Genomic DNA, 56,326 nt, shown 5'->3' with positions numbered 1-56,326 from the left:
GGTGCCGACCTGGTCGATTCCCGAATACCCGGCCGTGACGCTCGCCGCCGGGGACACCGCCTTCGACATGCCGGCGACGGCAGGCAGGGCGCACATCAAGGTCGCCGTGCAGTCGCTCTTCGACGGGGACCTCAGCACCCGGGATGAGGATGTTCCGTTCGCGGTCGCGATCCAGGTCGTGGTCGGGGCCGACGGGTCGCTCGCGATCCAGCTCCGCTGACCGATTCCGGCAGGGACTAGGGCTGCCGGGTGTCGCGCGAGGCGAGCCGCTCGAGCTGGGCGTTGTAGCGGATGAGCTCGGCCTCGCCGGTCCGGTCGGCGTTGCGGTCCTTGCGCCGGGTTTCCTTCTCGTCACTGCGGGACCACTGGATCGCGACGGCGATCGCCAGCGCGATCGTCGGGATCTCGCCGACGCTCCAGGCGATGCCGCCGCCCAGCTGTTGGTCGGCGATCGCACTGACCCCCCAGGTACGGCCCATCGCGCCGTACCAGTCGGCGAGGAGCAGGCCCGTCCCGGTCATCAGGGCGACCCCGAAGAAGGCGTGGAACGCCATCGTGCCGAGCAGCAGCAGCAGCCGGAAGGCGTAGGGCAGCCGGTACGGCACCGGGTCGATGCCGATCAGGGACTGCACGAACAGGTACCCGGTGATCAGGAAGTGCACGACCATCCACTCGTGCCCGATATGGTCGGTCGTCGCCCAGCTGAACAGGTTCGAGTAGTAGAACACCCAGAGGGAGCCGGCCCAGAGCACTGCGGCGACGATCGGGTTCGTCAGGACGCCCGCGTACCGGGAGTGCACCGCGAGGAGGATCCACTCGCGGGCTCCGCGGCTCTCATCGGTGCGCTTGTGGATGGCCCGGGCGGCAAGGGTGATCGGGGCGCCGGGCACGAGGAACACCGGCACCAGCATGGTGAGCGCCATGTGCATCAGCATGTGCGACGAGAACAGATACTTCGCGTACAGGTTGGCGCCGCCGTTGGTGATGTAGAAGAGGATGAGCATCCCCACCACCCAGGACACGGTCCGGTAGACAGGCCAGGAGTCACCGCGCTTGTGCAACCGGTAGACCCCGGCCAGGTAGAAGAAGATCCCGAAGGCGCAGAACAGCACCCAGGCCAGGTCGAAGTCCCACTCGGTGAAGTACCGGGCGAAGGTCAGCTCTGGCGGCAGCAGCTCGCCGGTGAGGATCTGCGCGGGGGTCGAGGTGGCGACCTGGGTCGCCACGACCTGGGCGACCGGGGTCGCGGTACGGGCGAGCGCCGCAGCAACCCCTGAGGCGAGTCCCATGAAAGCGAGCTCGCCGACCACGAGCCACCAGAACCAGGTGCCCGCGCTGCGGCCGGCGGCGCCCGGTCCCGCGAGCGTGGCCCGGCGCATCCGCTCGACGAGGAACCGGCGCTGCAACACACCGAAACCGCCGAGCGTGATGAGGGCGACGACCTTCACGAGCACGAGGATGCCGTACGGCGTCAGAAGCCGGTCGATGCTGCCGATCCGCAGTTCGGCGCTGACGTAACCGGAGGCCGCGACGACGATGAAACTCACGAGGGCGAGCGTCGAATAGCGGCCGATGACGGCGTTGATACGCGTGCCCTCGAGCTGTTTGCGGAGCACGACGACCGTCAGGAGCCCGCCGAGCCAGATCGCCGCGAACACGAGGTGCAGTCCGAGTGCCGTGATCGCGACGTCGTGGCCCTGGCTGCCCGCTGCGTGGCCCTGGAGCGCCATCGGAACGAGGGCGCCGATCGCGAGGGCCGTGACGAAAACGAGCCCGGTCTGGCTGCGCACCGCGAAGCACAGCACCGTGACGCCCGCGGCGATGAGCGTGGTCGCGAGCCAGGCCTGGCCGAGTTCGATCTGGCTGAAGAACTGGCCGGCGGTCGCGCTGAAGCGGTCGTCGAAGGCCAACGGGACATCCGTCACCTGCAGGAAGGTCAGGAACCCGGTGAGAGCGGAGGCGGCGGTGAAGAGTGCCGCGGCTCCCGCGGCGAAGTCGAGCGAGGTGCCGTATGCGTTCTCGCGGGGGCTGAGCGCGAAGCAGGCGAGCACGAGGGCGCCGATCGTGCCCGCAGCACCGAGGTTGACGAGCAGCTTCGCCACCGGGAGTCCCCAGCGCACGAGCGGCCCCGGGTCTGCGAGCAGTTGCGCAGCAGCGCCGCCGCCGTAGGCGAGGGCCAGCAGGGTCGAGAGCACGGCCACCAGGAGGAGGGCTGCAGGACCGGAGATCCGCACGAGACGAGGCACGGCTCCAGCTTAACCGGCCAGCCGGGTGGGTATGCCGAGAGCGGATGCCACGGACCGGACGCAGAGGAGGGCGCCGGCCGAAGCCGACGCCCTCCTCTGTATGAAGCAGGTGAAGCAGATGAAGCGGGTGAAGCAGGTGGAACGGGTGCCGATGTTACTTGGCGGCGGCCTTCAGCTTGCTGCCGGCGGTCAGCTTGACGCGGTGGCCTGCTGCGATGGCGATTTCTTCGCCGGTCTGCGGGTTGCGGCCGGTGCGCGCCGCGGTGGCGGTGCGCTCGACGCCGAGCCAGCCCGGGATGGTGACCTTGCCGTCGCTCGCGACGGTTTCGGCGAGTGCGGCAAAGAATGCGTTGAGCACGCTGTCGACGGCAACCTGGCTCTGGCCAGAGTCTGCGGCAACCTTGGCAACGAGCTCGGTCTTGTTCAGCGACTTGTCAGCCATTGAGTGTCCTCCTCGGACCTTCGTCTGTAAAAAACAGGTATGCGGGTAATGCGGGCGACGCCAGAAGGCGCATCCGTTGGTCGGTTGGACCGCGTTGAATCTAACAGAGTTCCGGGAACTTCCGCGTATTTCCGGCGTTTTTCGGCATCTTGGGGCGCTTTTTGCCCTTCCGGGAGTGCCATTTCCGCTGTGCGCGGAATCCGGGGTCCCTCGACGAGACATCCGCCCGGGTACGAGAAAGGGGATGTCGACCGAAGTCGACATCCCCTCATTCGCGGAACCGGAGTTCAGCGAAGCGATTCAGCGGGTGTTACCAGCTGGACTTGGTGATGCCGGGCAGCTCGCCGCGGTGCGCCATGTCGCGGAAACGCACGCGCGAGATGCCGAACTTGGAGAGGTGGCCACGGGGGCGACCGTCGACGGCGTCGCGGTTGCGCACGCGCACCGGCGAAGCGTTGCGGGGAAGCTTCTGGAGGCCGAGGCGGGCTGCCTCGCGCGACTCGTCCGTACCGGACTCGTCGACGAGGGCCTTCTTCAGCTCCAGGCGCTTGACGGCGTAACGGGCAACAACGATCTTGCGCTGTTCGTTACGGGCGATCTTGCTCTTCTTGGCCATGTGTTAGCGCTCCTCTCGGAAGTCAACGTGCTTGCGCACTACGGGGTCGTACTTCTTGAGCACGAGACGGTCGGGGTCGTTACGACGGTTCTTGCGGGTCACATACGTGTAACCGGTGCCGGCCGTCGAGCGGAGCTTGATGATCGGGCGGACGTCATGCTGCTTGGCCATTAGATTTTCTCCCCACGGGCGAGCAGGTCCTTGACGACCGACTCAATGCCACGAGCATCGATAACCTTGATTCCCTTGACCGAGAGGGTCAGGGTGACGTTACGGCGCAACGAAGGCACGTAGTACTTTTTGGTCTGTACGTTCGGGTCGAAACGACGCTTGGTGCGTCGGTGCGAGTGCGAAACGTTGTGTCCAAAGCCGGGAACGGCTCCGGTCACCTGGCAGGTTGCTGCCATGGTTCTCCTCCAATACCGAAGGGCGAATGCCCTTCCCAAGATCTCTTGTCGGCCGGGCACAGCAGTTCCACTTCACTGGTTCAGAAAGCGAAGCCGATGTATTCCGGCAGTGCACGCAAAGATATGCGCAGCAACCGCCAACTCTACGGGTCGACGGGTGTCCGCGCAACTCCGCTCAGGCGATGGCGGCGGCGGCGGATGCCGCGGTGCACGCCGCGCACAGGCCGAACACGTCGACGACGTGGGCGGCCTGGGTGAAGCCGTGCTCGGCGGCGACGTTCTTCGCCCAGGTTTCGACGGCATCCGCTTCGATTTCGACGGTGAGGCCGCAGTGCCGGCAGATCAGGTGGTGGTGGTGGTCTGTCGTGCTGCAGGCCCGGTAGAGGCTTTCGCCGTCGGGCGACTGCAAGCAGTCGGCCTCGCCTTCGCCCGCGAGGTCGGCGAGGGCGCGGTAGACCGTCGCGAGTCCGATCGGGGATCCGGTGGCGTGCAGGCGGGTGTGCAGGCCCTGCACGCTCACGAATCCGACCGTGTCGCTGAGGGCGGTGCGCACAGCCTCGCGCTGCCAGGTGTTGCGCTTCATGACTCCCACCCTAGGCTCGCCCGGGCGGCGGCACGACCGGAAGCCGGCCGGGTGGGCAGGGCGGCGGTCCGGGAACTGCCGGCCCGGGAGCGGATCTGACGCACGGCGAGAGCCAGGAGGAAGAACCCTGCTGCGGTGAGCGCGATCGCGGGCCCGGCGGCGACGTCGATGGCGCGCGAGAGCAGTACCCCGCTGATCCCGGCCGTCGCCCCGAGGACGGGTGCCGCGACGAGGATCTGCCCCGTGGTGCGGGCGAGCAGGCGTGCGGCGGCCGCGGGGGCTGCGATCAGGGCGATCGCGAGGATCGCGCCGACCGCGGGCATCGCGGTCACGACGGTCGCGGTGATGAGGCCCAGGGTCAGGAGTTCCATCGGCCATTCCCGGTATCCGGCCGCGCGGTATCCACTCGCATCGAAGGTCGAGAACAGCAGTTCCTTGCCGAAGAAGACGATCACCAGAACGGCGACCACGAGGACGCCGCCGGCGAGGCCGATGTCGGAACCGGTCGTGGTCAGGATGGATCCGACGAGGAACGAATCGACGTGAACGGGCAGCGACGGGTTGAGCGCCTGCAGGAGCACCCCGAGCGCGAAGCCCGCCGTGAGGACGATGCCAGAGGCCACCTGGCTGCCCTGGCGGCGCACCCGGCCGATCACGGTCATGATTCCGACGATGGCGATGCTCGCGACGAAAGCCCCGAGCGGAATGCTCAGCCCGAGCATGGCCGCGGCGACCGCGCCGGGGAAGGTGGCGTGGGTGAGGGCCTGGGCGAAGAAGGTGCGCCGGCGCAGCACGACAAGGGAGCCGACGAGGCCGCAGAGTGCGCCGATCACGGTCGCGGCGATGAGGGCGGTGCTGAAGTAATCCATCAGAGCACCGCCGCGGGCCGAGGCTGCGGCGCGCGCAGCCGGTCGAGCAGGAGTCGGCCGACGAGGGCGAGGGCGTACCCGGCGACGAGTACGAGCACGACGGTCGCGCCGCTCGGCAGGTTGATGCCGGCCCCCACGGATGCCACATAGCCGAGGGAGAGGCCGAGCCACGCCGCGACGGCGGCGAACACCGCCGCGACCGGGAACAGCAGCCACAGGCGCACGGTCACGAGCCGTGCGACCGCGCCGGGAACGATCAGCACCGCGAGCACGAGCAGGGTTCCGACGGCGCTCGACGCGGCGACGACGACGAGCGCGATCGCCACGTTGAGCACGAGGTCGAGCACGAAGGGCCGGTAGCCGACGGCGGAGAACCCGGTGCGGTCGAAGGCGCGGAAGAGTTGCTCCTTGAGTGTGACTCCCACGAGGAGGAGGGCGATCGCGCAGATCACGATCGTCTGGACGACCTCGACCACGCTGATCGTGAGCAGCCGCCCGAACAGGAGCTGTTCGAGCTGGCCGACGTAGTTGGTCTGCCGGGACACGACGATCACGCCGATGCTGAACATGGCCGTGAACACGATCGCGATCGCGGCGTCGACCGGCACAGCCTTGCGCATCAGCACCGCCAACACGATCGCAGTGAGCACTGCCGCGACGATCGCCCCCGCGAAGAGGCCCTCACGGCCGCCCCAGACGAACCCGATCGCGATGCCGGGAAACACCGCGTGGGTGAGCCCGTCGCTGATGAATTCGAGCCCGCGCAGGTTGACCAGCACGCCGACGATGCCCGCGACGAGGCTCAGCACGAGGAGCACCACGAGGGCGCGGGACATGAACGGCAGGGAGAAGGCGTCGAGAAGCGCGCCCCAGGCATCCACTCAGTGCCCCGTGTGGCTGGGCACGACGACGGTGTGCTCGTCGAGTTCGACCCCGACGGACCGGAAGGTGCGCTGGACGTTCTCAAGGCTGAGCACCTCGTCGAGTGGGCCGAAGGCGACCTGGCCGCCGTTCAGCAGCAGGACCGATTCGCAGACGTCGCGGGCGAGTTCGAGGTCGTGCGTCGAGATGAGCACGGCAACACCGTCGGCCTTGAGTCGCTTCACGGTGTCCACGAGCGCGTTGCGGTTCTCCTGGTCGAGGCCGTTGAACGGTTCGTCGAGCAGGAGCAGGCGGGGCCCGGATGCGAGGGCGCGGGCGAGGAGGCCGCGCTGCTGCTGGCCCCCGGAGAGTTCGCCGAACCGGGTCCTGGCGCGTTCGGAGAGGCCGACGGCCTCGAGGGCCGCTGCGACGTGCGCGCGGTCGCGTTTGCCGGGCAGGCGCAGCCAGCCGAGGGAACGGTATCGCCCCATCATGACCACCTGTTCGAGGGTGACCGGGAATTCCGGGTCGAGCTCGTCGGCCTGGGGCACGTACCCGACCGCGCCTGCGGGGGCCGGGGATTCACCGAGCACTTCGACCGTGCCTGCTGTGCGATGGATCAGGCCGAGCACTCCCTTGAGTAGGGTCGACTTTCCCGAACCGTTCGGCCCGATCAGGGCGACGGCCTCACCCGCGCGCAGGTCGAAGGCGACGTCTTCGAGCGCGGGCGTCTGGGCGTATGCGAAGGATGCCCCGGCCACGTGGAGGGCGAGCGGCGCGGCGGTCCGCGGTTGAGAATCGTTCTCGTTCACGTGTTCACTCTCGCAGGTCTGCCGGTACGGCGGTGGGGACTCTGCCCCAGGACTCGAGGATCAGGCGCACATTGTGCAGCTGAGAGGCGACGTAGGTGGCACCGTCGCTGCCGGCCGGGCCGAGGGAATCGCCATACAGGGCGTCGTCGCCGGAGTACACGGTGACGCCGGCCTGCCGGGCGATCGTGTCGGCGGCCTTGGGGCTGATCGAGGCCTCGGAGAACACGGCCTTGACGCCGGTGGCCTTGATCTTCGTGACGAGTTGGTCGATTTCGGTTGCGCTCGGTTCGGCGTTGTCGTCGAAGCTCGGGATCACGCTGCCGACGTAGGTGATGCCGTATGCGGCCGTGAAATAACCGAAGGCGTCGTGGTTGCTGACGAGAAGCCGCTCCGCGGCGGGGACCGGGTCGATGTTCGTGCGGATCCAGCCGTCGAGCGCTGCGAGCGTGCTTCCGTAGCCGGCGGCGTTGGCCGTGAAGGCAGCTGCCCGGTCGGCGTCGGCGGCACTCGCGGCCGCGAGACCGGCGGCGATGGTGCGGGTCATGGCTTCCGCGTTCGCGACGTCGGTCCAGATGTGCGGGTTGCCGCCCGCGTGGTCGTGTGCGGCATCCGCCGTGTGGGGGGCCTCGTCGTTTCCGGCGCCGCTCTCTGCGATCGTGATGCCCGCATCGGAGTCGATCGTGACGCCATGGAAGCCGGAGGCGTCGATCGCGTCGGTGAGCCATTCCTCGAGGCCGACGCCGTTGATGACGAGCACATCGGCGCGGCCGAGGGCGGTCAGGTCGGCCGCGGACGGGTCGTAGCTGTGCGCGCTCTGGTTCGGCTGGATGAGCTGGGTCAGCGTGACGCCCGGGGCATCCCCGATCACGTTGCGGGCGAGGTCGGCGACCTGGGTGGTTGTCGCGACGACCCGGAGGTCGCCCGATGCTCCTCCTGAGCCTCCGGCCGAACCGGGCGTCGTGGCCGAGCATCCGCTGAGGGTGAGCGCGGCCGCGGCCAGGAGTGCGGGTACGAGGATTTTCGAGGGGGTCACGTAAGCGACGCTATCCCTATTGATAATGATTGTCAAAACCATTAGGTGGGCTCGCCACCGCTTGGTGGCTGGCGGGCTAGACGACGCCGGAGGTGCCGAGCAGGGACCCGATCAGGAAGGTGACCACGAGCGCGGCGGCGCCGCCGAGCACGACGCGGATGATCGCCCGCAGCTTGGGGCTGCCGCCGAGGTGGGCGCCGGTCGCGCCGAGGGCGGCGAGGGCGACGAGCACGGCGCCGAAGGTGATCGGGATGCGCACGCTCGCGGGCAGGAGCAGGATCGCCAGGAACGGGAGCAGCGCGCCGAGGGTGAACGCCGCGGCGGAGACCCAGGCGGCATGCCAGGCGCTGACGACGTCGTCTTCCGTGATGCTGTGCTCGGCCAGCAGGTGGGCGCGCACAGGGTCGATCGCGGTGAATTCCGTGGCGACCTGGCGGGCGGTCGCGGGCGCGAGGCCCTGCTTTTCGTAGAGTTTCGCGAGTTCCTCGAGCTCGCCCTCCGGGTCGATGCTCAGTTCGTGCTTCTCGCGCGCGATCAGGGTGCGCTGGCTGTCGCTCTGGCTGCTGACGGAGACGTATTCACCGAGGGCCATCGAGATCGCCCCGCCGACGAGACCGGCTGTGCCGGCCGCGGCAATGACTGCGGTCGAGCCGCTCGCGCCGGCGACGCCGACGACGAGGGCTGCGACGGAGACGATACCGTCGTTGGCGCCGAGCACCCCGGCGCGAAGCCAGTTCAGGCGGCCGGCGTGGCTCTCGGTGCGCTTCCGGTCGTCGGCTGCGGCTTCGACCGCAGGAGCGACGGGGGCGATTCTGGCGGGGGCGATGGAGGTCATTGGAACATCAGACCACAGGGAATCCACGTCCGCCAGCGTGGAAAGCCTTACCTCACCAGCGCGTTAAAGAGCTGGTGAGGTAAGCCTTCCCAAAGTCTGAACCCGCTATTCGAGGAGGAGGGCCGGTTCCTCGATGATGCTCGCGACATCCGCCAGGAAGCGGCTCGCCACGTCTCCGTCGACGACCCGGTGGTCGAAGCTCGCGCCGATGGTCGTGACCTGGCGCACGCGCACCTCGCCGTCGACGACCCAGGGCTTGGGCTTGATCGTGCCGAGGGCGACGATCCCGGCTTCGCCGGAGTTGAGGATCGGGGTGCCGGTGTCCATGCCGAAGACGCCGATGTTCGTGATCGTGATCGTGCCCCCGGCCTGGTCTGCCGGCGTCGTCTTGCCGTCGCGCGCCGTGAGGGTGAGCGTCTCGAGGGCGCGAGCGAGCTCGAGGAGGCTCATGTCCTGGGCTTCCTTGACGTTCGGCACGATCAGCCCGCGCGGGGTGGCCGCGGCGATGCCGAGGTTCACGTAGTGCTTGATGATGATTTCCTGATCGGTGAAGACCGAGTTCACGGTGGGGTTGCGGCGCACGGCCCAGATCATCGCCTTGGCCATGATCAGCATCGGCGAGACCCGCACCCCGGCGAAGTCGGTCGAGGACTTGAGGCGCTTGACGAACTCCATCGTGCGCGTGGCGTCGACGTCGACGAACAGGCTGACGTGCGGCGCGGTGAACGCGCTGCCGACCATGGCCTGCGCGATCGCCTTGCGCACGCCCTTGACCGGGATGTGCTCCTCACGGTCGCTCGGCCACTCGGGCGTCTGGATGTTGCGGAACACGCTCGCCTGGGTCGCCCCGCGCAGCACGTCCTCGCGGGTGACGTCGCCGACGGGGCCGGTCGCCTCGACGAGGGCGAGATCGACGCCGAGGTCCTTCGCGAGCTTGCGAATCGGGGGCTTGGCGATGACGGGACCGGCGGATGCCGCTCGCGGCGCCCGCGCCTGGGCTGCGGCGGCCGGCCGGGGCGTTTCGATCGCGGGAGGAGCGATCGAGGCGTGCGGCGCGGCACCGTCGGATCCCCGACGGCGACGGGTCGGCACGCTCGGAGCGGCTCCCCGACCGACGAGCACCTTCGGCTCCTCAGCGGTGATGGTCGACCCGGTGTCGAGGGCTGCGCCGGCCAGCTCGGTGACGTGTGCGGCGGGGACCTGTCCTGCTCCGGCATCCGCCGTCACGGCAGCGGGAGCAGCGGCCGGAGCCGGACTGACGGCTGCGGGCTCCTCGGCGGGGACGATGGTGATGATCACCGTTCCGACGTCCACGGTCGTTCCGACCTCCACGAGGATGGCGCCGACGACGCCGACGAACGGAGACGGCAGTTCGACGAGCGACTTGGCCGTCTCGATCTCGACGAGCACCTGGTTGATCGACACGGTGTCGCCGGGGGCGACCCGCCACTCGACGATTTCAGCCTCGGTGAGGCCCTCACCGACATCGGGAAGGGTGAAGTTCAGGACGCTCATCTGGATTCCTTGCTGTGGGTCATGCTAGGTGCGGGGTGGTGCATGTCAGTAGGCGAGGGAACGATCGACCGCTTCGAGGACCCGGTCGGGGGACGGCAGGAAGTGGGTCTCGACGGCCGCGGGCGGGAAGGGGGTGTCGAAGCCGGAAACCCGCAGCACGGGAGCCTCGAGGTGGTAGAACGAGCGCTCCGTGACGGTCGCCGCGATTTCCGAGCCGACGCTCACGAAGCCGTATGCTTCCTGGGCGACGACCAGGTGGCCGGTCTTCTCCACGGAGGTGAGGATGGGGCCGTAGTCGATCGGGGAGATCGAGCGCAGGTCGATGACCTCGATGCTGATGCCCTCGACCGCGGCGAGTTCGGCGGCCTGCAGCAGGACAGTGACCATGGCGCCATGGCCGACGAGGGTGACGTCGGAGCCGGCACGGACGACCCGGCTCGCGTGCAGGGGAATCCCGCTCGCGCCGAAACGGACCTCGCCCTTGGGCCAGTAGCGGTTCTTCGGCTCGAAGAAGATGATCGGGTCGTCGGAGGCGATCGCCTCCTGCATCATCCAGTAGGCGTCGTGCGGGTTCGAGGGGCTCACGACGCGCAGGCCCGGGGTGTGCGCGAAGTACGCCTCCGGGCTCTCCTGGTGGTGCTCGATCGAGCCGATGTGTCCGCCGTAGGGAATCCGGATCACGACGGGCATCGTGACCTGGCCCTCGTGCCGGTTGCGCATCCGGGAGAGCTGGCTGGTGATCTGGTCGAAGCCGGGGAAGACGAAGCCGTCGAACTGGATCTCGCAGACGGGACGGTAGCCGCGGAGGGCGAGGCCGATCGCGGTGCCGACGATGCCGGACTCTGCGAGCGGGGTGTCGAGCACGCGCTTGTCGCCGAATTCGGCGTGCAGGCCCTCGGTGACGCGGAACACGCCGCCGAGCGGTCCGATGTCCTCGCCCATCATCAGGACCTTCGGATTGTCGAGCATCGCCTGCCGGAGGCCGGCGTTCAGGGCCTTGGCCATCGGGAGGTTCGCCGAGGTGGCTGGAACGGCGGATGCTGCCGCGGGCACTGCAGAAGCGGCCGGCTCCCGGACCGGGGTCTCGGTCACGATCGTGTCGCTCACGCGTCGCCTCCTTCGAAGGATGCTTCGTATCGGTCGAGCCAGGCCTTCTGTTCCTGGATCAGCGGGTGGGGTTCGGCGTAGACGTTGTCGAAGATGACGGAACGCTCGGGCGAGCGGATCTCGAGGGCGCGGCGGCGGACATCCGCTGCGTGGTCCTCGGCCTCCTCGTCGACGGCGTCGAGGAAGTCCTGCTCGACGCCGAGGCCCTGCAGGTAGGCGCGGAACCGGACGATCGGGTCTTTCGCGACCCAGGCGGCGAGTTCCTCCGGGTCACGGTACTTGGTGGGGTCGTCTGCGGTGGTGTGCGCACCGACCCGGTAGGTCATCGCCTCGATCAGGGCGGGGCCCTTGCCCGCGCGCGCGTCGTCGAGGTGCTTGGCGGTGACGGCGTAGCTCGCGAGCACGTCATTGCCGTCGACCTGGGTGCCGGGCATGCCGAAGCCGCCGGCGCGGAGGTAGAGCGGGGTGCGCGACTGCCGGGTGACCGGCACCGAGATCGCCCAGTGGTTGTTCTGCAGGAAGAAGACCTGCGGGGTCTGGTAACTCGCCGCGAAGACGAGGGCCTCGTTCGCGTCACCCTGGGAGGAGGCTCCGTCGCCGTAGTAGACGATGACCGCCTCGTCGGTTTCGGGGTTGCCGGTCGCGGTCGTGCCGTCGAGCTGCATGCCCATCGCGTATCCGGTCGCGTGCAGGGTCTGCGAGGCGAGCACGAGAGTGTAGAGATGGAAGTTGCCGTGATCCTCGGGGGTCCAGCCACCGAGGGTGACGCCGCGCAGCATCCGCAGGATGTCGACGAGGTCGAGCCCGCGGATCATGCCGACGACGTGCTCACGGTAGGAGGGGAAGACGTGGTCCTGGGGGCGGGTGGCATACGCGCTGCCGACCTGGGCGGCCTCCTGGCCGTGGCTCGGCACCCACAGGGCGAGCTGGCCCTGCCGTTGCAGGTTCGCCGCCTCCTTGTCGAAACGACGGACGACGACCATGTCACGGTAGAACCTGCGGAGGTCGTCTTCGGTCAGGCGGTCGAGGTAGGGCATGAACTCCGCCGCCGCCTCGCTCGGCTCGACGAGCCCGCTCGTCGAGAGCACCTGAACCAGGGGTGAGTCGTTCTCGCGCGCTGCCATCGTACTAACCTAGCCGCCGGGCCGAATGCCCTATTGGTAGATTTTGTACAAGTTCCGCGCAGGTTCGCAGTAGTTCTTCCACAGATTCTTCCTCGCCAATTGAGATCCGGATCCCCTCGGGGAAGGGCCGCACCACGAGTCCGGCCGCACCGAGCGCCTCGGCGGCGACACCGGTTTCCGCGCCCGTCGGCAACCAGATGAAGTTGCCCTGGGGTGCGGGAGTGTTCCAGCCCTGCTCGGTGAGCGCGCGCCAGATCGTGTCACGACGGATGCCGATGGTGCGCACCCGTTCCATGAGTTCGTCATCGACATCGAGCGATGCGATCGCGGCAGCACTGGCGACCCCCGTGACCGACAGCGGAATCGCCGTCGCACGGGCAGCGTCGAGGATCGCAACCGGCCCGAGGCCGTAGCCGACCCGGAGCCCGGCGAGGCCGTATGCCTTGGAGAAGGTGCGGAGCACGACGAGGTTCGGGTAGCGGCCCAGCAGGGAGATGCCCCTGACGGCGTCGGGGTCGGTCACGAACTCGGCGTACGCCTCGTCGAGGATGACGAGCAGCGTCGAGGGGACGACCGCCATGAAGGCCTCGAACTCCGCAGCGTGCACGATCGTGCCTGTCGGGTTGTTCGGGCTGCAGACGATGAGCACGCGGGTGCGGTCGGTGATCGCGGCGGCCATGGCGGTGAGGTCGTGGCCGTGATCCGGCCGGTTGGGCACCTGCACGCTCGTCGCGCCTGCGACGGTGACGAGGCTCGGGTACGCCTCGAAGGAGCGCCAGGAATAGACGACTTCGTCCCCTGGGCCCGCCGCGGCGAGGATGAGCTGGGAGAGCAGGGCGACGGAACCGCTGCCCACGTGCACCTCGTCCGGCGAAAGCCCGTAGCGTGCGGCGAGGCGTTCCCGCAGTTCGGACGCGGAGGCATCCGGATAGCGGTTGTACGTCGTCTCGGCGCCGACGGCAGCGATCACACCGGGCAGTGGCCCGAACGGGTTCTCGTTGCTCGAGAGCTTGAAGGCACTCGCGGCTGCCGCCTTTCCCTGCCTGTAGGCCGGGAGGGCGATGATTTCGGGGCGCAGTCGCACCGCTGACTGGTCTGTGGGGCTCACTCGGCGATTCTACGCCGGGGCGTATTCGCGCGACCGCATGAGCCGCGCGGAGACCGGGCGTGCCGCAGGCCGCACCACCCAAGCGCAGCGCCCGGTCAGGTGCCATAGTGGTCGCATGGCCAGATTCCTGATCAAGCTCATCCTCAATGCCGTCGCCCTGTGGCTCACCACCCTCCTCGTCTCGGGAGTGAGTGTCGAACCCTATGCGCCGGACACCGGCGCCATCGTCGTGACGTATCTCCTCATTGCCCTCATCTTCGGTCTCGTCAACGGCGTGATCGGCGGTTTTGTGCGTGTCATCGCCTTCCCGCTCTACGTTCTGACCCTCGGCCTCCTCGCGCTCATCGTCAACGGCCTGCTCCTCATGCTCGTGGCCCTGATCTCCGACGGCCTCGGCTTCGGCTTGCATGTCGACGGCTTCTGGACCGGGGTGCTCGGGGCACTCGTTCTCGGCATCATCAGCTGGCTGCTCGGCGTGCTCGCGCGTCCCGCCACCGGCCGCCAGTAACCCACCCCCGCACCTGGTTCACGGCCCGGGTTCACGGCCCGCCCGGGTTCACGGCCCGGTCACGCGGATGCCGCGCCACCGGGTGACCTCGGCCGGTCCGGTTGCGCCGACCCCGGCCAGGGTGTCCCGGAAGCGCAGCAGGTTCGGCTCCGCCGACCCGTCCATCAGGCGGGCGGTGGCCTGGTAGCTCGTAAGGGAATGCGCAGGCAATGCCTGCCCTGCCGGCGCCTCACCGGCGGCGAACGCCCTGCTGCGCACGAGGACCCGGTCGTCGACCCCTGGCGGCATGCCGCCGAACGCCGGAACGATGTCGTCGGTGTGCTCGACGGTGACGGCCTCCACCCCGGCCGGAATGGAGAGCGCTGCCGTCGGGCCGCCGAAGGAGGCGACACCGACGGTGTTGAATTCTCCGGACTCCGCGAGCTGGACCGCGATCTGACCGCCGAGGGAGTGCCCGACCGGGAGCACCGGGTCCTGCGGCTGGACACCGGCGGCGTGCATCGCCTCGACGACGGCGCGATACGAACCGGAGGGGCCGAGGTTGCCTGGGCCCGAACCCGCGTCGCCCGCCGCAGCGCCGGCGACATCGCTGGTCAGGTCGAACGGCTGCCCTGTGCCGGTCGGGTCCCACTCCGCGGTGCCGCCGACATAGACGATCCAGGACGGCGGGGAGCCAGCGTTGCCGGCGTAGCGCTCGATCCGGATCTGCGGACCGTCGGCCCTCGCGTCGGGGATCCGCCGCGCGAGCTCCCCGAAACCGTCAGGGGGCAGGGCCGCGAGGACGGCCGGATGCACCGGGCTCCCGGTCTCGGTCACCCGGTGCACGCTCACCGGCGTCTCCACGAGCAGGCCGAACGGACGGACCAGGAGCAGCGCCGCCCCGGCGACGGAGGAGACTCCGAGCAGGCCGAGTCCCTCGTCGCCCAGTTCGAGTGCTGCGGGAAACGGCAACCCGAGCGCGCCGACGGCCGCGTCGTCGGCGGAGGACACGAGCACGCGCACCGCGGCGACGACGGCCGGGTCGCTCAACACTCCCGGGTTCGCCTGGAACCAGGCCGCGACCTCCGCCAGGCTCCCTCCGGCCACAGAGTCGCCGAAGAGCGCCCGGCTCACGAGGCCGCCGAGGACGAAGGCCGCGAGGTTCGGCAGCGCACCGAGGATCATCAGCGGGGCTGCACGCCCCACGAGGTAGCCGAGCCACGCTCCCGCGACGCCGCTCGCCCGCTCGACCACCCGTTCGACGCGCCCGTATCCTTCCGCGGCCGTCAGGAGCGCGTCGGCGAGCGCCCTGCTCCGCTCACTGATGTCGGCGAGCACGGTGTCGGTCCGCAGGATGCCGAGGCCCGGGTCGGCGTCCGTCCAGCGCACAGCCGGGGTCGGCGAGGACTCGAGCGCCCGGATCCGGGCGAGCCGGGCGCGCCAGGACTCGGATTCCGTCTGGAGCGCCCGGAGCACGGCCGCCTCGGCGAGAACGGCGTCCGTCGCGACGAGGGTTCCACCACCGCCGGAGATCAGTAGTCCCTCGCCGGACCCCGGCCCCCTCACTCCGACCAGCCTCCGGGGGTCGCCCGGGCTCCGCCCGGTGCCTGCGGCACCAACGTCGTCGCAGCGGCCGCTGCCGTCACCTCCTCGGCCGCGAGTTGAGCCTTCACACTGTCGATCCGCGCGAGCACCGCCGTGAGGGTCTCCTCGATGCTCCGCTCCGCCCCGGCCAGGAGCGCGGCGAGTTCCCAGCGGCGGTCGAGGTAGGCGCGCTGCGCCTCGGAGCGCCACTCTGCCGGGGCGCCGGCGGGGAGAAGCCGGCGCGCCGCGAGGGCGATGTCGTCGGCCAGGGTGCGCAGCAGCATCCGCTGGTGCCGCAGTTCGGTCAACCGGTCGGTTTCCGGCGGATACTGCCACCACTGCATCGGCCTGCCCTTCCGCGAGGCCGACCCGGCGGGCCCCGACAGACCGATCCTGTGCGCCACTACCCTCCGGAGCGCCCGCCGACGGGAACCTGGGGAAAGCGAAGTCCCCCGAGCAGGTGTGGAGGAGGCGAAAGTGACGGACAATGGAGCCATGACCTTCTCGGCGATCCGCCCCGACGAGGCGACGCCCTTTCGGATCATCTTCGTCTGCACCGGCAACATCTGCCGCTCGCCGATGGCGGAGATCACCCTGCGCGACCTGGTCACCCGGTCCGGGCTCGGCCGGCTGATCTTCACGAGCTCTGCGGGCACCGGCGACTGGCACGTCGGCGAGCAGGCGGATGTCCGCACGGTCGCCGCCCTCAAACGGCAGGGGTACGACGGCAGCCACCATCGCGCCCGCCAGTTCGACCCGGTCTGGTTCAGCGATTACGACCTCGTCGTCGTGCTCGACCGCACCCAGGAGCGCATCCTGCGCAACTGGGCGGTGAGCGACCGGGACAGGAGCAAGGTGCGCCTGCTGCTCAGCTTCGACCAGGAACAGGCGTCCCTGCACGACGTGCCGGACCCGTACTATTCCGACGATGCGTTGTTTGACTCGGTATTGGGCATGATTGAGAAGGCAAACCTCGCGCTCTTCGCGCAACTAGAGCCCGCAATTCGACAGGGAGTCCGATGAGTCCACTACCCCCCCAGGTCCTCAGCCCGCTAGACGGCCGCTACCGGGCCGCCGTCACCGAACTCGGGGAGTACCTGTCGGAGGCCGGACTCAACCGCGCGCGGGTGCACGTCGAGGTCGAGTGGCTGATCACCCTCACCGATCGCAGCCTGTTCGGTTCCACTCCGCTCGACGCCGGACACAAGGCCTCGCTGCGCGCCCTCGTCACCGGCTTCGGCCAGGCCGAGATCGACGAACTCGCCGTTCTCGAGGCCACCACCCGCCACGACGTCAAGGCGGTCGAGTATCTCGTGCGCCGCCGCCTGACCACGCTCGGCCTCGACCGGATCAGCGAGCTCACCCACTTCGCCGCGACGAGCGAGGACATCAACAACCTCGCGTACGCCCTCACCGTGAGCTCCGCCGTGCGCGAGGTCTGGCTGCCCAAGCTCCGCGCGACCATCGGACTGCTCCGGCTGCGCGCCCTCGAATACCGGGCGGATGCGATGCTCGCCCGCACCCACGGCCAGCCGGCAACGCCGACGACCGTCGGCAAGGAGATCGCGGTCTTCGTGTACCGGCTCGAGCGCCTGGCCGCGCAGGTCGAGGCCAACGACTATCTCGGCAAGTTCAGCGGTGCGACCGGAACATTCGCGGCGCACGTCGCCGCGGATCCCACGATCGACTGGCCGGCCGTGTCCCGCGCCTTCGTCGAGGGCCTCGGGCTGACCTGGAACCCGCTCACGACCCAGATCGAATCGCACGACTGGCAGGCCGAGCTGTACTCGAAGGTGTCCCACGTCAACCGGGTGCTGCACAACCTCGCAACGGACGTGTGGACCTACATCTCCCTCGGCTACTTCCGGCAGATCCCTCAGGCCGGCGCGACCGGCTCATCGACGATGCCGCACAAGATCAACCCGATCCGCTTCGAGAACGCCGAGGCGAACCTCGAACTGTCCTCGGCGATCCTCGACTCGCTCGCCGCGACCCTGGTCACCTCGCGCATGCAGCGGGACCTGACCGATTCGACGACCCAGCGCAACATCGGCGTCGGCTTCGGCCACTCCCTGCTCGCCCTCGACAACATCGTGCGCGGGCTCGGCGAGATCGACATCGACAGGGCCCTGCTCGCTCACGATCTCGACGTCAACTGGGAGATCCTCGGCGAGGCCATCCAGACCGTGATCCGGGCGGAGGTCTCGGCCGGCCGGTCGACGATCGCAGACCCGTACGCGCTGCTCAAGGAGCTCACCCGTGGCAAGCGGATCAACCAGGCCGACCTCGTCGCCTTCGTCTCCGGGCTCGAGATCGGGGAGGACGCCCGGGCCCGCCTGCTCGCGTTGACTCCCGCGGCATACGTCGGCCTCGCCGACAGTCTCGTCGACTACCTCGGCTGACCGGCTTAGGGCTGCTGGCCCTTGTCCTGCTCGTCGATGTCGGTCTTTTCGGCGTCGTTGGGCTTGATGTTGAGCACGAGCATCGCGATCACGACGAGCACGACGATGAACGCGATGCCGAACCCGACCAGGGCGAGCAGCGGCTCCCTCGTGCTCATCAGCACGACGAGCCCGAGGAAGAGGGCCATCACGCCGGCGAGGCCGACCAGTTCGAGCGGCTTCAGTACTTCGGAGCGGCTGGGCTTGCGCGGCGTGTTCTGGGTCACTGAGTGTCCGAATCGTTGGGTGCTGCGGGGTGAATCGAGTCGAGGGGGACCTGGGCGGCGCCGGCCGCCACGGCCCACTTGAGTGAGAACGCTGCGATGCCGAGGTAGACCGCGAGCATCACGAGATAGGCGCCGAGCAGGCCGACGGAAACGACGACGTTCGGCGGCAGCACCAGCACAACGATCGCGAACAGCACGGTCGCCGCGCCCATCACGAGCCAGTCACGGTCTGCAGGGTCCCTGCGCCGGGCACGGATGCCGCTCGACAGTTCCAGGAAGCCGGTCACGATGCCCCAGACCGTGACGAGGTAGAGGAAGAAGCCGAGCCCCCCGCCGTGGAAGCCGAGCGCGAGCGCCCCGGCTACGACACCGGCGACGCCCTGCACGAGGAAGGCGCTGCGTTCACGGGAGTCTGCGAGAGTGCGGCGGCTCAGCACGGCGACGGCGACGCCACTCACGAAGGCGAAGGCGCCGAACACCACGAGCCCGAAGTCCGGGGAGTGGTTCGCGGTGAAGGTGATCAGGATGGCCGGGACGACGGCGATCGCAGCGCGCACGAGGGGCACTGTCCAATACCCCGCGGTGCGGTGGTCCGTGCGGGCGTTGTCGGGTGCGTCGGCCATGCGAAGACCCCTTTCCTGCCTGCGGCTTCCTGCCGGTAGCGGATGCTCGTTGTCGGGTAGCGAGACTGGCCAAGTCTACGCGGGCCGGCTCGGAGCATCCGCTCGGTGACAGAGCCTAGAGCGCGTTGACCGCGCCGAGGATCTTGGTGAGGGAATCCTTGGCGTCGCCGAACAAAAGCGTCGTCTTCGGGTCGTAGAGCAACTCGTTCTCGATGCCCGCGAAGCCGGGGCGCATCGAGCGCTTGAGGAAGACGACCTGGCGGGCGTCGCCGACGTCGAGAATCGGCATCCCGTAGATCGGCGAGCCGGGCGAAGTCTTGGCCGCGGGGTTGACCACGTCGTTCGCGCCGACGACGAGGGCGACGTCGGTGTTCTTGAACTCGGGGTTGACCTCGGCCATTTCCTTGAGCGACTCGTACGGAACGTTCGCCTCGGCGAGGAGCACGTTCATGTGCCCCGGCATCCGCCCGGCGACCGGGTGGATCGCGAAGACGACCTCGACGCCCCTGGCCTGCAGGGTCGTTGCGAGTTCGGCGATCGTGTGCTGGCCCTGGGCGACGGCAAGGCCGTAGCCGGGAACGATGACGACCCGCTGGGCGTAGTTGAGCAGCACGGCGACGTCTTCGGGGCTGGAGGACCGGACAGGACGGTCGCTCTGCGTGGTCGAGCCCGCGGTCGAGCCGCCCTTGAAGGCGCCGAACATGATGCCGCTGACTCCGCGGCCCATTGCTGCGGCCATCGCGCGGGTGAGGATCGTGCCGCTTGCACCGACGAGGGTGCCGGCGACGACGAGCAGGAGGTTGCCGATCACGATGCCGGAGGCCGCGACGGCGAGCCCGGTGAATGCGTTCAGCAGGGAGATGACGATGGGCACGTCCGCGCCGCCGACCGGCAGCACGAGCAGGGCGCCGACGACGAGGCCGAGAACGAGCAGCACGACCGCCCAGCCGGCGGCACCGGTCCCGACGACGAAGCCGCCGGTGACGAGCGCCAGGAGGACGATGCCGCCCATGACCCAGGCCAGCCCGGGGAACACGAGCGGGCGGGAGCTGATCAGGCCCTGGAGCTTGCCGACAGTGACGGCGGAGCCGGCGAAGGACACCGCGCCGACGAGCATCGTGAAGACGACGGCGACCCTGGTCCAGCCATTGGCGCTTTCACCGAGCTCGAGCATGGCCACCAGGGCGGCTGCGCCGCCGCCGACGCCGTTGAAGAGGGCGACGAGCTGGGGCATCTGCGTCATCTGCACGCGGCGGGAGATCGGGGCGGCGATGGCCGAACCGACGGCGATGGCCACGATGATGGCGGGGATGTTGTCCATCCGGACCGAGAAGAACACGGTGATGACGGCGAGGAGCGCTCCGGCGGCGCCGATCAGGTTGCCGCGCCGTGCGGTCTTGGGCGAGGACAGCCCGCGGAGGGCGAGGATGAAGCAGCCGGCGGAGACCAGGTAGAGGAGCCCGGTCCATTCGGGGCTGAGCAGGCTCATTTGGCGGTGTCCTTCGCGTCGGTGCCGGCCGGTTTGCGGGGGGCGAACATTTTGAGCATCCGGTCGGTGACGACGAAGCCGCCGACGAGGTTCGCTGTCGCGAGGAGCACGGCGAGCAGGGCCACGACCAGCAGCCAGATAGTGGTCGTCTGGCCGGCGACGGTGATCGCGCCGATCAGGATGATGCCGTGAATGGCGTTCGCGCCGCTCATCAGCGGGGTGTGCAGGGTGCTCGAGACCTTCGAGACCACTTCAAAGCCGACGAACACCGCCAGCACCACCACGGTCAACAGGGTGATCGGATCCATCAGTCTTCTCCTTGCAGCGCGGCCTGGGCCGCGAGGGCGGCCTTGGTCGGTTCGTGCGTCACTTCGCCCGAGTGGGTGAGGCATGCGCCGGCGATGACCTCGTCGGTGAAATCGGGGGCGACCGTGCCCTCGCTCGTCATGAGAGCGAGCAGGTTCGCGACGTTCTTGGCGTACAGGCGTGAGGCGTCAGCGGGCATCGTGGATGCCGCGTCCTTCATCCCGACGAGGCTGACGGTTCCGTCCCCGCTCGCGACCGGAACGAGGGTGTCGACGCCGGCGACGACGCCTTCGACGTTTCCGCCGGTTTCGGCGGCGAGGTCGACGATGACGGAGCCGGGCCGCATGCCGGTGACCATGTCGTGCGTCACGAGCAGGGGTGCAGGGCGGCCGGGGATCGCGGCCGTGGTGATGAGGACATCCGCCGCGGCGACGTGGGGGGCGAGGAGCTCGCGCTGGCGGACGGCGCGGTCTTCGCTGAGCTCGCGGGCGTACCCGCCCGCGCCCTCGACGGCATCCAGGTCGAGCGTCACGAAGGTTCCGCCCATCGAGGTGACCTCGTTGGCGGATGCGGGGCGCACGTCGTACGCGGAGACGCGCGCGCCGAGGCGCTTGGCCGTCGCGATCGCCTGCAAGCCCGCGACGCCGGCGCCGAGGACGAGGACGCGCGCGGGCGGGATGGTGCCCGCGGCAGTCATGTACATCGGGAAGAACCGCGGGAAGCGGATGGCCGCCTCGAGGACGACCCGGTAGCCGGCGACGAGGGCCTGCGAGGTCAGGGCGTCCATCGACTGGGCGCGGCTGATGCGCGGCACGAGTTCGAGGGCGAAGGCGGTGACGCCGGCCGCGGCCAGGGCCGTGACGGTCGGGAGTTCGTTTGCGGGGGCCGCGAGTCCGACCGTGACGAGGCCGGAGTGGAGCCTGGCGGCGATCGAGGGGGTGAGCGGTCGCACGTGGCAGTAGACGTCGAGGTCATCGAGCGCGAGCTCGGGGACGACGGTGGCACCGGCATCCGTGTATGAGCGATCGGAGAATCCTGCAGCGATGCCGGCGCCGGCCTCGATCAGGACATCGACACCGAGGCCCCGTAGTTGCTGCACAGTCTCCGGTGTCGCGGCGACACGCCGCTCTCCCTCGATGCGCTCTCGCCCAATGCCAACCTTCACGCGGGTATCTCCTTCGCGGCGGCCAGCCACGAGCAAATCCGGACAACCCGAAAGCTTGCGCGGTTTTACCGCCCTCCCGCTAGCGTACCGGGGAAGAGGGGGTCGTTTTAACGCGGAATCTACGAACCGGGCGCGAGATCGGCGAAGCGCGAATAGTGGCCGTGGAAGGCGACGGTGACGGTTCGCGTCGGACCGTTGCGGTGCTTGGCGACGATCAGGTCGGCTTCGCCGGCGCGGGGGTTGTCCTTTTCATATGCGCTCTCGCGGTGCAGCAGGATGACCATGTCGGCGTCCTGCTCGAGCGAACCGGACTCCCGGAGGTCGGAGATGGCCGGCATCTTGTCCGCACGCTGTTCCGGTCCACGGTTGAGCTGGGAGAGGGCGATCACGGGCACCTGCAGTTCCTTGGCCATGAGCTTGAGAGCTCGGGAGAACTCGCTGACCTCCTGCTGTCGGGACTCGACCTTCTTGCCCGATGTCATCAGCTGCAGGTAGTCGATGATGACCATTTTGAGTCCGACGCGCTGCTTGAGCCTGCGGCACTTGGCCCTGATCTCGACGAGGGTCATGTTGGGGCTGTCGTCGATGTAGAGCGGGGCGTCGTTGATGCGTCCGCGGGTGGCCGCGATGGTTGTCCAGTCGCGCGCGTCGACCGTGCCCTTGCGCATGCTCTGCAGGGGCACGGATGCCTCGGCAGAGAGCAGGCGCATCGCGATTTCGCTGCGGCCCATTTCGAGGGAGAAGAAGATGCTCGGCATGTCGTGCTTGATCGAGGCCGAGCGCGCGAAGTCGAGCGCGAGCGTCGACTTTCCGAGGGCAGGACGTGCCGCGACGATGATGAGCTGGCCGGGGTGGAAACCGTTGGTGAGCTCGTCCATGTCCGCGAAGCCGGTCGGCACGCCGGTCATCTGGCCGTCTTTGCCTTTGGCGGCTTCAATCTCGTCGATTGCCGCCGTCACGGCGTCGGTGAGCGGCACGTAGTCTTCGGTCTCTGTGCTGCCGGTGACGGCGTAGATCTCGGCCTGGGCGTTGTTGACGAGGTCGAGCACCTCGCCTTCGCCCGAGTACCCCATCTGGGCGATGCGGGTCCCGGCCTCGACGAGGCGGCGCAGCAGGGCCCGCTCGGCGACGATGGAGGAGTAGAAGCCCGCGTTGGCGGCGGTCGGGACGAGGCTCGTGAGCGTGTGCAGGTAGTCTGCGCCGCCGGCTCGGGAGAGTTCGCCGAGTTTGGTGAGTTCGTCGGTGACGGCGATGACGTCCGTCGGCTCACCCTGCGCATAGAGCGACAGGATCGCATCGAAGATCAGCTCGTGCTTCGGGATGTAGAAGTCCGCGGCGCGAACGGTCTCGACGACGTCTGCGACGGCGTCCTTGCTGAGCATCATGCCGCCGAGCGCGCTCTGTTCGGCCAGGAGATCGTGGGGGAGCGTTCGTTCGGTGTGCCGGGTCTCTGTGCCGTTGCGCAGATCGGTACCGCGTTTGTCCGCCAGACCCAGGTGTGCGATCGACAACCGTGCCTCCTCTGTCCGTGGTGATGTTCTATCAGGGACCGCCGACACCATCGGACGATTCCGGCACACCTCGAAATCCGGCCGCGTGCCCACCATACGGACCGGTTTCCGCTGGAAACAAACCACCCTGTGGATAACACTGTGCAGAATGAGGGCGAAACGCCGCGAGGCTTGTGCACAACCTGTGGACTCGGCTGTGGACAACTAATCTTCTTTGAAAATTTAATGCACTTTGATCAGGCATAAATTCTATTCACAGCTGTGGGTAAAAAGCTGGTTCAAGTACACCTTGAACGTTGGTGCCCAGAAGAAATCCTGTGTACAAATGTGGGGATTCATCAACTGAAATCACCCTCGAAAGGGGTGGCTGGAGCCTTAAACGAGCCTAGCGGCGGACTCCGGTGGGAGTCCGCCGCTAGGCCGGCAGTGTGACTGCTTACTTGGCAGCAACCACCACGAGGGTGATGGTGGCGCTCAGTTCGTCGCGAAGACGAACCGTTGCCTGGTGCTCGCCGACGGACTTGATCGGGCTGAGCTCGATCTTGCGCTTGTCGATGGCACCGAGGCCTGCAGCGGCGACGGCTTCGGCAACATCCGTGGTCTTGACGGAGCCGAAGAGGCGTCCGCCCGTTCCGGCCTTGACGACCAGACGGACCTTGGTGTTCTCGATGGTTGCCTTCAGGGCCTGGGCCTCTTCGAGCGTGGCGTGCTCACGGGCGACACGAGCAGCCTTGATCTGTTCGATCTGCTTCTCGCCTCCGCGGGTCCAGGAAACGGCCCAGCCCTGCGGGAAGAGGTAGTTACGGGCGAACCCGTTCTTGACCTCGACGATGTCGCCGGGTGCACCGAGGCCGGAGACCTCGTGCGTCAGAATGATTTTCGACATTTGGCTACCTACCTGCCTGAGCCGGCGTAGGGCAACAACGCCATTTCGCGGGCGTTCTTGACGGCACGGGCGATGAGGCGCTGTTCCTGGACGGAGACACCGGTGATACGACGGGCGCGGATCTTTCCACGCTCGGAGATGAACTTGCGCAGGGTGGGGACATCTTTGTAATCGATGACACCAACCCGGATCGACTTCGCGGGAGCGGCATTCTTGCCACCCTTAGCTCCGCGGAGCGGCTTGCGGCGGTCGCCGCTCGACTTTCCAGCCATGATTTCCTTACTTTCTTAAGAAGTGCGTTTCAGCCTGACGGCGCCGGAGCGCCGCGATCGGCTAGAAGGGTGTCTCGTCGCTGAAGTTGCCCGGGGTGTTCCACACGTCGCCACCGGTGTTCACGGCGGCGGGAGGAGTGGCTGCCCAGGGCTCGTCGTTCCCGGCCGCTGCGGAGTTACCGCCGCGCGGGGAGGAGGACGATGCAGCGCGAGTGAGCGAAGCAGTGGCGTACTTGAGCGAAGGACCGATATCGTCGATTTCGAGCTCGAAGCTTGTGCGCTTCTCGCCTTCCTTCGTTTCATAGGAACGCTGCTTGAGCCGCCCAGTAGCGACGACACGAGAACCCTTGGTCAGTGAACCGGCGACGTGCTCGGCGAATTCACGCCAAACGCTCGCGCGCAGGAACAATGCGTCGCCATCTTTCCACTCGTTGGCTGCGCGATCGAAATTGCGCGGAGTGGATGCGATGGTGAAGTTGGCAACCGCCAGCCCGCCCTGCGTGTAACGCAGTTCCGGATCGCTGGTCAGGTTGCCCACCACGGTGATTACGGTCTCGCCGGCCATGGGCTACTTGTCGCTTGCCTTGTCGGCGGTGTCGACGGCTGCTGCGGGAGCCGGTGTGGCGACCGCTGCGGGCTTGGCGACTGCTGCCGGGGTGGCGACCGCTGCCGGGGCTGCAGGAGCTGCCGGGGCTGCGGCCTTGACGGCTGCTGCGGCGGGAGCCGATGCGGGCTTGACAGACGCGGCGACCTTGGCGGTCGGGGCGGCTGCGGCTTCGGCCTTCGCGGCAATGACCTTCGGGTTGGCTGCCTTGCGGGCTGCCTTCTCGGCGGCGAGCTTGCTCGCGACGGCAACCTGGGCGATGCCTTCTTCTGCGCGGAGAACCTTGGTGCGCATGACGGCTTCCGACAGCTTCAGCTGGCGGTCGAGCTCGGCCGTGGCAGAAGCGTTCGCGGTGAAGTCGACGACGGCGTAGATGCCTTCGGACTTCTTGTTGATCTCGTAAGCGAGACGGCGGCGACCCCAAACGTCAACCTTGTCAATCGTTCCACCATCGTTGCGAACAACGTTGAGGAACTTGTCAAGGCTGGGAGCTACGGTGCGCTCATCGATCTCGGGATCGAGGATAACCATCAACTCGTACTGATGCATGACTAACCCACCTCCTTCGGACTAAACGGCTGCAGAATCTCTGCAACAGGAGGGTTGTGCATGTGCTGAAGGCGGAGGCCGGGAATCCGGCGCGCAGACAACCTGCCCAGACTACTCGATGAGGCGACCAAAAGCCACCACAGCGCCGCGGCGCCCTCCACGCCGTCTGTGTTCACGTCAGTCCGAGCATGCCGGGACGCGCGTGGACCGTGCAGCCGGAAGCAGCGCTTGTGGAGAAGTGCGCACATCCGCCCCTGTTGAGGAGTGGTTACTGGCCGTGTCCCGCCCACCACGCCTGAAGGCGGCGCGTTGCCTCCTCGACACCGAGGGGGCCGTCGTCGAGGCGCTGTTCGAGGAGGAAACGGTAGGCCTCGCCGACCTCCCTGCCCGGTTTCACGCCGAGGATCGCCATGATCTGCTCTCCGTCGAGGTCTGGCCGCACTGCGGCCATCTCCTCCTGCTCGGCGAGTTCGCGAATGCGCTGCTCGAGGTCGTCGTATGCGAAGCCCAGCCGGTCGGCCTTACGCCGGTTGCGGGTGGTCACGTCGGCCCTGGTGAGGATGTGCAGCCGTTCGAGCTGGTCGCCGGCGTCGCGCACATAGCGGCGCACGGCCGAATCCGTCCAGGCTCCCTCGGTGTACCCGAAGAAGCGCAGGTGGAGCTCGATCAGCCGGGAGACGGCCGCGATCGTGTCGTTGTCGAAGCGCAGCGCACGCAGGCGCTTCTTCGCGAGCTTGGCGCCCACCACGTCGTGGTGGTAGAAACTCACGATTCCGCCTGGCTCGAGCTTCCGGGTCGCCGGCTTCCCGATGTCGTGGAACAGGGCGGCGAGCCGCACGATCAGGTCCGGTCCGCCCGGGAAGCTCTCCCGGGACTTCTCGTAGCCGATCGCCTGGTCGAGCACGGTGAGGGTGTGCTGGTAGACGTCCTTGTGGTGGTGGTGCTCGTCGACCTCGAGGCGCAGCGCCGGAATCTCCGGCAGGACGATGTCGAGCAGGCCGGAGTCAACCAGCAGCTCGAGGCCGCCGTGCGGGTTGTCCGAGAGGAGCAGCTTGCAGAGCTCTTCGCAGACCCGTTCCGCCGAGATATTGCGGATGCTCGACGCCATCGCGTCCATCGCGATCGCGGTGTCGAGGTCGAGGGTGAAACCGAGTTGGGCGGTGAACCTGGCGGCACGCATCATCCGCAGCGGGTCGTCGCCGAAGGAGATCTCCGGCGAGATCGGCGTCCGCAGGACCCCGGCCATGAGGTCGCCGATGCCGTTCGCCGGGTCGACCAGGGTGAGCCCGGGAAGGCGCAACGCCATCGCGTTGACCGTGAAGTCCCGGCGGAGAAGGTCGTCCTCCAGGCTCAGCCCGAATACGACCTCCGGCTTCCTGGTCACCCCGTCGTAGCTGTCCGCCCGGTAGGTGGTGATCTCCACGGTCTCGCCGGCGACCTTCGCCCCGATGGTCCCGAAGGCCCGGCCGATATCCCACTGCGCCTCGGAGATCGGGGTGACGATCTCGAGGATCTGCTCCGGGGTCGCATCCGTCGTGAAATCGAGGTCGTGCAGGGTCCGGCCCAGGAACGCGTCGCGCACCGGACCGCCGACGAGGGCAAGCTCGTGGCCCGCAGCCTCGAAGGCCAGGGCCAGGCGGGATACGGAAGGAGTGGCAGCCAGGTCGCCCAGCCGCGTGAGGGCTGTCGCGACGCTCTGCATGCCCCCCATGTTAGTTCCTGGTCGCCGGCGCGGGAGCCGCAGACCGGTTACTCAGGGCGCACGCCGTAGAATCCCCTATATGGTGGCCGAGTCAAGTACTGCGCGTCGGCCCGCGCACCCGACAGCGGCGAGCGGCCGCTGGTCGCACCTCAGGGTCCCCGTCTCCGCCCTCCTGATCGGCATCCTCGCCGGACTGCTTCCCCTGGCTTCGTCCGGCTTCATTCCCGGCGCGCCCACCAGCGCGGCCGCCGCCGCGACGGCGACTCCGACGCCGACGCCGACGCCGACAGCGGATGCTGCGACGACGGACCAGGTCACGGTGACGGTCGCCCCCGTCTCGCTGGCGCCCCTGCGGTCAGGTCAGGACCTCGCGGTCACCGTAAGGATCACCAACGGCAGCGCCGAAACCATCACCCCCGGCACGATCGAGCTCTACCTCGCCGAACGGGCACTGACCAGTCGCAGCGCACTCACCGCCTGGCTGCATCCCACCAAGACGGGCAAGCCCGGCGACCTGATGCTGCGTTCGGCACTTCCGGCCGCCATCCCGCCAGCGGGAACGGCGACCGTCGCCATCTCGGTGCCCTCCGCGGACGTCGGCCTCACCTCGGGCAACGCGTGGGGCGCCCGCGGCATCTCGGCCACGATCACCGAGGACGGGTCCGTCCTCGCCCAGGGGCGGGGCACCTTCGTCTGGTATTCCAACGAGGTCGTCACCCCGGTGGCCCTCGCTGTCGTGATGCCGATCACGGTGCCGGAGCAGACCGAGGGTCTCATCCCGGCGAAATCACTCGAAACCTACACCGCGCCGGGCGGCAGGCTGAGCCGGCAGCTCGACGGCGTGATCAACCGCGACGTGACGATTGCGATCGATCCGATGATCATCGCGTCGATCCGTATCCTCGGCAACACGGCACCGGCGAGTGCCGTGGCCTGGCTCGGTCGCCTCGGTCAGGCGAAGAACGATATATTCCCGCTCGGCTATGCGGATGCCGACCTCACCCTTCAGGCCCAGGCCGCTGCCGGCACCCTCCTGGTTCCCCTCTCATTCGACCAGTCGATCAACGCCTCGGATTTCACCTCCCCGACACCGGCACCGACACCATCAACATCAACTCCGACACCGACCCCGACTCCGACGGCAACCGGCAGCGCCCCTGCCGGCCTGACCGACACGACGACCGACACGACGACCGACACCGCGACTCCGACTCCACCCCCGACCTCAGCACCCGTGATCACTCCGGGCACAGTCCCCACGAGCGAGCAACTCCTGGCCTGGAATTACACGGCAACGGACATCGGCTGGCCGCTGACGGGCACGGTCTCGGCCGCCGACCTCGATGTCTTCACGGCGGGCGGCCTCTCGAGCCTCATCCTCGGCGGGGCAAACACCGCGCAGTCTGACCTCACCGAGACCCCCAACGCGAACGTGGTCCTGGCCGGTGGGCATGGAAACGCCCTGGTCACCGACGAACCCATCTCTGCAGCGCTCCGGACGGCGGCCACCGCGACGACGGATAGCGACTGGCAGGTGGCGATGGCCGAGCTGAGCTCCCAGATCGCGGTGGTCTCCGCCGAACGTCCCGCGACCGTGCGCACACTCCTCGCCACGTTCGACCGTGACCCCGTGCCGGGTGGAGTCCGGTTGAGCGAAACCCTCGCGGCCCTTTCGGGCCTGGGCTGGCGTGCACCGGCGACCGTGGCCGCCGAACGTGCGGCGTCGCCGGCCACGGACGTGAGCTTCCAGTCCCAGGCGGTGTCCGATGCCCGCATCCTCACGGCGCGCACTCTGCTGCACCGTGAAGGTGAGGTGACGGCGTTCTCGACGGCACTCTCCAAACCGCTCGCCATCACCGCCACCCAGCGACTGACGACGCTCGCGCTGCTGTCGACGAGCTGGGCGCAGGATACGGGTGCCTGGAGCGAGGCCGTCGACTCGAGCCTCGCGGACTCCTCTGTACTGCTCTCCTCGATCAGCGTGTCCACGAAGGGTCCGATCAACGTCGTCGGCAGTCAGGTCGACATCCCGATCACCCTCGACAACGCCCTCGGGCAGTCCGTGACGGTGAAAGTCCAGGTCGTCCCGTCCAACGGCCGACTCATCGTCGGCGGCGATGTCATCGAGGCGACGATCGAGGCGTCCTCGGCCAGGACCGTCAAGGTCCCCGTGACGGCCGCTGTCGGGAATGGTGCGGTCACGCTGCGGATCACCCTCTTCTCCCCGGACGGTTCCGTCGTCGGCCAGCCCAGTCAGATTCCGATCAACGTGCGTGCGGACTGGGAGGGCCTCGGTTCGCTCATCTTCGCCGCCCTGCTCGTGCTCTTCTTCGGATTCGGGCTCTGGAGAAACGTGCAGCGCCGCCGCCGGGAACGTACTGCGGTCGCGCAGGCGACAGATGCCCCTGTGGACGCCCCTGTCGATGCCCCCGTCGATCCCCCGGTCGTGCCGCGTGGCTAGCATCGGGCGCGCGAGCGCATTCCTCGCCTCGGGCACGATCGTCTCCCGCATCCTGGGATTCGTGAAGGTCATCGTCCTCGCCGGCGTGATCGGCCTGTACGGCACGAGCGCCGACGCGTTCGCGCTCGCCAATCAGCTCCCGAACACCGTCTACACGATCGTCGCAGGCGGAGTCCTCACCGCGGTCCTCGTCCCCCAGATCGTCAGGGCCGGACTCCACGTCGACGGCGGCACCGCGTACATCAACAAGCTGCTGACCCTGGCGCTCAGCATCCTCGCGGTCACCACGCTCGCCGCAACACTCCTGGTCCCGGTCATCACGCCCTTCATCGGCCTGCACCTGCCTCCAGCGCAGTTGGACCTCGCCATCGCCTTCGCTTATTGGTGCATGCCGCAGATCTTCTTCTACGGCCTGTACACGGTTCTGGGGGAAGTGCTCAATGCGAGAAAGTCGTTCGGACCGTTCACCTGGGTTCCGGTTCTCAACAACGTGGTTGCCCTGGCCGGAATCGTCGTCTTCGCCCTCGTGGCCGGGGCCGACCCCAACGGTGATCGCACGGCGAGCGACTTCACCCCGGGCATGGTCGCACTGCTGGGCGGCACCGCCACGCTCGGCGTCGTCGCGCAGGCCGTCGTGCTCTTCTATTTCTGGCGTCGGATCGGACTTCACTTCCGCCCCGACTTCCACTTCCGCGGGGTCGGGCTCGGCGCCGCCGGCAAGACCGCGAGCTGGACCTTCGGCATGCTCCTGCTCAGCACGGCCGCCGGGATCGTCGAAACCCAGGTCGTCACCCAGGCCACGGGCAAGGCGTCCGTCGCCGTGCTCGCAACAGCCTGGCTCATCTTCATGCTCCCGCACTCGGTCATCACCGTTTCCGTGGCCACCGCCTACTTCACCGGCATGAGCGAGCATGCCTCCCGCGGTGACGTTGCGAAGCTCAGAACGGATGCCTCGTCGGCTATACGAGGCACGTCACTCCTGATCGTGCTCGCGTCGACGGTCATCCTGGTCTGCGCCTACCCGTTCGCGGCGGTTTTCACCCAGGGGAAGTTCGAGCAGGTGCAGGGCACCGGGAACGTCATCATCGCCTACATTCTCGGCCTCGTCGCCTTCTGCGTGCTCTTCGTCCTGCAACGCACGTTCTACGCGCTCGGCGACACCCGCACCCCGTTCTTCTTCACCCTGTTCCAGGTCATCCTCGTCGTGACCGGAGTGCTCGCGTGCTCGCTGCTGCCCCCGGCCTGGATCGCCGTCGGCATCGCACTCGTCGTGACGGTCTCCGGAATCCTGCAAACGATCCTGGCCGGCCATTTGTTGCGGCGTCGTCTGGGCGGTCTCGACGGCCGTCGTATCCTGCGGAGCCTCGTCCGGTACCTGGTCGCCGCGATTCTTCCCCTCATCATCGGCCTCGGAATCCTCCTGCTCCTCGGCGGCACTCACGAGGGCGGCTTCGCCGTCTCCGGACGGCTCGAGGCCATCCTTTCGATGCTCATCATCGGCGGCGTGATGTCGCTCGCCTACTTCGGAATGCTGCTGCTCATGCGCAGCGATGAACTCAGGGTCTTCCTGGTGCCGCTGATCAACCGGTTCCGCCCGCGCGGCACGAACTAGTCCGGCACGCCACCAGCAAGGTGGTCCCCGGGCCGGGCACACTGGCAACCGGCCGTGAACGCAGGCCCCCGGCTGGGAGGCGCGGAATAGCATCCGATTAGGATGTGTTGTACCCGGCAGCGAGGCAGCCACACCTGCCCTGCCCCCACTGCGAAGGAGTCTACGCGTGCGTCAGATCATCATCATCGGCTCCGGCCCTGCCGGATTCACGGCCGCCATTTACGCCGCGCGCGCCAACCTCAAACCGCTCCTCATCGCGAGCTCGGTCGAGGCAGGCGGCGAGCTGATGAACACGACCGAGGTCGAGAACTTCCCCGGCTTCCCCGAGGGTGTCCAGGGCCCCGACCTCATGCAGAAGATGCAGGAGCAGGCCGAACGCTTCGGCACCGAGGTCGTCTACGACGACGTCACCGAACTCGACCTCACCGGCGCGGTCAAGACCGTCACGCTCGGTTCCGGCGAGACCCACGAGGCCCTGACCGTGATCTTCGCGACCGGTTCCGCCTACCGCAAGCTCGGTCTCGAAGACGAAGAGCGCCTCTCGGGGCGCGGCGTCTCCTGGTGTGCGACCTGCGACGGCTTCTTCTTCAAAGAGAAGGAGATTGCCGTGATCGGCGGCGGCGACTCCGCCATGGAGGAAGCCACCTTCCTCACCCGGTTCGCGAGCAAGGTCTACGTTGTGCACCGCAAGGACACCCTGCGCGCCTCCAAGATCATGCAGGATCGCGCCTTCGCCAACCCGAAGATCGAGTTCGTCTGGAACTCGACGGTCTCCGGCATCACGGGCACGGATGCCGTCGACGGCCTGGTTCTGCGCGACACGGTTTCCGGCGCCGAAAGCATCCTTCCCGTCGGAGGGGTCTTCGTCGCCATCGGCAATGACCCGCGCACCCACCTCGTCCACAAGCAGCTCGATCTCACGACGGACGGCACGATCGCCGTCGCTGGACGATCCTCCCTGACCAGCCAGGCGGGCGTCTTCGCCGCCGGCGACGTCATCGACCCGCACTACCGCCAGGCCGTGACCGCGGCCGCCTCCGGCACCGTGGCTGCGCTCGACGCGGAGCACTACCTCGCTTCCCTCCCCGCGGAACTGCTGGCCAGCGCCGGCGACTCCACATTCGCAACAGCCACCAACTAAGGAGCACACATGTCCGCACGCGCCGTTACCGACGCGACTTTCGACCAGGAAGTCATCAACAACGAGAAGACCGTCCTCGTGGACTTCTGGGCGGAATGGTGTGGCCCCTGCCGCGCCGTCAGCCCCATCCTGGACCAGATCGCCGCAGAGCACGCCGACAAGCTCGACATCGTCAAGCTCAACGTCGACGACTTCCCCGCCCTCGCCGCGAAATACCAGATCACGTCGATCCCGGCCATGAAAGTGTTCCAGAAGGGCGAGGTCGTCAAGACCGTCATCGGCGCCAAGCCGAAGGTCGTCCTCGTTTCCGACCTGGCCGCATACCTGGCCTAGAGGCCCTCTCCCCGCTTCGGTCGGTTTCACGTGAAACACCGGACGTAGAGATGAACGAAGCCCGCCCGGCACCGTCGGGCGGGCTTCGTCGTATCCGGGTGGGCCTACGATTGAACCCTCACCAGAACGGATGTGACGTGACTGCACAGGGCTCTTCCCAGGCCGGTAACAACCTCGACCCGTGGTACCACCACTACGCCGAGCGAGCCGCCGGGCTGCGGGCCTCCGAGGTGCGGGCCCTCTTCGCCGTCGCCTCCCGCCCCGAGGTCGTCTCACTGGCCGGGGGAATGCCGTTCGTGGCAGCGCTGCCCCCGGACCTCGTGGTCAACGCCATGGAGCGGGTCATGCGTGAGCAGGGTCCCGTCGCCCTGCAATACGGCTCCGGCCAGGGAGTACCCGCTCTCCGCGAACAGATCCTCGAGGTCATGGCCCTCGAAGGCATCCGCGCCCATGCCGACGATGTCGTCGTGACCACCGGCTCGCAGCACGCCCTCGAACTCGTCAGCAAACTCTTTCTCGATCCCGGTGACGTTGTGATCTCCGAGGGACCGAGTTACGTGACTGCCATGGTCATCTTCAAGTCGTACCAGGCCGAGGTCGACCATGTTCCCATGGACGAACACGGTCTCATCCCTGAAGCCCTGCGTGAGCACATCCAGCAGCTCCGTGTTGCAGGCAAGACCATCAAGTTCCTGTACACGATCCCGAACTTCCACAACCCGGCCGGGGTCACGCTGAGCTGGGAACGGCGTATCGAAATTCTCGAGATCTGCCGCGCCAACAACATCCTCGTCCTCGAAGACAACCCGTACGGCCTGCTCTACTTCGACAAGCCGGCACCGGATGCGATGCGCTCCCTCGAACAGGACGGCGTCGTCTACCTCGGCACCTTCTCCAAAACCCTCGCTCCGGGTTTCCGGGTGGGTTGGGCCCTCGCACCCCACGCGATCAGGGAAAAGCTGGTGCTCGCGAACGAGGCCGCCGTTCTGTCGCCGAGCTCGTTCAGCCAACTCGTGATCTCGGAGTACCTGGCCACTGCCGATTGGAAGGGCCAGATCAACACCTTCCGAGGCGTGTACCACGAGCGCAAGGACGCCCTGCTGAATGCACTGGACGAGTACCTGCCCGAACTCACCTGGACGAATCCCAATGGCGGATTCTATGTCTGGGTCACCCTGCCGCAGCTACTCAATTCCAAGGCTATGCTCCCGCGCGCCGTCAAGGAGCTCGTCGCGTACACGCCGGGAACCGCTTTCTTCGCCGACGGCGACGGCCAGCAGAACATCCGCCTGTCGTTCTGCTATCCCACCCCTGCCGAGATCCGGGTCGGCGTCCGTCGCCTCGCGACCGTCGTCCGCGATGAGCTCGACCTTCTCGAAACGTTCGCCGGAACCGGCTCGCTCGATCCGCTCCGCACACCCGGTCGCTTCAACCCGCTGCCGACCGACATCTCCTAGCCCACGAACCACCCCCAAGCGATTAGCAAGGAATCCCTGATCATGACCGATATTTCTCCCCTCGCGATCATCGTTCTCGCCGGCGGAATCTCGCATGAGCGCGATATCTCGCTCCGTTCGGGGCGTCGGGTCGCGGACGCGCTCACCGGCCTCGGCCACAAGGTCACCCTCCTCGACCCGCAGGCGGGACTCCTGCTCGACCTCACCACCCGGGCCCCCGATGTCATCTTCCCGGTCGTGCACGGAGCCACCGGGGAAGACGGCGCGCTCCTCTCGCTCCTGGAGACGACGGGTATCCCCCACGTCGGCTCCCGCGGAGGTCCGGCGAGCCTCGCCTGGACGAAGCCCACGGCCAAGGAACTCGTCCGACGCGCCGGGTTCGCGACACCGAACTGGATTGCCCTCTCCAAAGAGACCTTCCGGGACCTCGGAGCGGCGAGCGTTCTCGAGCATCTCCTGACGGCACTTCCCACTCCCCTTGTCGTGAAGCCATCCCAGGGTGGATCCGCGCAGGGTGTCACCATCGTCGAGACCGCGGCCGAGCTTCCGCGGGCCATGGTCGAGGCCTACACCTACAACTCGGTGGCCCTCGTCGAAGAAAAGGTACGCGGCACCGAACTCGCCGTCACTGTCATCGACTCCGGACTCGGTCCGGTCGCCCTCCCCGCCGTCGAGATCGTGCCCGTCAACGGCGTCTACAGCTTCGAGGCCCGCTACAACGCCGGCGAGACCCTCTTCTACGCACCAGCGCGCATCACCGCGGACATCGCCACTCTCGTCGCCCAGACGGCTGTCGATATTCACACGCTGCTCGGACTCCGGCACATCTCCCGGATCGACCTGATCGTCGACGAAGAAGGCGTTGTCTGGTTCCTCGAAGCCAACGTGCTCCCCGGGCTCACGGAAACCTCCCTGGTCCCCCAGTCCATCGAAGCGTCGGGTGCGACGCTCGGCGACGTCTACGAGTCACTCGCGCGAGCCGCGGTCGCGACCGTCGACTGACTTCGATCCGACAAGATCGTCCATTTCTCCCGAAAATCAGCCCCTTTGGGGCGCGAATCGGACATTCCCGGAGCGCCGGAATCGGCTTAGGATGCCTTCTGAAGACCTGAGATCACGCAGAACCGGCGTTCCCACTCGTCTTTCCTGACAACGTTTCACGTGAAACACTCGCGCCAGAAATGACGGGAGGCAGAAAATCCGCGCAAGAGCACGTTTCACGTGAAACATGCGCTGCATTCTGCACACCCCACAGGCACGCTGGTGATTCACCCTGCACGGCGGTGGCCCCTTGAGACACCGGTTACATAGAGAATGGCTTGAGTCTAACGCTATGTTTCACGTGAAACATACCTGGGGTTCGCGTCTCGTGACACCGTTTCACGTGAAACATGCGCAGAACGTCGCGTCGACCAGGCGCCCCGGTGATGAAGCGCGCCAATTGCGTCATTTCGTACCAAGCACCCCGCGAGTGAATCGGCTCACCTGACGCGTGTGCGTGCGTGATGTTTCACGTGAAACACCGTAGGGGAGCAGGCCTGTTCGACCGAGGGATCTAATTCGACCCGAAGCCGGGCTCTCCCAGAACCGCAAGAATCCGGTTCAGGTCGCCGATCGTGGCAAAATCGATATTGATCTGTCCCTTACGCGCGCCCAGGTTGATCTTCACCCGGGTGTCCAGGCGATCGCCAAGGTGTGAAGCGATCTCGTCGAGGTGACCCTGGCGTTTGCCTGCCGATGGTCGAGGCGCCTGCGCCTTCGGCACTGCCGTCGCCGCGGCTTCCGCCGCCCGCACAGAGAGGTCCTCGTTGACGATCTTGTCGGCGAGACGAAGCATCCCTTCCGGATCGCCCACGGAGAGGATCGCACGGGCGTGACCGGCGGACAGGACACCCGCGGCGACCCGTACCTGGACGGCTTCCGGAAGCTTCAGGAGACGGATCGTGTTGGTGATTTGTGGCCTTGACCGGCCAATTCGCTGTGCGAGCTCGTCCTGGGTGATTCCAAAGTCCGCAAGCAGCTGCTGGTACGCCGACGCCTCTTCGAGCGGATTGAGCTGGGCACGATGCAGGTTCTCGAGCAGTGCGTCTCGGAGCATGTCGATGTCCGCGGTCTCCCGGACAACGGCGGGGATGGAATCGAGGCCCGCTTCCTTGGTCGCCCGCAACCGACGCTCGCCCATGACGAGTTCGTATTTTCCGGGCTGATCGGGGAGGGGGCGCACCACGATCGGCTGCAGCACACCGACCTCGCGAATGCTGTGCACGAGTTCCGCAAGATCGGATTCGTCGAACACGCTGCGGGGCTGCACGGCATTCGGGACGATATCGAACGGATTGAGGTGCGCGAGCCGGGCACCGGGAACCGGTACGAGGACGGGCGCATCCGCATCCGCCGGCTCGACGACAGCAGAACCGCCCTCGACCAGGCCGTCCTCTGCGGGAGCACCCGAGTCCGGCACCGCGGTGAGTCCGACAGCGTCGATCCCGGCCTTGTCACCCGCCGCCGCGAGTGCGGCTGCCGCGCTCGCCTTCGCCGCCGGGGAGTACGGGAAGAACACGTCCACGGGACGGGCGAGGGTCGGGTCGTCCTGAATCGGAATCAGGGCGCCGATACCGCGGCCGAGGCCTGTTCTCTTCGCCATTACTGTCGTTCTCCTGTCTGGGGGGCACCGCGTCTGGCGATTTCCGCTGCTGCTTCAAGGTAGGAGAGCGATCCTGCCGAGTTCAGGTCGTAACTGATCACGCTCTGACCGTAGCTCGGCGCCTCAGAAACCCGCACAGAGCGCGGAATGAGGGTACTCAACACCTGGTCGGGGAAGTGATCGCGCACGTCCTGCGCCACCTGGTTGGCCAGGTTGGTGCGGCTGTCGTACATCGTCAGCAGAATGGTCGATACCGTGAGTTCGGGGTTCAGGTGCTTCTCGATCAGTTCGATGTTCTTGAGCAGCTGGCTCAGGCCTTCGAGCGCGTAGTACTCGCACTGAATCGGGATGAGGACCTCTTTCGCGGCGACGAAGGCGTTGATCGTCAGGAGCCCGAGGGATGGGGGACAGTCGATGAACACATAGTCGTAGGGATCCGTCATTGCGGAGAGGTGCACGGTGAGGGCACGACTCAGCCGCTGTTCGCGGGCGACGAGGGAGACGAGCTCGATCTCGGCTCCCGCGAGGTGGATCGTCGCCGGTACGCAGAAGAGCGAACCGAATTCGGGGCTGCTCTGCACAACGGAGGCGAGTTCTACGTCGTTGATGATCACGTCATAGACGCTCGGGGTGTCCGCGCGGTGTTCGACGCCGAGCGCTGTCGAGGCATTTCCCTGCGGATCGAGGTCGATCACAAGTACCCGGGCACCCTGCCGGGCCAGGGCCGCTGCCAGGTTCACGGCGGTCGTGGTCTTGCCAACGCCGCCCTTCTGGTTGGACACCGTGATGATCCGGGTGCGCTCGGGCTTGGGCAGCTTCTCCGCTGCGATCACCTGACGCCTGCGCGTGAGCTCGGTGATTTCCCTGGCGAGGGGAGTGCTGCTGTCAAAACCGCGTGCGGCCGTGGTGTCGTGCTGTTCCTGGCCGGGTTGTTTCACGTGAAACCTTTACGTTCGACGGTTGAAGAGCCATCCGAGGGTGATGCACGATCCGTGTTCGCGTGTGCGAAACGCCAATCGGGGACTAATCAACTGTAGCCCTTATGACTCGCGTCACGTCCTGCAGCACGCCCTCACCGAGGGTGATCACCTCGACATTGCTGAGGTGGAAGCGACGAATCTCCTTCGCAGCCGCCGAAATTTCGCCCTGCGCACCAGCGCCCTTCATGAGCACGAGCTCGCCCCCTGCCCTGAGGAGCGGCGCCGTCAGGGGAATCAGTGTTCGGAAAGCGCTTACTGCGCGCGCGGTGACCTGGTCGAGCGGATGCGGAAGGTGCAGGTCCTCAGCACGGGCGCGCGTCACGGTCGTGTTGGTCAAACCGAGCTCCGCAACCTGCTCGGTCAGCCAAGCCACCCGGCGCTCCATCGGTTCGATCAGCACGAAGTCGACGTCGGGCCGAATGATCGCGAGCACGAGTCCGGGCAGTCCGGCGCCGGACCCGACGTCGCCGACCAGTCCGGGCCGGAGCAGCGGGGCCATGATCGCACAGTTCAGGATGTGCCGGCTCCAGAGCCGGGGCAACTCGAGCGGGCCGATCAGGCCGCGCTCCTCGCCCTGCGTCGCGAGGTTGGCCGCGAAGGCCCGTGCGACGTCGATGCGGTCCCCGAAGAGCCCGGCCGTGACGACCGGTTCGATCTCGAGCGTGTCGTTCACGGGTTCCACGTGAAACTACGCCGCGGTGATGACCGTGTGACGGTCGCGGCCTTCGCCCGTCGACTCCGACACGTAACCGTGCTCGGAGACGAGGTCGTGCACGAGCTTGCGCTCATAGGACGACATCGGCGGCAGGGAGGCTTCCGTCGCGCCTGCGGCGATGCGCTCGATCGCCCGGGTCACGAGGACGCCGAGCTCCGCCTGGCGGGCCTCACGGGAGCCGCCGATGTCGAGGATCAACCGGGAGAACGACCCGGTCTTGTTCTGCACCGCGAGGCGGGTCAGTTCCTGCAGGGCGTTCACGGTGTCCGGGCGGGAGAGCAGGCGCAGGCTTCCGGCATCCGTCGAATTGACCGACACGTAGGCGCGGCCGTTGCGGGCATCGATGTCGATGTCCCCGTCGAGGTCGCAGATGTCGAGGAATTCCTCGATGTAGTCCGCGGCGACGTCGCCCTCCTTCTCGAGCTGATCGAGGGTGGGGGAGTCGTCTTCCGCGGGGGAATCCGCGGCGATCACGTCGGTGTTCTCAGTCACGATGTCCGTCTCTTCTGTGTTCTGCTCAGTCGTTCTGTTCAGGCCCTTCGGCCTGTTCAGTCGCTTCGGACCAGTCTATTTCTTCGGGCCGGTCTGCTTCTTGGCGCGGGACTTGCCGACGGGCTGCTGACGCTGCGGCTGCTGCTTCTTCGGCTCTTCGACCACGATGATGTCGCCATCCTTCGCGATGAGCTTTCCCTTGCGCGCGAGACGCTCCTCGCGGGCCTTGGCCGCTTCACTGCCCGGTGTCGGCATGTTGCGGATGACCAGGAACTGCTGGGCCATGGTCCAGATGTTCGAGGTCAGCCAGTAGAACATGACGCCGAGCGGGAAGGCGATACCGGAGAAGGCGAAGACGAGCGGGAGTAAATACAACATCATGCGCTGCTGCTTGAACATCGGGCTCGCCTTGGTTTCCGGCGACATGTTCTTGGAGACGATCTGCAGCTGCGTGATGAACTGCGAAGCAGTCATCAGGACGACCATGGTGGCCGCGATGAGCATCACGGCGAGGTTGTACGGGCTGCCGGCCACGAGCAGCGCCCACTGCGTGGAGAACGATTCGTGCAGCGGTGCAACCCCGAACAAGGTCGCACTCCCGAAGCTCTCCGCAAGCTGGGAGTTGAGCGGACCGACGCCGGCCTTGGCGTGCTGCGCGTCGTTGAGGACGGAGAAGAGCGCGAAGAAGATCGGCATCTGCAGCAGGAGGGGAAGGCACGAGCTCAGCGGGTTCGTGCCCGTGCGCTTGTACAGTTCCATGGTCTCGCGGGACATTGCCTCGCGGGAGAACTGGTCCTTCTTACCCTTGTACTTGTCCTGGATCTTCTTGAGCTGGGGAGCGACCTCGAGCATCTTGCGCTGGCTGCGAATCTGCCGTACAAAGATGGGGATGAGCGCGGCGCGCACGACGAGCACGAGTCCCACGATCGCGAGCACCCAGGTGATGCCATCGTTGTAGCCGAGGCCAACGGTCGTGAACAACCAGTGGAAGGCGACGAGCAGGAGCTCGACAGCCCATTTCAAAGGCCAGAGAATCGTACCTAGGAGGTCCATACTTTGGGTCAGCCCTTTCCGTGGCTCACTGGGACTACAAATCCAAACGACGTCACGGCGTAGCGACGCTTGCGCTTCAGCGGAACGTCATCGACTCCGCCTTCGGCCCACGGATGACACCGGGCCAGCCGGCGTGCAGCCAGACCGGACCCGATTACAAGGCCATGTTCCTGAACGGCGCCGAGTGCGTACGCCGAACAAGAGGGATAGTACCTGCAAACGTCGCCATACAGCGGTGAGATCACCGCGCGGTAGACGCGCAGGAGCACAACCCCCAGATTGCGTGGGAGCAGAAGGACCCACGCCAACACCGTCTTCACGAGGTCGACCATCGCGGGCTACTCATCGGGAGGGCAGTCGTTCCGGCCGGCGATGGCCGGATCCGGTCATGCCCGCCGCAATTCGGCGCTGGAAACTCAGGAGGGCCTGGCTGACTTCGGCCTGCAAAACCGGCCACTCCACTTCGTGCGCCGCAGGAAGTGCGCGAATGACGACATCCGTGCCCGGGTTCACCGTAGGGAGCAGACCGAAGCACGCCGCCTTCAGGCGACGTCGCATTCGGTTGCGCCGGACGGCGTTCCCCACGTTTTTGGCGACGATGAAACCAAACCGAGGGGGTAAGCCCTCGGAATTGTCACGCAGGTACGTCACGAAATGCGGACCAACAACACGCACGCCACGGCGAACGACCATCTTGTAGTCGTTGCCGCTCGTGATGCGATTGGTCCCCGCGAGCACGTGAGTGCTTAGGCGGAAAGCTCGGTGCGACCCTTGCGACGGCGGGCACCGAGGATCGCGCGGCCGGCACGGGTACGCATGCGAAGACGGAAGCCGTGCACCTTGGCGCGACGACGGTTGTTCGGCTGGAAAGTTCTCTTGCTCATTGTGTGGTCTCCACGTATTGAATCTCCGCAGGCCAAAAAATGTAGAACGGCCGGGAAAGAGTGAGGTAGCCCGCGGGCTGGGGTCAACTGATTAAAACTACGGCCTCAATCGGTGCTGGTCAAACCCGACGGCGGTAAACGGCAGATTCTGCAGATGTTTTCTCGGTTTCCGGTCAACGACACGTACCGAATCCACAACAGAGTTGGCCGCCGCGGCAGACATTGACTACCGTGAGGACAAGTTATCCACAGGCAGCCCGCAATGCCTGTAAAACACAGCCCGAATTGCGCACAGGCGGTGGATAACCTTGTGGATGCTTTTGCTGAGGCCGTCGATTCGGCCCACACTGGTGTCGACTCTTCCGGCAGTTCCGGGTGCATTCAAGAAATCATCGACAGTACCGACACGCAGTTTCAACACACAGCGTTTCACCAGACAGTATCGACAGAGGGAACAATGGCAGCCGAAGAACAACCGATCGCGGACACCTGGCGGGCAGTGCTCACCAGCCTCGAATCGGATGACACCATCACCCCGATGCTCTACGGCTTCCTGAACCTGGTCGAACCCAAGGGCATCGCGGCCGGCACGTTCTATCTCGAAGTACCGAACGAGTTCACCGCGAGCATGCTGAACCAGCGGATGCGGGTGCCGCTGCTCGCCGCGATGGGTCAACTGTCCGAGGCGAGCGCGGTCTCGACCTTCTACGTCGTCGTCAATCCCGAACTCGAGCAGGAGTCGCTCCGTCCGGTCCAGGAGTCCGCACTGCCCAGGGACGTCGAGACACCCGCGACGCCCCAATCGGTTTTCGAGAGCGCGCCGCCCGTCGAGAGCCCGCACGACACCCGGCTCAATTCCAAGTACAGCTTCGACAACTTCGTGATCGGGCAGTCGAACCGGTTCGCGCACGCCGCCGCCGTCGCCGTTGCCGAGGCACCGGCCAAGGCGTACAACCCCCTCTTCGTCTACGGCTCCTCCGGATTGGGAAAGACCCACCTGCTCCACGCCATCGGCCACTACGCCATGAGCCTCTATCCCGGCATCCGAGTGCGTTATGTCAGTTCAGAAGAGTTCACCAACGACTTCATCAACTCGATCGCCAACAACCGCGGCTCGGCATTCCAGTCCCGGTATCGCAATATCGACATCCTGATGATCGACGACATCCAGTTCCTGCAGGGCAAGGCGGAGACCCAAGAGGCGTTCTTCCACACCTTCAACACCCTGCACGACCACAACAAGCAGGTCGTCATCACGAGCGACCTGCCGCCGAAGGCCCTGACCGGTTTCGAAGACCGCATGAGGTCCCGTTTCGAGTGGGGCCTCATCACGGATGTCCAGGCCCCCGACCTCGAGACCCGCATCGCCATCCTGCGCAAGAAGGCCCAGAGCGAGAAGCTCCAGGTTCCCCACGACATCCTCGAATTCATGGCGTCCAAGGTCTCATCCAACATCCGCGAGCTCGAGGGAACCCTGATCAGGGTCACGGCCTTCGCGAGCCTCAACCGAACGCCCGTCGACATGGACCTCGTCCAGACGGTGCTCAAGGACCTGATCACCCTCGACGAAGACAACGTCATCGCGCCGGTCGACATCATCACCAACACGGCGGACTACTTCAAGCTCACCGTCGAGGACCTCTATGGCTCCTCACGCTCCCAAGCCGTTGCCACGGCTCGACAGATCGCGATGTACCTCTGCCGCGAGCTCACCAATCTCTCCCTCCCGAAGATCGGCCAGCTGTTCGGCAACCGGGACCATACGACGGTGATGTACGCGAACAAGAAGATCAGCGAACTCATGAAGGAACGCCGCTCGATCTACAACCAGGTCACGGAGCTCACCAACCGCATCAAACAGGACCACCGCTACAAATAAGCCGCAGAATCCCTCAGTTTTCACAGTTGTGGATAACCCTGTGGAAACTCGTCGAACAACTTGTCTGAATTTGTGGAAACTACCGTCCAGCTTGTGCAAACTCCGCTGGTGGCAAGGCTCGCCCTGAACCGGGGGACGATTAACGCTCACAGGCTGCCCACAAGTTACATGTTTGTAGTTCCCAGTGAATGAGCCGCATCCACAGAGTTATCCACAGTTTCCACAACGGTTAAGAAGATTAACAAAAACTTAAACTTCTCTCTGGCCGACAACCTTTCCTCCGACACCGGAGGAAACCGAGCGACGCCGGGGCCGTTGTGAGAACGACTACCATTGAGGCCAAACAGGTCTCCGACCGACAGGAGTGACTTCGTGAGATTTCAGGCCAACCGGGACGTTTTCAGCGAAGCCGTTTCTTTTGCTGTCAAACTCCTTCCCCAGCGCACCACGCTGCCCATTTTGAGCGGTGTGCTGATCGAAGCAACAGCGACCGGCTTGATCCTCTCGTCATTCGACTATGAGGTGTCCGCGCAAACCGAAATCGCCGCCGAGGTCGAAGAGACCGGACGGGTTCTCGTGTCCGGTCGCCTCCTCGCCGAGATCGCCAGCCGGATGCCGAACGCCCCCGTCACATTCGTGACCAAGGACTCCCGCATCACGGTCAGCTGTGGAACCGCGAGCTTCACGCTCCTGTCCATGCCTGTCGAGGAATATCCAAGCATCCCGGTCGTCAGCGGCCAGGCCGGCCTGGTTCCCGCCGAAGATTTCGCCGCTGCCGTCGCCCAGGTCGCCGTCGCCGCATCGCGTGACGACGTCACGCCGGTCATCACGGGTGTCCAGCTGCAGATTTCCGAAAACAGCCTGAGCCTCGTCGCGACAGACCGCTACCGTGTCGCCGTGCGAGAAATCGACTGGGACCCCGGAACGATGGTCGCGACAGACACCATCACCGCGCTCGTACCCGCACGTACCCTGCAGGAAGTCGGCAAGACCTTCGGACACAGCGGCACGATCTCCGTCGCGATCACCAACACCGACGATCGAGAACTGATCGCATTCACCGCCGACAAGAAGACCGTCACAAGCCTGTTGATCAAGGGCAACTACCCGCCGGTTCGCCGGCTGTTCCCCGACCAGGTCGACAACTACGCCGTGATGAATACCGCGGAACTGATCGAGGCCACCCGCCGTGTCGCTCTCGTACTCGAACGCGAGGCTGCGCTGCGTTTCTCCTTCACGACCGAGGGACTCACGCTCGAAGCGGTCGGTTCCGAACAGGCACAGGCCAAGGAATCCGTCGATGCGATCCTGTCCGGCGTCGAAACCGTTGTTTCCCTCAAGCCGCAATTCCTGCTGGACGGCCTCACGGCCGTGCACTCGGAATTCGTGCGGATCTCCTTCACGAAGACGGAAAACCCGAACAAGCCGGGCCCTGTCCTGATCACGAGCCAGAGTTCGCGCGACCAGCCGGGAGCTGACAGCTACAAGTACTTGCTCCAGCCGAACCTGCTGTTGCGCTAAGAACTCCGGTGCGGGTAACTCACCTGTCCCTGACCGACTTCCGCAACTATGCGCAGGTCGAGGTTCCGTTCCAGCCGGGACCGAACCTCATCGTCGGGAGCAACGGCCAGGGGAAGACCAACCTGGTCGAGGCCCTCGGCTTCCTGAGCACACTGGGTTCGCACCGGGTGTCGACGACGGCCGCGATGATCAGGTCCGGCGAGGAATCCGCGATCATCCGGGCCAAACTCGAGTACAACGGCCGGGACCTCCTCGCCGAAGTGCAGATCAACCGCTCGGGACTGAACCGGGCGCAGATCAACCGTTCGGTGATCAAGACGAGGGAACTGCCGCGGTATTTCTCGAGCGTCCTGTTCGCTCCGGAAGACCTCGCGCTCGTCCGCGGCGACCCGTCTGGACGACGCCGTTTTCTCGACCAGCTGCTCGTCCTCCGGTCTCCGCGTCTCACCGGTGTGCTCGCCGACTACGACAGGGTGCTCCGGCAGCGCAATTCCCTGTTGAAATCGGCGAGGGCGTCCGGATTGCGCACAACCCAGCTCGGAACCCTCGAAGTGTGGGACGACCGTCTCGTGGAATTCGGTTCGGAGATCATCGACGAGCGGGCGAAGCTCGTCGAAGAGCTCGGCACACCCCTCCGCACTGCATATGAGGCCGTCGTCGGCGCCGATCACGGGCCGGCCCTGCTCGGCGCACTCAGTATCCTCGGACTGGATGACACCCTCGGCAGCGAGGAGGACACTCCCTCCGGAGCATCGGTCGGCACGAATGATGCCGGAGCGAAGGAGGCAGGGGCGACCGCCGACCTGTTCCGTGCATCCCTGGCCGGTGTGCGCAGGAAGGAACTCGACCGCGGGATGACCCTCGTCGGACCGCATCGCGACGATGTGGTGTTCATGCTCAATGCCCTGCCGGCGCGTGGGTATGCGAGCCATGGCGAATCCTGGTCGTTCGCCCTCGCGCTCAAGCTCGCAGCCGCCGAACTCCTGCGCAGGGACTCCTCGAGTGGGGATCCTGTCCTCATCCTCGACGACGTCTTCGCCGAACTCGACCAATCGCGCCGCAGCCGCCTCGCAGCCGCGGTCCTGGGATTCGACCAGGTGCTCATCACGGCAGCCGTGTTCGAGGATGTCCCCAAGCAACTGGCCGCGCACACGATTCACATCCACGCCGGGGAGGTCATCGATGGCTGAGCAGAGCGAGGCAGCACGGGTCTACCTGCGCTTCAAGGACGTGTTCGGCGACCCGAACGCGAAGCGTGTCAGGGCGAGGCGCCGGGTGCGGGACGACACCGGCTCGAGTGTCCCGTTCGGCATCGGCCGCGATCCGCGTGGCCTCGGGGACACAATCGACTCCCTGACCCTGCAACTGGGCTGGAACTCACCCCTCGCGCAGTCGGAACTGCTCGCATCCTGGATCGAACTCGCCGGTGAGGAAACCTCGAAACACTCCACTCCCGCCGGCATCGACGAGGGCGTCCTGACCGTGCACTGCGAGTCGACGGCGTGGGCGACTCAGCTGCGCATGATGCGTGTCGAAATCATGACGCACATCTCCGTCCGGTATCCGGACGCGGGCATCCTGTCAATCCGTTTTCAGGGACCCAACGCTCCCTCCTGGAAAAAGGGTCCCAGATCAATTCCAGGGCGCGGTCCACGCGATACCTACGGCTAGGGAGCCAAAACAGGTCAACCGACTAGGCAAAACGCGTCAGATCCCCGTTTATGGCCGGGAGACCATGCCCTGTTTGGTAGACTCAAGGGTCGCCCGCGCGACGGTCAGGAGCTCCATAACAGATGTCAGTCGAACCATTGATCGAGCCGGAGCATGGATACGGCGCCGACGATATCCAGGTCCTCGAAGGACTTGAAGCCGTTCGGAAGCGCCCCGGTATGTATATCGGGTCGACCGGCCCCCGAGGTCTGCACCACCTGGTCTACGAGATTGTGGACAATTCGGTGGACGAGGCCCTCGCGGGACACTGCGACACGATCGGCATCGAGATCCTCGCCGACGGAGCCGTGCGCGTCGCCGACAACGGGCGAGGAATCCCCGTCGACATTCACAAGGCGGAGGGCCGTTCGACGGTCGAGGTCGTCCTGACCGTGCTCCACGCCGGTGGAAAGTTCGGCGGCGGCGGTTATTCAGTCTCCGGCGGCCTCCACGGCGTCGGCAGCTCCGTGGTCAACGCGCTGTCCTCCCGGCTCGACGTCGCGGTTCGTCGCCAGGGCCACGTGTGGCGGCAGAGTTTCCACGACGGTGTCCCCTTCGCCCCGCTGAGCCAGGACGAAGCCTCGGACGAGACCGGAACGACGATCACGTTCTGGCCGAGCGCCGAGACCTTCGAGACCACGGACTTCGACTTCGAAACCCTGCGGGCCCGTTTCCAGCAGATGGCGTTCCTTAATAAGGGGCTCACCATCACGCTCACCGACGAACGACCGGAGCACCTCGACGCAGAGGGCGCACCGATACACAAGACCTTCATGTACGAGAAGGGACTCGTCGACTATGTCGAGTATCTCAACCGTGCCAAGAAGGCCGAACTCGTCAACGAAGAGATCATCTCCTTCGAGTTCGAAGACCACGAACGCAAGATGGCGCTCGAAGTGGCCATGCAGTGGACCACCGCGTATACGGAGAGCGTCCACACCTACGCGAACACGATCAATACCCATGAGGGCGGCACCCACGAAGAGGGTTTCCGCGCAGCGCTCACGACCCTCGTCAACAAGTACGCGAGGGAAAAGGGCATCCTCAAGGAAAAGGACGACAACCTCACCGGCGACGATGTGCGTGAAGGCCTGACCGCCGTCGTGTCGATCAAACTCGCCGAACCGCAGTTCGAGGGCCAGACCAAGACGAAGCTCGGCAACACAGAGGCGAAGTCCTTCGTGCAGAAGGTCGCCAACGACCAGCTCTCCGACTGGTTCAACCGCAACCCGATCTCGGCCAAGGAGATCATCCGCAAGGCCCTCCAGGCCTCGAACGCCCGGATGGCGGCCCGCAAGGCGCGCGAAACCGCCCGACGCAAGGGCCTCCTCGAGGGCGGCGGCATGCCGGGCAAGCTCAAGGACTGCCAGAGCAAGGACCCGTCGCTCTCCGAGATCTTCATTGTCGAGGGTGACTCGGCCGGCGGCTCCGCCGTCCAGGGCCGGAACCCGGAATACCAGGCGATCCTGCCCCTTCGCGGGAAGATCCTGAACGTGGAGAAGGCCCGGCTCGACCGTGCCCTCGGCAACGCAGAAGTCCAGGCCATGATCACGGCGTTCGGCGCCGGCATGGGCGAGGAATTCAACCCGGACAAGGTGCGCTATCACAAGATCGTCCTGATGGCCGATGCGGATGTCGACGGCCAGCACATCACGACCCTCCTGCTGACCCTGTTGTTCCGGTACATGAGGCCGCTCATCGACCTCGGCTACGTGTACCTCGCGCAGCCGCCGCTGTACCGGCTCAAATGGACGAATGCCCCGCACGAATACGTCTACTCCGACAAGGAGCGCGACGCGCTGCTCGCCGACGGCGCTGCTGCGGGCAAGCGGATCCCCAAGGACAACGGCATCCAGCGCTACAAGGGCCTCGGCGAGATGGACTACAAGGAGCTGTGGGAAACCACGATGGCGCCTGAGACCCGCACGCTGCTCCAGGTCACGCTCGACGACGCAGCGGCTGCCGACGAGATTTTCTCCACACTGATGGGCGAGGACGTCGAGTCCCGCCGCAACTTCATCCAGAAGAACGCGAAGGACGTGCGTTTCCTTGACATCTGACGACACCACCAACAACACGACCAACGAAGAGACCGCAGCGGAGGCCGCCGCGAAGGCGGCTCATCTCGAGCAGCACGGCAAGATCGACCAGGTCGACCTGCAGCTCGAGATGCAGCGCTCCTACCTCGACTACGCCATGAGCGTCATCGTCGGGCGTGCGCTTCCCGACGTGCGTGACGGCATGAAGCCCGTGCACCGCCGCGTGATCTACGCCATGTTCGACGGCGGCTACCGCCCGGACAAGGCGTTCAGCAAGTGCGCGCGCGTCGTCGGCGACGTGATGGGTCAGTTCCACCCCCACGGTGACTCCTCCATCTACGACGCCCTCGTCCGGCTGGTGCAGCCCTGGAGCCTGCGGTACCCGCTCGCCCTGGGGCAGGGAAACTTCGGCTCCCCCGGAAACGACGGCGCTGCCGCCCCGCGGTACACCGAGACGAAGATGGCCCCGCTCGCCCTCGAAATGGTGCGCGACATCGACGAGGACACCGTCGACTTCCAGGACAACTACGACGGCCGCACGCTCGAACCCACCGTGCTCCCCTCGCGCTTCCCGAACCTTCTCGTCAACGGTTCGGTCGGCATCGCCGTCGGCATGGCCACCAACATCCCGCCGCACAACCTGCGCGAGGTATCCGCCGGCGCCCTCTGGTACCTGCAGAACCCGGACGCGACCCGCGAGGAGCTTCTGGAAGCCCTCATCCAGCGGATCAAGGGACCAGACTTCCCCACCGGCGCCCAGATCCTCGGGATCAAGGGCATCCAGGATGCCTATCGCACCGGTCGCGGGTCCATCACGATGCGGGCCGTCGTCAGCATCGAAGAGCTCCAGGGTCGCACCTGCCTCGTGATCACCGAGCTGCCGTACCAGGTCAACCCGGACAACCTCGCGATCAAGATCGCCGACCTCGTCAAGGACGGCAAGATCGGTGGCATCGCCGACATCCGCGATGAGACCTCCGGCCGCACCGGCCAGCGCCTCGTGATCGTGCTCAAACGCGACGCGGTCGCGAAGGTCGTCCTGAACAACCTCTACAAGCACACCCCGCTGCAGGAGAACTTCGGCGCGAACATGCTCGCGATCGTCGACGGGGTGCCGCGCACGCTTCCCCTCGACGGTTTCGTCTCCGCCTGGGTCGACCACCAGGTCGACGTCATCGTGCGGCGCACCCAGTTCCGGCTCAACAAGGCCGAAGCGGATGCGCACATCCTGCGCGGGTACCTCAAGGCCCTCGACGCCCTCGACGAGGTGATCGCGCTCATCCGCCGGTCTCTGACCGTCGACGACGCCCGCACCGGCCTGATGGACCTCCTGGACGTGGACAAGCTCCAGGCCGACGCCATCCTGACCATGCAGCTGCGACGCCTCGCGGCCCTGGAGCGTCAGAAGATCATCGACCAGGCCGCCGAACTCGAGCTGCAGATCGTCGAGTTCCAGTCGATCCTCGCGAGCCCGGAGCGCCAGCGCACGATCATCAGCGACGAACTCACCGAGATCACCACGAAATTCGGCGACGACCGGCGGACCGAGATCATGTTCGGCTTCGACGGCGACATGTCGGTCGAGGACCTCATCCCCGAAGAGGAGATGGTGGTCACCGTCACGCGCGGCGGCTACATCAAGCGCACCCGCAGCGACAACTACCGCAACCAGCACCGCGGCGGCAAGGGCGTCAAGGGTGCCCAGCTGCGCGCGGACGACGTCGTGGAGCACTTCTTCGTCACGACCACCCACCACTGGCTGCTGTTCTTCACGAACACCGGCCGGGTCTATCGCGCCAAGGCGTACGAGGCCCAGGAATCCGGTCGCGACGCCAAGGGCCAGCACGTTGCCAACCTGCTCGCACTGCAGCCGGGCGAGGAGATCGCGCAGATCCTCGACATCCGCGACTACGGGGCGGCCCAGTACCTCACGCTCGCCACTCGCGACGGCCTGATCAAGAAGACGGCCCTGAGCGAGTACGACACGAACCGTACCGGCGGAATCATCGCGATCAAGCTGCGCGAGGGCGACGAACTCGTCTCCGCGCTGCTCGTGGAGGAAGACTCGGACCTGCTGCTCGTGTCCAGGAAGGGAATGTCGATCCGGTTCACCGCGAGCGACGAAGCCCTCCGGCCGATGGGCCGCAGCACTTCCGGCGTGATCGGGATGCACTTCCGCGGGGATGACCGGCTGCTCGACGCATCCGTTGTCTCCGACGACGGCTACGTGTTCGTCGTGACGGAGGGCGGATACGCCAAGCGCACCGCGGCCGATCAGTACCGCCTGCAGAACCGTGGCGGACTCGGTATCAAGGTCGCGAAACTCAACGATGATCGCGGGGACCTCGTCGGGTCCCTTATCGTGGATGACGAGGACGAAGTACTCGTGGTCCTTGCCAGTGGCAAGGTGGTACGCTCTGACGTCGCAGAAGTCCCTGCCAAGGGACGGGACACGATGGGCGTCGTCTTCGCTAAGTTTGCGGAAGAAGACCGGATCATCGCCATTGCGAAGAACTCCGAACGTAACCTGATCGTCGAGGAAACTGCGGACGAGCCGGAGAGCGATTCGGGAGAGGAAGAACCGTTAGATGAGTAGTGTTGCTGAGAAACTTGCCAAGAAGTCCGGCCGGAGGCCCACTGTGACAACCAAGCAGGTGCGGCTCAAGCTGGTGTACATCGACTTCTGGTCGGCGGTGAAGCTGTCGTTCCTGATCGCCCTGTGCCTCGGCATCGTGACCATCGTCGCGACCTTCCTGATCTTCACGGTGCTCAACGGCACCGGGATCTTCGGCAAGATCGACGCGCTGTACGCCGATATCGCGGGGTCTTCCTCCGATCTGGCCAGCATCCTGTCCATCGGTAATGTCATGGGCTTCGCTGTCGTCGTGGCGGTGCTGAACACGGTCGTCATCACGGCCCTGGGTGCCGTCTACGCCGTGCTGTACAACCTGAGCGTGAAGATCACCGGCGGACTGCTCGTCGGCTTCACGAACAACTAGCTCGACCTTCTCCACCCGCTCCACCCGCGTCACCCGCTCCACCCGCGTCACCGCCTCCCAATCGGGCAGCATCCGAAACGAATCGGCTGCTCGATTGGGAGAAACCGGAGGTTTCCGGTAGTCTCAAATCTGCCCAATAAGGGGGATATAGCTCAGTTGGTTAGAGCGCTTCACTGATAATGAAGAGGTCCCAGGTTCAAATCCCGGTATCCCCACGCAGTTACAGTTTTATGCAGTCGCAGTTATAAGAAGTACCGGCCGTTCCGGCCATCACCCCCGTGAATGTACGGGGCCATAGCTCAATTGGTAGAGCGCCTGCTTTGCAAGCAGGAGGTCCGGGGTTCGATTCCCCGTGGCTCCACAATCTGCACGAGAATGAATCCTGCACGAGAATGAATCCTGCACGAGAATGAATCCTGCACGAGAATGACAGAAGGCCCGCATCCAGTGGATGCGGGCCTTCTTTGTGTCTCTGTCTGTCTGTTACGACTCGACGGACGATGCGTTCTTGGGCTCGTCGTCGGCGACCCAGAGCTCGTCATCGGCGCGGAACGTCTGCCAGACGGCGTATGCGACTCCTGCGGCGGCGGCCAGGGCGACACCGAGCGCGATGTATGCGCCGGCCCCCGGGCCCTTCTTCTCGATCACAACGGGCTGCTGGAAGTGCAGGCGGCTCAGGGCCGCACGAACGCGGGCATCCCTGGCGACGTCTCCGACGCTCATGACGGTGCCGATAGCAGTGCCGATGCCGGGAAGCACCTTCGTGACGACCTGGCTGCGCACATCCTCTGCGAGATCCTGCGTTGCCTGGATCTTCGGGCGTACCAACTGGTCGTAGCTGTCGCGGACACGGGGAACGACTTCCTCGCGGGTGAGCACCCCCGCCTGGTGTGCGGCATCACGTGCGAGCACGTTTGCCCGATCGAGAACCTCCTGCTGGTGGTTCCACAACTCGTCTGCGCTCTTGCGCAGCTTCGTAAGTTCCTTGCGGCGCTTGCGTGACAGGCTCATCTGGACCCTCCATCGATGTCATGTGGCGAACACCATCCATCTTGCCACGCAATACCGCAAGAGGGCTTCGGATGGCGTGGACGGTCAGGATCCGTCTTCGCGCCTGTGCAAGAATTGACCCCATGTCAAAGCACACCGCCGTCGCAACGCTCAATACATCGCTCGGACCGATCAAGGTCAACCTCTTCGGCAACCACGCGCCGAAGACGGTGAAGAACTTCGTGGGCCTCGCCACCGGCGAGATCGAATGGAAGCACCCCGGCACTGGCAAGGTCTCGAAGACTCCCCTCTATGACGGGACCGTCTTCCACCGCATCATCAAGGACTTCATGATCCAGGCCGGCGACCCGCTCGGCCAGGGCACCGGTGGCCCCGGCTTCCAGTTCGACGACGAGATCAGCCCCGACCTCGACTTCACCCAGCCGTACGTCTTCGCGATGGCCAACGCCGGCATCCAGGGCGGCCGCGGCACCAACGGGTCGCAGTTCTTCATCACTGTCGTCCCGACCACGTGGCTGCAGGGCAAGCACACCATCTTCGGCGCAGTCGAGGACGAGGCCTCCCGTGCCATCGTCGCGAAGCTTGCCACCGTGCCGACCGATGGCCGTGACCGTCCCCTCACCGAGGTCGTCATCGAGTCCGTCACCGTCGAGCAGGTCTAGGCCCACTTCGAATGACTGACCTGCCCGGATCCGCAGCCAATTTCTGCTATCGGCATCCGGGCAGGCAAAGCTTCATCCTCTGTCAGCGCTGCGGCCGCACCATCTGCCCGGAGTGCCAGACACAGGCCGCCGTCGGCGTGATCTGCCCCGAGTGCATGAAGGAGCAGCGGCAGAACGCCCCGCGCACCCGCCCGGCCCTGCTGACCCGCATCTCCTCGAGCCGTGGGCCCGTCGTCACGTACGGCATCATCGGGGTCACCTTCGCCGTGTTCCTGCTGCAGCTCGTCCCGGGATTCGACGTGACGAGCGCATTGCTCTATGCGGGCATCTACTCGTACCCCGGCAGTTTCGAGCCATGGCGGATGCTCACCAGTGTCTTCGTCCACTCGACCGGCTTCATCTTCCACGTGCTTCTCAACATGTACACACTGTGGATATTCGGCCAGATCCTCGAGGGGATGCTCGGCCGCGGTCGATTCCTCGCCCTGTACCTGCTGAGCGGCCTCGCCGGTTCGCTCGGGGTGTTGTTCCTCGCTGGTCCGCTCACACCGGTCGTCGGGGCATCCGGTGCGATCTTCGGCCTGATGGGCGCGTTCCTGGTAATTCAGAGGCGCCTCGGAGGCAACTCGACACAATTGCTGATCCTGGTCGGAATCAACCTCGTGATCGGCTTCCTGCCGAACCTCAATGTTGCCTGGCAGGCGCATGTCGGCGGCCTGATCGGCGGTGCGATCCTCGGCCTGATCTACGTGCAGACTCGGCGCAGCAAGCACCAGTCGCTGCAGAACTGGCTTGTCGCGGCCTTCGCGATCGTGCTCGTCGCCCTGAGTTTCGTCAAGTTCCTGGGCTGAAAGTTATCCACAGGTCTGTCCACAACTGGGGATAATTACACCGGTGTAATTGACCCCCAAAAGGGGGGTAACCGAGAGGTTAACGCCAGCGGGTCGTCATCAGGAAGCCGACGAAGGCGATCCCGAATCCAACGAGGATGTTCCAGGAGCCGAGGCCGGCGATCGGCAGGGTGCCCTGGCTCACGTAGAAGACGATGATCCATGCCAGTCCGATGAGCATGAAGCCGAACATGACTGGTTTGAACCAGACGGCGTTCGGGGCGTCCTCGCCAGAGCGAACGACCTCGGTGCGGGCGGGCTTGGTGCGGGGATTCGTTCGTGCCATGCCTGCGATTCTAGCGCCATTGCCCATCAGGCGACCTCTCCAGGGCCTGCCGGCCACCACTGCCGATTAGAATCGGAACCATGTCCGACGCCACCCCGCCCGCTGCGCCAGCGGAGAGTCGCCGCGAGCGGCGCGCTTCCCGGCGCCGCAGGCCGGTGAGTGTGATCGGTGTCATCGGTGAAGTGCTCATCACGGGTGGCGTTCTCGTTTTCCTCTTCATCGCCTGGCAACTGTGGTGGAACGACCTCGTCGTTGCGGGGGAACAGGCGAGTGCGGCCAACCAGATCAGCCAGCAGTGGATCGGCGACGCACAGGCGGCCAGCGCGACGCCAGCGCCGACCGCCACGAACACGCCGACGGCCGTTCCCGTCCAGACGCCGGGCTTCGGGACTCCCGTCGTCAGCGTCGCCCCGGGGGAGGCGCAGCCGTTCGCCGTGCTGTATGTGCCCCGCTATGGCGCCGCGTACTCGCGCACCATCGCTGAGGGCGTCGGCCACAACGTGCTCAACAGTCCACGCCTCGGCATCGGGCATTACCCCGGCACTCAGATGCCCGGCGAGGTCGGGAACTTCGTCGTGGCCGCTCACCGCAGCGCCAATGGCGGCGGCATGCACCTGATCAACGAGTTTCAGCTCGGCGATCCCATTTTCGTGCAGACGGCCGACGGCTACTACACGTACCGGTTCCGTGACCTGGAATACGTGCAACCGACCGACGTGGGCGTGCTCGCCGCAGTCCCGCATGCGCCGGGGGCCACCGCGACCGATCGCATCATCACCCTCACGAGTTGCAATCCGCTCTATTCGACGGCGGAACGCATCATCGCCTACGGCGTCTTCGATTCCTGGCAGCCGATCTCGGCCGGCCCGCCCGCGGAACTCGCCGCCATCATCGCAGCCCAGGCCGCGGGCTAGGAGGCTCATATGTACGCAGCACTGTGGCGGGTCCTCCCCGGCCCGCTCTGGCTCCGCATCCTCCAGGTGCTGGTGCTCATCGCTCTTGTCCTCTTCGTCCTCGCCACGTGGGTTTTCCCGTGGGTGGACACCATCGTCAATAGCCAGGAATCGACGGTCGGCACCCCATGACCCGCATACTCGTGATCGACAACTACGACAGCTTCGTCTACACGCTCAACGGCTACCTGATGGAGCTCGGAGCTGAGACCGAGGTCGTGCGAAACGACGCCTTTCCACCAGAGGACGCCGCAGCGCGCATCGCCGAATTCGACGGTGTGCTGCTCTCGCCGGGGCCGGGGAAGCCTGCGGACGCGGGCGTTTCCATCGCAGTCGTGCTGGCCGCGTTCGAGGCCGGCTCGCCGCTCTTCGGCGTGTGCCTGGGGCACCAGGCGATCGCGGAGGCTTTCGGGGCCACGGTGACGAACGCCGAGGAGCTCATGCACGGCAAGACGAGCCAGGTCACGCACGACGACAGCGCTTTCTACGCGGGCGTTCCGCAGCCCTTCACGGCGACCCGGTACCACTCGCTCGCCGTCGTCGATTCCACCGTTCCGAGCGACCTTGTCGTGACCTCGCGGACGGCTGGCGGGGTGATCATGGGGCTGCGGCACGCATCCGCTCCGATTCTCGGCGTGCAGTTCCACCCGGAATCGGTCCTGACCGAGGGCGGCTACCTCATGCTTGCCAACTGGCTGGCCCTCACCGGCCTGCCAGGGGCCCAGGAGACCGCGCGGGGACTCCACCCCATCCTCAAGCTCTCCTAGGGGTAGTCCGAGCGGCTGTGCTCCGACATGAGGGGCCGCGGTCGCTCCGTTGTGGTGTTCGGTTCAAGGCTTCAACGGTTCAATGCCGGGCGGTCGCGCCTGGTCAGTCGCGGTTGGGTGGTCCGGTGAGGACCTGGTGGGCGCGGTGCCTGTTCGGCGGCCGCCAGAGCCGTTGCGGATCGATCAACCCGGGGGCCCGCACCTGCGGTGAGCCCTTCACCATTCGGATCTCCCACCCGGAGGTATCGATGCTGTGGTGGTGGAACCAGCACAGTAGGACCCCGTTGTCGACGGTCGTGGGCCCGTCCTTCGCCCAGGGCTTCACGTGGTGCACTTCGGCCCAGTGCGCCGGGGCCTTGCACCCGGGGATGATGCAGCCGCCGTCCCGGGCGGTGATCGCCCGGCGCTGGGCCCGGTTGAAGTACCGTCGTTC

The 56,326-nt window shown here is 66.2% G+C and carries 60 protein-coding genes, 2 tRNA genes and 1 pseudogene (1 of these 63 cut by a window edge); 24 read left to right on the top strand and 39 right to left on the bottom strand.

Going from position 1 to position 56,326, the window contains the following annotated elements:
• Positions 1-220: the final stretch of a hypothetical protein gene (locus QN357_RS01340; RefSeq protein ID WP_322189043.1), read on the top strand. It extends 857 nt beyond the left edge of the window; 220 of the gene's 1,077 nt are visible here — the last part of the coding sequence; its start codon lies off the left edge, out of view; it ends in the stop codon at positions 218-220.
• A 16-nt stretch (positions 221-236) separates the two neighbouring features.
• Here the strand turns inward: QN357_RS01340 and QN357_RS01335 are convergent, their stop codons facing one another.
• The 15 genes from QN357_RS01335 to QN357_RS01265 all read right to left on the bottom strand — a co-directional run bounded on the left by QN357_RS01335 (position 237) and on the right by QN357_RS01265 (position 13,558).
• The gene (locus QN357_RS01335) at positions 237-2,246 is read right to left on the bottom strand and encodes a cytochrome c oxidase assembly protein (RefSeq protein ID WP_174774570.1); all 2,010 of its coding nucleotides are present in this window, start codon (positions 2,244-2,246) and stop codon (positions 237-239) included.
• A gap of 154 nt (positions 2,247-2,400) precedes the next feature.
• A complete protein-coding gene (locus tag QN357_RS01330; RefSeq protein ID WP_134448488.1) occupies positions 2,401-2,688 on the bottom strand; it encodes an HU family DNA-binding protein in 288 nt (95 codons plus the stop codon).
• A 310-nt stretch (positions 2,689-2,998) separates the two neighbouring features.
• On the bottom strand, positions 2,999-3,304 hold the full coding sequence (gene rpsN, locus QN357_RS01325) for a 30S ribosomal protein S14 (RefSeq protein WP_134448490.1): 306 nt from the start codon (positions 3,302-3,304) through the stop codon (positions 2,999-3,001).
• Positions 3,305-3,307: 3 nt separating this feature from the next.
• Positions 3,308-3,475, bottom strand: a complete 168-nt coding sequence (gene rpmG, locus QN357_RS01320) for a 50S ribosomal protein L33 (protein WP_092322741.1) — start codon at positions 3,473-3,475, stop codon at positions 3,308-3,310.
• Entirely contained in the window at positions 3,475-3,711 is a 237-nt protein-coding gene (rpmB, locus tag QN357_RS01315; RefSeq protein WP_134448494.1) for a 50S ribosomal protein L28, read from the bottom strand. The genes rpmG and rpmB overlap by 1 nt, the downstream gene beginning before the upstream one ends.
• A 175-nt stretch (positions 3,712-3,886) precedes the next feature.
• Entirely contained in the window at positions 3,887-4,294 is a 408-nt protein-coding gene (locus QN357_RS01310; RefSeq protein WP_134448496.1) for a Fur family transcriptional regulator, read from the bottom strand.
• Positions 4,291-5,163 (bottom strand): metal ABC transporter permease, encoded by an 873-nt coding sequence (locus tag QN357_RS01305; RefSeq protein ID WP_323504294.1) that lies wholly within the window; start codon positions 5,161-5,163, stop codon positions 4,291-4,293. The genes QN357_RS01310 and QN357_RS01305 overlap by 4 nt, the downstream gene beginning before the upstream one ends.
• Positions 5,163-6,044, bottom strand: a complete 882-nt coding sequence (locus QN357_RS01300; protein WP_134448500.1) for a metal ABC transporter permease — start codon at positions 6,042-6,044, stop codon at positions 5,163-5,165. Before QN357_RS01300 ends, QN357_RS01305 begins: the two co-directional genes overlap by 1 nt.
• Positions 6,045-6,836: a metal ABC transporter ATP-binding protein gene (locus QN357_RS01295; RefSeq protein WP_134448502.1), complete on the bottom strand. Its 792-nt coding sequence runs from the start codon at positions 6,834-6,836 to the stop codon at positions 6,045-6,047.
• Positions 6,837-6,840: 4 nt separating this feature from the next.
• On the bottom strand, positions 6,841-7,869 hold the full coding sequence (locus tag QN357_RS01290; protein ID WP_198413675.1) for a metal ABC transporter substrate-binding protein: 1,029 nt from the start codon (positions 7,867-7,869) through the stop codon (positions 6,841-6,843).
• 76 nt (positions 7,870-7,945) lie between these two features.
• Positions 7,946-8,704: a VIT1/CCC1 transporter family protein gene (locus QN357_RS01285; protein ID WP_134448506.1), complete on the bottom strand. Its 759-nt coding sequence runs from the start codon at positions 8,702-8,704 to the stop codon at positions 7,946-7,948.
• A gap of 105 nt (positions 8,705-8,809) precedes the next feature.
• Positions 8,810-10,219: a dihydrolipoamide acetyltransferase family protein gene (locus QN357_RS01280; RefSeq protein WP_322189036.1), complete on the bottom strand. Its 1,410-nt coding sequence runs from the start codon at positions 10,217-10,219 to the stop codon at positions 8,810-8,812.
• Between the two features lie 45 nt (positions 10,220-10,264).
• Positions 10,265-11,224 carry an alpha-ketoacid dehydrogenase subunit beta gene (locus QN357_RS01275; protein WP_323504295.1) on the bottom strand — a complete coding sequence of 320 codons (960 nt, stop codon included), beginning with the start codon at positions 11,222-11,224 and terminating at the stop codon, positions 10,265-10,267.
• 98 nt (positions 11,225-11,322) lie between these two features.
• Complete coding sequence (gene pdhA / locus QN357_RS01270) at positions 11,323-12,450, bottom strand: pyruvate dehydrogenase (acetyl-transferring) E1 component subunit alpha (RefSeq protein ID WP_134448510.1); 1,128 nt, start codon at positions 12,448-12,450, stop codon at positions 11,323-11,325.
• A gap of 4 nt (positions 12,451-12,454) precedes the next feature.
• Positions 12,455-13,558 carry a histidinol-phosphate transaminase gene (locus tag QN357_RS01265; RefSeq protein WP_322136857.1) on the bottom strand — a complete coding sequence of 368 codons (1,104 nt, stop codon included), beginning with the start codon at positions 13,556-13,558 and terminating at the stop codon, positions 12,455-12,457.
• A 115-nt stretch (positions 13,559-13,673) separates the two neighbouring features.
• On the opposite strand from QN357_RS01265, the gene QN357_RS01260 reads away from it, so the two are divergent.
• Positions 13,674-14,066: a phage holin family protein gene (locus QN357_RS01260; protein WP_134448512.1), complete on the top strand. Its 393-nt coding sequence runs from the start codon at positions 13,674-13,676 to the stop codon at positions 14,064-14,066.
• A 48-nt stretch (positions 14,067-14,114) separates the two neighbouring features.
• Here the strand turns inward: QN357_RS01260 and QN357_RS01255 are convergent, their stop codons facing one another.
• Positions 14,115-15,611: a hypothetical protein gene (locus QN357_RS01255; protein WP_134448514.1), complete on the bottom strand. Its 1,497-nt coding sequence runs from the start codon at positions 15,609-15,611 to the stop codon at positions 14,115-14,117.
• A complete protein-coding gene (locus QN357_RS01250; RefSeq protein ID WP_322136859.1) occupies positions 15,608-15,973 on the bottom strand; it encodes a hypothetical protein in 366 nt (121 codons plus the stop codon). The genes QN357_RS01255 and QN357_RS01250 overlap by 4 nt, the downstream gene beginning before the upstream one ends.
• A 151-nt stretch (positions 15,974-16,124) precedes the next feature.
• Here QN357_RS01250 and QN357_RS01245 point away from each other — a divergent pair, with 151 nt between their 5' ends.
• Together QN357_RS01245 and purB are read left to right on the top strand one after the other, a co-directional pair.
• Positions 16,125-16,652, top strand: a complete 528-nt coding sequence (locus QN357_RS01245) for a low molecular weight protein-tyrosine-phosphatase (RefSeq protein ID WP_134558160.1) — start codon at positions 16,125-16,127, stop codon at positions 16,650-16,652.
• Complete coding sequence (gene purB, locus QN357_RS01240) at positions 16,649-18,031, top strand: adenylosuccinate lyase (RefSeq protein WP_134558128.1); 1,383 nt, start codon at positions 16,649-16,651, stop codon at positions 18,029-18,031. Before QN357_RS01245 ends, purB begins: the two co-directional genes overlap by 4 nt.
• A 5-nt stretch (positions 18,032-18,036) precedes the next feature.
• Here the strand turns inward: purB and QN357_RS01235 are convergent, their stop codons facing one another.
• The 11 genes and pseudogenes from QN357_RS01235 to QN357_RS01185 all read right to left on the bottom strand — a co-directional run bounded on the left by QN357_RS01235 (position 18,037) and on the right by QN357_RS01185 (position 27,404).
• Positions 18,037-18,297 (bottom strand): hypothetical protein, encoded by a 261-nt coding sequence (locus tag QN357_RS01235; RefSeq protein WP_134448521.1) that lies wholly within the window; start codon positions 18,295-18,297, stop codon positions 18,037-18,039.
• Entirely contained in the window at positions 18,294-18,920 is a 627-nt protein-coding gene (locus QN357_RS01230) for a DUF308 domain-containing protein (protein WP_134448523.1), read from the bottom strand. The genes QN357_RS01235 and QN357_RS01230 overlap by 4 nt, the downstream gene beginning before the upstream one ends.
• Positions 18,921-19,035: 115 nt before the next feature.
• Positions 19,036-20,409, bottom strand: a complete 1,374-nt coding sequence (locus QN357_RS01225) for an NAD(P)(+) transhydrogenase (Re/Si-specific) subunit beta (RefSeq protein WP_323504293.1) — start codon at positions 20,407-20,409, stop codon at positions 19,036-19,038.
• Complete coding sequence (locus QN357_RS01220; protein ID WP_134448527.1) at positions 20,406-20,717, bottom strand: NAD(P) transhydrogenase subunit alpha; 312 nt, start codon at positions 20,715-20,717, stop codon at positions 20,406-20,408. The genes QN357_RS01225 and QN357_RS01220 overlap by 4 nt, the downstream gene beginning before the upstream one ends.
• Positions 20,717-21,880: a Re/Si-specific NAD(P)(+) transhydrogenase subunit alpha gene (locus tag QN357_RS01215; RefSeq protein ID WP_322189031.1), complete on the bottom strand. Its 1,164-nt coding sequence runs from the start codon at positions 21,878-21,880 to the stop codon at positions 20,717-20,719. Before QN357_RS01215 ends, QN357_RS01220 begins: the two co-directional genes overlap by 1 nt.
• Positions 21,881-21,999: 119 nt before the next feature.
• A complete protein-coding gene (gene dnaB, locus QN357_RS01210) occupies positions 22,000-23,391 on the bottom strand; it encodes a replicative DNA helicase (protein ID WP_134448531.1) in 1,392 nt (463 codons plus the stop codon).
• 436 nt (positions 23,392-23,827) lie between these two features.
• Positions 23,828-24,277 (bottom strand): 50S ribosomal protein L9, encoded by a 450-nt coding sequence (rplI, locus tag QN357_RS01205; protein WP_134448533.1) that lies wholly within the window; start codon positions 24,275-24,277, stop codon positions 23,828-23,830.
• 8 nt (positions 24,278-24,285) lie between these two features.
• A complete protein-coding gene (gene rpsR / locus QN357_RS01200; RefSeq protein ID WP_035835236.1) occupies positions 24,286-24,549 on the bottom strand; it encodes a 30S ribosomal protein S18 in 264 nt (87 codons plus the stop codon).
• Between the two features lie 61 nt (positions 24,550-24,610).
• Positions 24,611-25,114 carry a single-stranded DNA-binding protein gene (locus tag QN357_RS01195; RefSeq protein WP_134448535.1) on the bottom strand — a complete coding sequence of 168 codons (504 nt, stop codon included), beginning with the start codon at positions 25,112-25,114 and terminating at the stop codon, positions 24,611-24,613.
• Between the two features lie 219 nt (positions 25,115-25,333).
• Positions 25,334-25,702 (bottom strand): annotated as a pseudogene (gene rpsF / locus QN357_RS01190) (30S ribosomal protein S6); the annotation flags it as partial.
• Between the two features lie 268 nt (positions 25,703-25,970).
• Entirely contained in the window at positions 25,971-27,404 is a 1,434-nt protein-coding gene (locus tag QN357_RS01185) for a CCA tRNA nucleotidyltransferase (protein WP_134558159.1), read from the bottom strand.
• Between the two features lie 79 nt (positions 27,405-27,483).
• On the opposite strand from QN357_RS01185, the gene QN357_RS01180 reads away from it, so the two are divergent.
• The 6 genes from QN357_RS01180 (at position 27,484) to QN357_RS01155 (ending at position 35,410) form a co-directional block, all read left to right on the top strand.
• A complete protein-coding gene (locus QN357_RS01180) occupies positions 27,484-29,865 on the top strand; it encodes a DUF6049 family protein (RefSeq protein WP_323504292.1) in 2,382 nt (793 codons plus the stop codon).
• Positions 29,858-31,477, top strand: coding sequence for a murein biosynthesis integral membrane protein MurJ (gene murJ / locus QN357_RS01175; protein ID WP_134448541.1), 1,620 nt, complete (start codon positions 29,858-29,860; stop codon positions 31,475-31,477). Before QN357_RS01180 ends, murJ begins: the two co-directional genes overlap by 8 nt.
• A 166-nt stretch (positions 31,478-31,643) precedes the next feature.
• Complete coding sequence (gene trxB, locus QN357_RS01170; RefSeq protein ID WP_134558124.1) at positions 31,644-32,618, top strand: thioredoxin-disulfide reductase; 975 nt, start codon at positions 31,644-31,646, stop codon at positions 32,616-32,618.
• 9 nt (positions 32,619-32,627) lie between these two features.
• On the top strand, positions 32,628-32,951 hold the full coding sequence (gene trxA, locus QN357_RS01165) for a thioredoxin (RefSeq protein ID WP_134448545.1): 324 nt from the start codon (positions 32,628-32,630) through the stop codon (positions 32,949-32,951).
• A 137-nt stretch (positions 32,952-33,088) separates the two neighbouring features.
• Positions 33,089-34,408: a PLP-dependent aminotransferase family protein gene (locus QN357_RS01160; RefSeq protein ID WP_134448547.1), complete on the top strand. Its 1,320-nt coding sequence runs from the start codon at positions 33,089-33,091 to the stop codon at positions 34,406-34,408.
• Between the two features lie 42 nt (positions 34,409-34,450).
• On the top strand, positions 34,451-35,410 hold the full coding sequence (locus tag QN357_RS01155) for a D-alanine--D-alanine ligase (RefSeq protein ID WP_322136865.1): 960 nt from the start codon (positions 34,451-34,453) through the stop codon (positions 35,408-35,410).
• 553 nt (positions 35,411-35,963) lie between these two features.
• Here the strand turns inward: QN357_RS01155 and QN357_RS01150 are convergent.
• From QN357_RS01150 to rpmH, 8 genes are all read right to left on the bottom strand, one after another.
• Positions 35,964-37,052 (bottom strand): ParB/RepB/Spo0J family partition protein, encoded by a 1,089-nt coding sequence (locus tag QN357_RS01150; RefSeq protein ID WP_134448551.1) that lies wholly within the window; start codon positions 37,050-37,052, stop codon positions 35,964-35,966.
• Positions 37,052-37,990, bottom strand: a complete 939-nt coding sequence (locus QN357_RS01145; protein WP_134560982.1) for a ParA family protein — start codon at positions 37,988-37,990, stop codon at positions 37,052-37,054. Before QN357_RS01145 ends, QN357_RS01150 begins: the two co-directional genes overlap by 1 nt.
• Before the next feature lie 85 nt (positions 37,991-38,075).
• Positions 38,076-38,714, bottom strand: coding sequence for a 16S rRNA (guanine(527)-N(7))-methyltransferase RsmG (rsmG, locus tag QN357_RS01140; RefSeq protein ID WP_241975188.1), 639 nt, complete (start codon positions 38,712-38,714; stop codon positions 38,076-38,078).
• A 6-nt stretch (positions 38,715-38,720) separates the two neighbouring features.
• Positions 38,721-39,239 (bottom strand): protein jag, encoded by a 519-nt coding sequence (locus QN357_RS01135; RefSeq protein WP_134558121.1) that lies wholly within the window; start codon positions 39,237-39,239, stop codon positions 38,721-38,723.
• A 75-nt stretch (positions 39,240-39,314) separates the two neighbouring features.
• Positions 39,315-40,292 carry a membrane protein insertase YidC gene (gene yidC, locus QN357_RS01130; RefSeq protein WP_134448555.1) on the bottom strand — a complete coding sequence of 326 codons (978 nt, stop codon included), beginning with the start codon at positions 40,290-40,292 and terminating at the stop codon, positions 39,315-39,317.
• A gap of 8 nt (positions 40,293-40,300) precedes the next feature.
• Positions 40,301-40,612 (bottom strand): membrane protein insertion efficiency factor YidD, encoded by a 312-nt coding sequence (gene yidD, locus QN357_RS01125; RefSeq protein ID WP_134448656.1) that lies wholly within the window; start codon positions 40,610-40,612, stop codon positions 40,301-40,303.
• A 22-nt stretch (positions 40,613-40,634) separates the two neighbouring features.
• Positions 40,635-41,030, bottom strand: coding sequence for a ribonuclease P protein component (gene rnpA, locus QN357_RS01120; RefSeq protein ID WP_322189024.1), 396 nt, complete (start codon positions 41,028-41,030; stop codon positions 40,635-40,637).
• A gap of 8 nt (positions 41,031-41,038) precedes the next feature.
• Positions 41,039-41,176 (bottom strand): 50S ribosomal protein L34, encoded by a 138-nt coding sequence (gene rpmH / locus QN357_RS01115; protein ID WP_010204566.1) that lies wholly within the window; start codon positions 41,174-41,176, stop codon positions 41,039-41,041.
• Positions 41,177-41,633: 457 nt separating this feature from the next.
• Between rpmH and dnaA the strand changes: the two genes are divergently transcribed.
• The 9 genes from dnaA to QN357_RS01070 all read left to right on the top strand — a co-directional run bounded on the left by dnaA (position 41,634) and on the right by QN357_RS01070 (position 51,685).
• Positions 41,634-43,055, top strand: coding sequence for a chromosomal replication initiator protein DnaA (gene dnaA / locus QN357_RS01110; protein ID WP_134448558.1), 1,422 nt, complete (start codon positions 41,634-41,636; stop codon positions 43,053-43,055).
• A 372-nt stretch (positions 43,056-43,427) separates the two neighbouring features.
• Positions 43,428-44,576, top strand: coding sequence for a DNA polymerase III subunit beta (gene dnaN, locus QN357_RS01105; protein ID WP_134448560.1), 1,149 nt, complete (start codon positions 43,428-43,430; stop codon positions 44,574-44,576).
• Between the two features lie 8 nt (positions 44,577-44,584).
• The gene (gene recF, locus QN357_RS01100; protein WP_134448562.1) at positions 44,585-45,766 is read left to right on the top strand and encodes a DNA replication/repair protein RecF; all 1,182 of its coding nucleotides are present in this window, start codon (positions 44,585-44,587) and stop codon (positions 45,764-45,766) included.
• Positions 45,759-46,247, top strand: coding sequence for a DUF721 domain-containing protein (locus QN357_RS01095; RefSeq protein WP_134558118.1), 489 nt, complete (start codon positions 45,759-45,761; stop codon positions 46,245-46,247). The genes recF and QN357_RS01095 overlap by 8 nt, the downstream gene beginning before the upstream one ends.
• A 122-nt stretch (positions 46,248-46,369) precedes the next feature.
• Positions 46,370-48,346, top strand: a complete 1,977-nt coding sequence (gene gyrB / locus QN357_RS01090; protein ID WP_134448566.1) for a DNA topoisomerase (ATP-hydrolyzing) subunit B — start codon at positions 46,370-46,372, stop codon at positions 48,344-48,346.
• A gap of 82 nt (positions 48,347-48,428) precedes the next feature.
• On the top strand, positions 48,429-50,921 hold the full coding sequence (gene gyrA / locus QN357_RS01085; RefSeq protein ID WP_322189891.1) for a DNA gyrase subunit A: 2,493 nt from the start codon (positions 48,429-48,431) through the stop codon (positions 50,919-50,921).
• Positions 50,914-51,324, top strand: a complete 411-nt coding sequence (locus QN357_RS01080) for a DUF3566 domain-containing protein (protein WP_134448568.1) — start codon at positions 50,914-50,916, stop codon at positions 51,322-51,324. The genes gyrA and QN357_RS01080 overlap by 8 nt, the downstream gene beginning before the upstream one ends.
• 141 nt (positions 51,325-51,465) lie before the next feature.
• Positions 51,466-51,539, top strand: a tRNA-Ile gene (locus tag QN357_RS01075).
• A gap of 73 nt (positions 51,540-51,612) precedes the next feature.
• A tRNA-Ala gene (locus QN357_RS01070) sits at positions 51,613-51,685 on the top strand.
• 122 nt (positions 51,686-51,807) lie between these two features.
• Here QN357_RS01070 and QN357_RS01065 read toward each other — a convergent pair.
• Entirely contained in the window at positions 51,808-52,335 is a 528-nt protein-coding gene (locus QN357_RS01065) for a hypothetical protein (protein ID WP_134448570.1), read from the bottom strand.
• A gap of 122 nt (positions 52,336-52,457) precedes the next feature.
• Between QN357_RS01065 and QN357_RS01060 the strand changes: the two genes are divergently transcribed.
• Positions 52,458-52,997, top strand: coding sequence for a peptidylprolyl isomerase (locus tag QN357_RS01060; RefSeq protein ID WP_134448572.1), 540 nt, complete (start codon positions 52,458-52,460; stop codon positions 52,995-52,997).
• A gap of 11 nt (positions 52,998-53,008) precedes the next feature.
• The gene (locus tag QN357_RS01055) at positions 53,009-53,848 is read left to right on the top strand and encodes a rhomboid family intramembrane serine protease (RefSeq protein ID WP_134448574.1); all 840 of its coding nucleotides are present in this window, start codon (positions 53,009-53,011) and stop codon (positions 53,846-53,848) included.
• A 79-nt stretch (positions 53,849-53,927) separates the two neighbouring features.
• Here QN357_RS01055 and QN357_RS01050 read toward each other — a convergent pair whose 3' ends face one another.
• The gene (locus QN357_RS01050) at positions 53,928-54,173 is read right to left on the bottom strand and encodes a cell division protein CrgA (protein ID WP_134448576.1); all 246 of its coding nucleotides are present in this window, start codon (positions 54,171-54,173) and stop codon (positions 53,928-53,930) included.
• Positions 54,174-54,253: 80 nt separating this feature from the next.
• On the opposite strand from QN357_RS01050, the gene QN357_RS01045 reads away from it, so the two are divergent.
• Genes QN357_RS01045 through QN357_RS01035 form a run of 3 tightly spaced genes read left to right on the top strand, consistent with a single transcriptional unit; the run spans position 54,254 to position 55,893 of the window.
• Positions 54,254-55,087, top strand: a complete 834-nt coding sequence (locus QN357_RS01045; protein ID WP_241985065.1) for a class E sortase — start codon at positions 54,254-54,256, stop codon at positions 55,085-55,087.
• A gap of 9 nt (positions 55,088-55,096) precedes the next feature.
• Positions 55,097-55,258: a hypothetical protein gene (locus QN357_RS01040; protein WP_166787341.1), complete on the top strand. Its 162-nt coding sequence runs from the start codon at positions 55,097-55,099 to the stop codon at positions 55,256-55,258.
• Positions 55,255-55,893: an anthranilate synthase component II gene (locus QN357_RS01035; protein WP_322136868.1), complete on the top strand. Its 639-nt coding sequence runs from the start codon at positions 55,255-55,257 to the stop codon at positions 55,891-55,893. Before QN357_RS01040 ends, QN357_RS01035 begins: the two co-directional genes overlap by 4 nt.
• 103 nt (positions 55,894-55,996) lie before the next feature.
• On the opposite strand, the gene QN357_RS01030 is transcribed toward QN357_RS01035, so the two are convergent.
• On the bottom strand, positions 55,997-56,326 hold a 330-nt coding region (locus tag QN357_RS01030), incomplete at its 5' end, for an HNH endonuclease signature motif containing protein (protein WP_323504291.1).

The sequence above is a fragment of the Cryobacterium sp. RTC2.1 genome, assembly GCF_035018685.1.
Lineage (GTDB): Bacteria > Actinomycetota > Actinomycetes > Actinomycetales > Microbacteriaceae > Cryobacterium > Cryobacterium glucosi.
This window is presented reverse-complemented; position numbering and strand designations above follow the sequence as displayed.

Coding starts and splice junctions, on each gene's coding strand:
- QN357_RS01150 (WP_134448551.1), bottom strand. CDS start 37,052: ATGGCGAAGAGAACAGGCCTCGGCCGCGGTATCGGCGCCCTGATTCCG.
- QN357_RS01040 (WP_166787341.1), top strand. CDS start 55,097: ATGTACGCAGCACTGTGGCGGGTCCTCCCCGGCCCGCTCTGGCTCCGC.
- QN357_RS01195 (WP_134448535.1), bottom strand. CDS start 25,114: ATGGCCGGCGAGACCGTAATCACCGTGGTGGGCAACCTGACCAGCGAT.
- QN357_RS01310 (WP_134448496.1), bottom strand. CDS start 4,294: ATGAAGCGCAACACCTGGCAGCGCGAGGCTGTGCGCACCGCCCTCAGC.
- rplI (WP_134448533.1), bottom strand. CDS start 24,277: ATGTCGAAAATCATTCTGACGCACGAGGTCTCCGGCCTCGGTGCACCC.
- QN357_RS01185 (WP_134558159.1), bottom strand. CDS start 27,404: ATGCAGAGCGTCGCGACAGCCCTCACGCGGCTGGGCGACCTGGCTGCC.
- QN357_RS01285 (WP_134448506.1), bottom strand. CDS start 8,704: ATGACCTCCATCGCCCCCGCCAGAATCGCCCCCGTCGCTCCTGCGGTC.
- QN357_RS01155 (WP_322136865.1), top strand. CDS start 34,451: ATGACCGATATTTCTCCCCTCGCGATCATCGTTCTCGCCGGCGGAATC.
- QN357_RS01045 (WP_241985065.1), top strand. CDS start 54,254: ATGTCCGACGCCACCCCGCCCGCTGCGCCAGCGGAGAGTCGCCGCGAG.
- QN357_RS01035 (WP_322136868.1), top strand. CDS start 55,255: ATGACCCGCATACTCGTGATCGACAACTACGACAGCTTCGTCTACACG.
- QN357_RS01260 (WP_134448512.1), top strand. CDS start 13,674: ATGGCCAGATTCCTGATCAAGCTCATCCTCAATGCCGTCGCCCTGTGG.
- rpsR (WP_035835236.1), bottom strand. CDS start 24,549: ATGGCTGGAAAGTCGAGCGGCGACCGCCGCAAGCCGCTCCGCGGAGCT.
- QN357_RS01180 (WP_323504292.1), top strand. CDS start 27,484: ATGGTGGCCGAGTCAAGTACTGCGCGTCGGCCCGCGCACCCGACAGCG.
- QN357_RS01095 (WP_134558118.1), top strand. CDS start 45,759: ATGGCTGAGCAGAGCGAGGCAGCACGGGTCTACCTGCGCTTCAAGGAC.
- QN357_RS01050 (WP_134448576.1), bottom strand. CDS start 54,173: ATGGCACGAACGAATCCCCGCACCAAGCCCGCCCGCACCGAGGTCGTT.
- yidC (WP_134448555.1), bottom strand. CDS start 40,292: ATGGACCTCCTAGGTACGATTCTCTGGCCTTTGAAATGGGCTGTCGAG.
- purB (WP_134558128.1), top strand. CDS start 16,649: ATGAGTCCACTACCCCCCCAGGTCCTCAGCCCGCTAGACGGCCGCTAC.
- rpmH (WP_010204566.1), bottom strand. CDS start 41,176: ATGAGCAAGAGAACTTTCCAGCCGAACAACCGTCGTCGCGCCAAGGTG.
- dnaA (WP_134448558.1), top strand. CDS start 41,634: ATGGCAGCCGAAGAACAACCGATCGCGGACACCTGGCGGGCAGTGCTC.
- QN357_RS01225 (WP_323504293.1), bottom strand. CDS start 20,409: ATGAGCCTGCTCAGCCCCGAATGGACCGGGCTCCTCTACCTGGTCTCC.
- QN357_RS01250 (WP_322136859.1), bottom strand. CDS start 15,973: ATGCAGTGGTGGCAGTATCCGCCGGAAACCGACCGGTTGACCGAACTG.
- QN357_RS01280 (WP_322189036.1), bottom strand. CDS start 10,219: ATGAGCGTCCTGAACTTCACCCTTCCCGATGTCGGTGAGGGCCTCACC.
- rpsN (WP_134448490.1), bottom strand. CDS start 3,304: ATGGCCAAGAAGAGCAAGATCGCCCGTAACGAACAGCGCAAGATCGTT.
- QN357_RS01275 (WP_323504295.1), bottom strand. CDS start 11,224: ATGGCCAAGGCCCTGAACGCCGGCCTCCGGCAGGCGATGCTCGACAAT.
- gyrB (WP_134448566.1), top strand. CDS start 46,370: ATGTCAGTCGAACCATTGATCGAGCCGGAGCATGGATACGGCGCCGAC.
- pdhA (WP_134448510.1), bottom strand. CDS start 12,450: ATGGCAGCGCGCGAGAACGACTCACCCCTGGTTCAGGTGCTCTCGACG.
- QN357_RS01305 (WP_323504294.1), bottom strand. CDS start 5,163: ATGGATTACTTCAGCACCGCCCTCATCGCCGCGACCGTGATCGGCGCA.
- QN357_RS01220 (WP_134448527.1), bottom strand. CDS start 20,717: ATGGATCCGATCACCCTGTTGACCGTGGTGGTGCTGGCGGTGTTCGTC.
- QN357_RS01060 (WP_134448572.1), top strand. CDS start 52,458: ATGTCAAAGCACACCGCCGTCGCAACGCTCAATACATCGCTCGGACCG.
- QN357_RS01230 (WP_134448523.1), bottom strand. CDS start 18,920: ATGGCCGACGCACCCGACAACGCCCGCACGGACCACCGCACCGCGGGG.
- QN357_RS01055 (WP_134448574.1), top strand. CDS start 53,009: ATGACTGACCTGCCCGGATCCGCAGCCAATTTCTGCTATCGGCATCCG.
- QN357_RS01080 (WP_134448568.1), top strand. CDS start 50,914: ATGAGTAGTGTTGCTGAGAAACTTGCCAAGAAGTCCGGCCGGAGGCCC.
- rpmG (WP_092322741.1), bottom strand. CDS start 3,475: ATGGCCAAGCAGCATGACGTCCGCCCGATCATCAAGCTCCGCTCGACG.
- trxA (WP_134448545.1), top strand. CDS start 32,628: ATGTCCGCACGCGCCGTTACCGACGCGACTTTCGACCAGGAAGTCATC.
- QN357_RS01330 (WP_134448488.1), bottom strand. CDS start 2,688: ATGGCTGACAAGTCGCTGAACAAGACCGAGCTCGTTGCCAAGGTTGCC.
- QN357_RS01245 (WP_134558160.1), top strand. CDS start 16,125: ATGACCTTCTCGGCGATCCGCCCCGACGAGGCGACGCCCTTTCGGATC.
- QN357_RS01065 (WP_134448570.1), bottom strand. CDS start 52,335: ATGAGCCTGTCACGCAAGCGCCGCAAGGAACTTACGAAGCTGCGCAAG.
- rpmB (WP_134448494.1), bottom strand. CDS start 3,711: ATGGCAGCAACCTGCCAGGTGACCGGAGCCGTTCCCGGCTTTGGACAC.